The organism is Aeromonas intestinalis, assembly GCF_054052485.1.
The window spans coordinates 1-57,520 of sequence record NZ_JBSTYK010000011.1; the positions used below are offsets into that span (position 1 = coordinate 1).

Annotated in this window: 51 protein-coding genes (1 of these 51 cut by a window edge); 30 read left to right on the top strand and 21 right to left on the bottom strand. The window is 57.9% G+C overall.

Annotation, left to right across the window (positions count from 1 at the left end):
- Positions 1-139: 139 nt before the first annotated feature.
- Positions 140-598, bottom strand: coding sequence for a TlpA family protein disulfide reductase (locus tag ACW5W7_RS14670; RefSeq protein WP_349921731.1), 459 nt, complete (start codon positions 596-598; stop codon positions 140-142).
- A gap of 87 nt (positions 599-685) precedes the next feature.
- On the opposite strand from ACW5W7_RS14670, the gene arsC reads away from it, so the two are divergent.
- The 3 genes from arsC (at position 686) to ACW5W7_RS14685 (ending at position 2,698) form a co-directional block, all read left to right on the top strand.
- Positions 686-1,036 carry an arsenate reductase (glutaredoxin) gene (gene arsC / locus ACW5W7_RS14675; RefSeq protein WP_456502181.1) on the top strand — a complete coding sequence of 117 codons (351 nt, stop codon included), beginning with the start codon at positions 686-688 and terminating at the stop codon, positions 1,034-1,036.
- Positions 1,033-1,413, top strand: a complete 381-nt coding sequence (locus tag ACW5W7_RS14680) for a DUF2069 domain-containing protein (protein WP_456502182.1) — start codon at positions 1,033-1,035, stop codon at positions 1,411-1,413. The genes arsC and ACW5W7_RS14680 overlap by 4 nt, the downstream gene beginning before the upstream one ends.
- A gap of 223 nt (positions 1,414-1,636) precedes the next feature.
- The gene (locus ACW5W7_RS14685; protein WP_456502183.1) at positions 1,637-2,698 is read left to right on the top strand and encodes a linear amide C-N hydrolase; all 1,062 of its coding nucleotides are present in this window, start codon (positions 1,637-1,639) and stop codon (positions 2,696-2,698) included.
- A 39-nt stretch (positions 2,699-2,737) separates the two neighbouring features.
- Here ACW5W7_RS14685 and ACW5W7_RS14690 read toward each other — a convergent pair whose 3' ends face one another.
- Positions 2,738-3,343 (bottom strand): acyl carrier protein phosphodiesterase, encoded by a 606-nt coding sequence (locus ACW5W7_RS14690; RefSeq protein ID WP_456502184.1) that lies wholly within the window; start codon positions 3,341-3,343, stop codon positions 2,738-2,740.
- A 164-nt stretch (positions 3,344-3,507) separates the two neighbouring features.
- Between ACW5W7_RS14690 and iadA the strand changes: the two genes are divergently transcribed.
- Positions 3,508-4,638 carry a beta-aspartyl-peptidase gene (iadA, locus tag ACW5W7_RS14695; protein ID WP_456502185.1) on the top strand — a complete coding sequence of 377 codons (1,131 nt, stop codon included), beginning with the start codon at positions 3,508-3,510 and terminating at the stop codon, positions 4,636-4,638.
- Between the two features lie 85 nt (positions 4,639-4,723).
- Here iadA and ACW5W7_RS14700 read toward each other — a convergent pair whose 3' ends face one another.
- The gene (locus tag ACW5W7_RS14700; RefSeq protein WP_456502186.1) at positions 4,724-5,626 is read right to left on the bottom strand and encodes a lysine exporter LysO family protein; all 903 of its coding nucleotides are present in this window, start codon (positions 5,624-5,626) and stop codon (positions 4,724-4,726) included.
- Positions 5,627-6,160: 534 nt separating this feature from the next.
- Here ACW5W7_RS14700 and ACW5W7_RS14705 point away from each other — a divergent pair.
- From ACW5W7_RS14705 to ACW5W7_RS14720, 4 genes are all read left to right on the top strand, one after another.
- Positions 6,161-6,931 (top strand): ABC transporter ATP-binding protein, encoded by a 771-nt coding sequence (locus ACW5W7_RS14705; protein WP_349921738.1) that lies wholly within the window; start codon positions 6,161-6,163, stop codon positions 6,929-6,931.
- 64 nt (positions 6,932-6,995) lie between these two features.
- Complete coding sequence (locus ACW5W7_RS14710) at positions 6,996-7,769, top strand: ABC transporter substrate-binding protein (protein ID WP_100859508.1); 774 nt, start codon at positions 6,996-6,998, stop codon at positions 7,767-7,769.
- 222 nt (positions 7,770-7,991) lie between these two features.
- Positions 7,992-8,732 carry an ABC transporter permease gene (locus ACW5W7_RS14715; protein ID WP_456502187.1) on the top strand — a complete coding sequence of 247 codons (741 nt, stop codon included), beginning with the start codon at positions 7,992-7,994 and terminating at the stop codon, positions 8,730-8,732.
- Between the two features lie 3 nt (positions 8,733-8,735).
- Positions 8,736-9,428 carry an ABC transporter permease gene (locus ACW5W7_RS14720; protein WP_349921740.1) on the top strand — a complete coding sequence of 231 codons (693 nt, stop codon included), beginning with the start codon at positions 8,736-8,738 and terminating at the stop codon, positions 9,426-9,428.
- Positions 9,429-9,500: 72 nt separating this feature from the next.
- Here ACW5W7_RS14720 and ACW5W7_RS14725 read toward each other — a convergent pair whose 3' ends face one another.
- From ACW5W7_RS14725 to ACW5W7_RS14760, 8 genes are all read right to left on the bottom strand, one after another.
- The gene (locus ACW5W7_RS14725; protein WP_349921741.1) at positions 9,501-10,142 is read right to left on the bottom strand and encodes an energy-coupling factor ABC transporter permease; all 642 of its coding nucleotides are present in this window, start codon (positions 10,140-10,142) and stop codon (positions 9,501-9,503) included.
- 77 nt (positions 10,143-10,219) lie between these two features.
- On the bottom strand, positions 10,220-10,999 hold the full coding sequence (gene pflA / locus ACW5W7_RS14730; protein WP_349921742.1) for a pyruvate formate lyase 1-activating protein: 780 nt from the start codon (positions 10,997-10,999) through the stop codon (positions 10,220-10,222).
- A gap of 76 nt (positions 11,000-11,075) precedes the next feature.
- The gene (locus ACW5W7_RS14735) at positions 11,076-14,012 is read right to left on the bottom strand and encodes a putative bifunctional diguanylate cyclase/phosphodiesterase (RefSeq protein ID WP_456502188.1); all 2,937 of its coding nucleotides are present in this window, start codon (positions 14,010-14,012) and stop codon (positions 11,076-11,078) included.
- Between the two features lie 152 nt (positions 14,013-14,164).
- Positions 14,165-14,584, bottom strand: coding sequence for an ion channel (locus ACW5W7_RS14740; RefSeq protein WP_456502189.1), 420 nt, complete (start codon positions 14,582-14,584; stop codon positions 14,165-14,167).
- 1 nt (position 14,585) lies between these two features.
- Positions 14,586-15,614, bottom strand: a complete 1,029-nt coding sequence (locus ACW5W7_RS14745) for a hypothetical protein (RefSeq protein WP_456502190.1) — start codon at positions 15,612-15,614, stop codon at positions 14,586-14,588.
- Between the two features lie 7 nt (positions 15,615-15,621).
- On the bottom strand, positions 15,622-16,713 hold the full coding sequence (locus ACW5W7_RS14750) for an HlyD family secretion protein (protein WP_456502191.1): 1,092 nt from the start codon (positions 16,711-16,713) through the stop codon (positions 15,622-15,624).
- Positions 16,706-18,172 carry an efflux transporter outer membrane subunit gene (locus ACW5W7_RS14755; protein ID WP_456502192.1) on the bottom strand — a complete coding sequence of 489 codons (1,467 nt, stop codon included), beginning with the start codon at positions 18,170-18,172 and terminating at the stop codon, positions 16,706-16,708. The genes ACW5W7_RS14750 and ACW5W7_RS14755 overlap by 8 nt, the downstream gene beginning before the upstream one ends.
- 60 nt (positions 18,173-18,232) lie before the next feature.
- Positions 18,233-19,270 (bottom strand): AI-2E family transporter, encoded by a 1,038-nt coding sequence (locus ACW5W7_RS14760; protein WP_349921748.1) that lies wholly within the window; start codon positions 19,268-19,270, stop codon positions 18,233-18,235.
- A gap of 569 nt (positions 19,271-19,839) precedes the next feature.
- Here ACW5W7_RS14760 and ACW5W7_RS14765 point away from each other — a divergent pair.
- Both ACW5W7_RS14765 and pbpC read left to right on the top strand, forming a co-directional pair.
- Entirely contained in the window at positions 19,840-24,690 is a 4,851-nt protein-coding gene (locus tag ACW5W7_RS14765) for an alpha-2-macroglobulin family protein (RefSeq protein WP_456502193.1), read from the top strand.
- Between the two features lie 7 nt (positions 24,691-24,697).
- Positions 24,698-27,064, top strand: coding sequence for a penicillin-binding protein 1C (pbpC, locus tag ACW5W7_RS14770; RefSeq protein WP_456502194.1), 2,367 nt, complete (start codon positions 24,698-24,700; stop codon positions 27,062-27,064).
- A 101-nt stretch (positions 27,065-27,165) separates the two neighbouring features.
- On the opposite strand, the gene ACW5W7_RS14775 is transcribed toward pbpC, so the two are convergent.
- Entirely contained in the window at positions 27,166-28,125 is a 960-nt protein-coding gene (locus ACW5W7_RS14775; protein ID WP_456502195.1) for a hypothetical protein, read from the bottom strand.
- A 193-nt stretch (positions 28,126-28,318) separates the two neighbouring features.
- Here ACW5W7_RS14775 and thiI point away from each other — a divergent pair, with 193 nt between their 5' ends.
- Positions 28,319-29,767, top strand: a complete 1,449-nt coding sequence (gene thiI / locus ACW5W7_RS14780) for a tRNA uracil 4-sulfurtransferase ThiI (protein WP_456502196.1) — start codon at positions 28,319-28,321, stop codon at positions 29,765-29,767.
- Positions 29,768-29,834: 67 nt separating this feature from the next.
- Here thiI and ACW5W7_RS14785 read toward each other — a convergent pair whose 3' ends face one another.
- Both ACW5W7_RS14785 and ACW5W7_RS14790 read right to left on the bottom strand, forming a co-directional pair.
- Positions 29,835-30,242, bottom strand: a complete 408-nt coding sequence (locus ACW5W7_RS14785; protein WP_349921759.1) for a hypothetical protein — start codon at positions 30,240-30,242, stop codon at positions 29,835-29,837.
- A gap of 99 nt (positions 30,243-30,341) precedes the next feature.
- Positions 30,342-30,974: a trimeric intracellular cation channel family protein gene (locus ACW5W7_RS14790; RefSeq protein WP_349921761.1), complete on the bottom strand. Its 633-nt coding sequence runs from the start codon at positions 30,972-30,974 to the stop codon at positions 30,342-30,344.
- Between the two features lie 391 nt (positions 30,975-31,365).
- On the opposite strand from ACW5W7_RS14790, the gene flaA reads away from it, so the two are divergent.
- The 7 genes from flaA to ACW5W7_RS14825 all read left to right on the top strand — a co-directional run bounded on the left by flaA (position 31,366) and on the right by ACW5W7_RS14825 (position 38,547).
- The gene (gene flaA, locus ACW5W7_RS14795) at positions 31,366-32,283 is read left to right on the top strand and encodes a flagellin A (protein WP_456502197.1); all 918 of its coding nucleotides are present in this window, start codon (positions 31,366-31,368) and stop codon (positions 32,281-32,283) included.
- A 620-nt stretch (positions 32,284-32,903) separates the two neighbouring features.
- Positions 32,904-33,815 (top strand): flagellin B, encoded by a 912-nt coding sequence (flaB, locus tag ACW5W7_RS14800; protein ID WP_456502198.1) that lies wholly within the window; start codon positions 32,904-32,906, stop codon positions 33,813-33,815.
- Positions 33,816-33,856: 41 nt separating this feature from the next.
- The gene (locus tag ACW5W7_RS14805; RefSeq protein ID WP_456502199.1) at positions 33,857-34,279 is read left to right on the top strand and encodes a flagellar protein FlaG; all 423 of its coding nucleotides are present in this window, start codon (positions 33,857-33,859) and stop codon (positions 34,277-34,279) included.
- A 35-nt stretch (positions 34,280-34,314) separates the two neighbouring features.
- Positions 34,315-35,706, top strand: a complete 1,392-nt coding sequence (gene fliD / locus ACW5W7_RS14810; RefSeq protein ID WP_456502200.1) for a flagellar filament capping protein FliD — start codon at positions 34,315-34,317, stop codon at positions 35,704-35,706.
- Between the two features lie 37 nt (positions 35,707-35,743).
- On the top strand, positions 35,744-36,166 hold the full coding sequence (gene fliS / locus ACW5W7_RS14815) for a flagellar export chaperone FliS (protein ID WP_349921766.1): 423 nt from the start codon (positions 35,744-35,746) through the stop codon (positions 36,164-36,166).
- Between the two features lie 50 nt (positions 36,167-36,216).
- The gene (locus ACW5W7_RS14820) at positions 36,217-36,459 is read left to right on the top strand and encodes a hypothetical protein (RefSeq protein ID WP_349921767.1); all 243 of its coding nucleotides are present in this window, start codon (positions 36,217-36,219) and stop codon (positions 36,457-36,459) included.
- A 6-nt stretch (positions 36,460-36,465) separates the two neighbouring features.
- A complete protein-coding gene (locus ACW5W7_RS14825; protein WP_456502201.1) occupies positions 36,466-38,547 on the top strand; it encodes a motility associated factor glycosyltransferase family protein in 2,082 nt (693 codons plus the stop codon).
- Between the two features lie 20 nt (positions 38,548-38,567).
- Here the strand turns inward: ACW5W7_RS14825 and ACW5W7_RS14830 are convergent, their stop codons facing one another.
- The 5 genes from ACW5W7_RS14830 to pseF are packed head-to-tail and all read right to left on the bottom strand — an operon-like array spanning position 38,568 to position 43,101.
- Positions 38,568-38,828: a hypothetical protein gene (locus tag ACW5W7_RS14830; RefSeq protein ID WP_456502202.1), complete on the bottom strand. Its 261-nt coding sequence runs from the start codon at positions 38,826-38,828 to the stop codon at positions 38,568-38,570.
- Positions 38,825-40,114 carry a motility associated factor glycosyltransferase family protein gene (locus ACW5W7_RS14835; protein ID WP_456502203.1) on the bottom strand — a complete coding sequence of 430 codons (1,290 nt, stop codon included), beginning with the start codon at positions 40,112-40,114 and terminating at the stop codon, positions 38,825-38,827. Before ACW5W7_RS14835 ends, ACW5W7_RS14830 begins: the two co-directional genes overlap by 4 nt.
- Entirely contained in the window at positions 40,107-41,153 is a 1,047-nt protein-coding gene (gene pseI, locus ACW5W7_RS14840; protein ID WP_456502204.1) for a pseudaminic acid synthase, read from the bottom strand. The genes ACW5W7_RS14835 and pseI overlap by 8 nt, the downstream gene beginning before the upstream one ends.
- 6 nt (positions 41,154-41,159) lie before the next feature.
- Positions 41,160-42,416, bottom strand: a complete 1,257-nt coding sequence (gene pseG, locus ACW5W7_RS14845) for a UDP-2,4-diacetamido-2,4,6-trideoxy-beta-L-altropyranose hydrolase (RefSeq protein WP_456502205.1) — start codon at positions 42,414-42,416, stop codon at positions 41,160-41,162.
- Entirely contained in the window at positions 42,406-43,101 is a 696-nt protein-coding gene (pseF, locus tag ACW5W7_RS14850) for a pseudaminic acid cytidylyltransferase (RefSeq protein WP_456502206.1), read from the bottom strand. The genes pseG and pseF overlap by 11 nt, the downstream gene beginning before the upstream one ends.
- Positions 43,102-43,258: 157 nt before the next feature.
- On the opposite strand from pseF, the gene ACW5W7_RS14855 reads away from it, so the two are divergent.
- The 12 genes from ACW5W7_RS14855 (at position 43,259) to ACW5W7_RS14910 (ending at position 55,844) form a co-directional block, all read left to right on the top strand.
- Entirely contained in the window at positions 43,259-43,795 is a 537-nt protein-coding gene (locus ACW5W7_RS14855; RefSeq protein WP_456502207.1) for a GNAT family N-acetyltransferase, read from the top strand.
- The gene (locus ACW5W7_RS14860) at positions 43,792-44,025 is read left to right on the top strand and encodes an acyl carrier protein (RefSeq protein ID WP_456502208.1); all 234 of its coding nucleotides are present in this window, start codon (positions 43,792-43,794) and stop codon (positions 44,023-44,025) included. Before ACW5W7_RS14855 ends, ACW5W7_RS14860 begins: the two co-directional genes overlap by 4 nt.
- Positions 44,025-44,774, top strand: coding sequence for an SDR family NAD(P)-dependent oxidoreductase (locus ACW5W7_RS14865; protein ID WP_456502209.1), 750 nt, complete (start codon positions 44,025-44,027; stop codon positions 44,772-44,774). Before ACW5W7_RS14860 ends, ACW5W7_RS14865 begins: the two co-directional genes overlap by 1 nt.
- Positions 44,771-46,129, top strand: a complete 1,359-nt coding sequence (locus ACW5W7_RS14870; RefSeq protein WP_456502210.1) for an AMP-binding protein — start codon at positions 44,771-44,773, stop codon at positions 46,127-46,129. The genes ACW5W7_RS14865 and ACW5W7_RS14870 overlap by 4 nt, the downstream gene beginning before the upstream one ends.
- A complete protein-coding gene (locus tag ACW5W7_RS14875) occupies positions 46,126-47,181 on the top strand; it encodes a LuxE/PaaK family acyltransferase (protein ID WP_456502211.1) in 1,056 nt (351 codons plus the stop codon). Before ACW5W7_RS14870 ends, ACW5W7_RS14875 begins: the two co-directional genes overlap by 4 nt.
- Positions 47,178-48,365, top strand: coding sequence for an acyl-CoA reductase (locus ACW5W7_RS14880; protein ID WP_456502212.1), 1,188 nt, complete (start codon positions 47,178-47,180; stop codon positions 48,363-48,365). The genes ACW5W7_RS14875 and ACW5W7_RS14880 overlap by 4 nt, the downstream gene beginning before the upstream one ends.
- Positions 48,366-48,521: 156 nt before the next feature.
- Positions 48,522-49,505, top strand: a complete 984-nt coding sequence (locus ACW5W7_RS14885) for a glycosyltransferase family 2 protein (protein WP_456502213.1) — start codon at positions 48,522-48,524, stop codon at positions 49,503-49,505.
- A complete protein-coding gene (gene glf, locus ACW5W7_RS14890) occupies positions 49,502-50,662 on the top strand; it encodes a UDP-galactopyranose mutase (protein ID WP_456502214.1) in 1,161 nt (386 codons plus the stop codon). Before ACW5W7_RS14885 ends, glf begins: the two co-directional genes overlap by 4 nt.
- A complete protein-coding gene (locus ACW5W7_RS14895; protein ID WP_456502215.1) occupies positions 50,652-51,716 on the top strand; it encodes a Stealth CR1 domain-containing protein in 1,065 nt (354 codons plus the stop codon). The genes glf and ACW5W7_RS14895 overlap by 11 nt, the downstream gene beginning before the upstream one ends.
- A gap of 88 nt (positions 51,717-51,804) precedes the next feature.
- On the top strand, positions 51,805-53,253 hold the full coding sequence (locus ACW5W7_RS14900; RefSeq protein ID WP_456502216.1) for a glycosyltransferase: 1,449 nt from the start codon (positions 51,805-51,807) through the stop codon (positions 53,251-53,253).
- A 33-nt stretch (positions 53,254-53,286) separates the two neighbouring features.
- Positions 53,287-54,954, top strand: a complete 1,668-nt coding sequence (locus ACW5W7_RS14905; RefSeq protein ID WP_456502217.1) for a glycosyltransferase — start codon at positions 53,287-53,289, stop codon at positions 54,952-54,954.
- 89 nt (positions 54,955-55,043) lie between these two features.
- A complete protein-coding gene (locus ACW5W7_RS14910; protein ID WP_456502218.1) occupies positions 55,044-55,844 on the top strand; it encodes a class I SAM-dependent methyltransferase in 801 nt (266 codons plus the stop codon).
- 26 nt (positions 55,845-55,870) lie between these two features.
- On the opposite strand, the gene pseC is transcribed toward ACW5W7_RS14910, so the two are convergent.
- Both pseC and pseB read right to left on the bottom strand, forming a co-directional pair.
- Positions 55,871-57,037: a UDP-4-amino-4,6-dideoxy-N-acetyl-beta-L-altrosamine transaminase gene (gene pseC / locus ACW5W7_RS14915; protein ID WP_456502219.1), complete on the bottom strand. Its 1,167-nt coding sequence runs from the start codon at positions 57,035-57,037 to the stop codon at positions 55,871-55,873.
- Positions 57,034-57,520, bottom strand: the end of a protein-coding gene (gene pseB, locus ACW5W7_RS14920; protein ID WP_434667182.1) for a UDP-N-acetylglucosamine 4,6-dehydratase (inverting). It continues 518 nt past the right edge of the window; 487 of the gene's 1,005 nt are visible here — the last part of the coding sequence; its start codon lies beyond the right edge, outside the window; its stop codon occupies positions 57,034-57,036. The genes pseC and pseB overlap by 4 nt, the downstream gene beginning before the upstream one ends.

Sequence of the window (57,520 nt, forward strand, 5' to 3'; positions counted from 1 at the left end):
GTTTTATGGGGTCCCCGGGGGGGGGTTTTTGACCGGGGGGGCCCCCCAGCCGGGCCCCCCCGTCTCGTTTTATTGGACACTCATGCTGCCATTGATGCCTGTTGAAGAGGGCTTGCTAGGTCAATGTGATGATTGGTAGCTACTGATGCTGCCGGGGTGTGACTGTCCGGGCTTTTATCTCGGCCAATTTCTGCTCGTCCAGCTCCCCGACCAGGGTCTCCAGCAGCTCGCCTTCGGCACTGAGCAGGTAGCTGGTGGGCAGCATGGCGGGGCGGGGGAAGGGGAGGCGTGACTCATCTGCCGGGATCAGCAGGGGCACGGTTATCCCGTGCTGGCGGGCGAGCGCGGTCAGCTCGGCGGGGGTGGCGGCATCATAGTTGATGGCGATCACCCCTATCTCCCCTTGCTGCTGCAGGGCCGCCAGCAGCGGCATCTCCCGCAGGCAGGGGGGGCACCAGGGGGCGAAGTAATTGACCAGCAGCGGCTTGCCGGTGAAGTCGTCGAGGGTCACTGCTTGCCCCCCGGCGTCGGTGAAGCGCGGCGCCGGCGAGCAGGCCGTCAGCAGAGCGGCCACAATCAGCCAACAAATTCGTTTCATTTCTGGCACCCTTGCCCTTACCCTCATCCGACGTTTCCCCTACAATAGCGCGGTTTCTTGTCCCATCAGTCATATCAGGGAGTTACCATGAGCGAGACCCAAATCTACCACAATCCGCGCTGCTCAAAGAGCCGTGAAACCCTGGCGCTGCTGGAGCAGCACGGGATCGCCCCTGATGTGGTGCTCTATCTGGAACAGGCGCCGAGCGAGGCGCAGATCCGCACCCTGCTGAGCCAGCTCGGCTTCAGCGATCCGCGCCAGCTGATGCGCACCAAGGAGGATCTCTACAAGGAGCTGGGGCTGGCCGAACAAGAAGGCGATGCCCTGATCGCCGCCATGCACCGGCATCCCAAGCTCATCGAGCGCCCCATCGTCATCAGGAACGGGCAGGCCCGCATCGGCCGCCCCCCCGAGCTGGTGCTGGAGATCCTCAAGTGAGCACCCGCTTCGCCCGTCTGCTGACCCTGACCAGCTTCTTCGGTCTGCTGGGATGGGTCCTGCTGTGGCATCTGTGGCTCTCTCCCCATCCGGATCTCAACCCCTGGTTGCTGCCGGTGATCTGGACGGTGCCCCTGCTGTTCCCCCTAAAGGGCATAGTGCAGGGCAACCCCTACACCCACGCCTGGGGCAACTTCGTGCTGATGCCCTATTTCCTGCACGCCCTGACGCTCATCACCACGGACGAGGGGGAGCGCTGGCTGGCGGTGGTGGAGCTGGTGTTCACCACCCTGGCCTTCATCGGCACCATCTACTACGCCCGCCTGCGTGGCCGCGAGCTGGGTCTCAGTATCCGCAAGAAGAAAGAGTCGAGCTGACAGAGCCTGACCATCAAACCGGACCACGCGTCCGGTTTTTTTGGCGCCATCCGTCAGCTATTGACCCTGACAGCCTCTCCTCCCCCACCTCCAAAGAGGTATGGTGATAAAATAAAGCCTCGGCCGGAGCTTGACTGCCCTCTGTATTGATCAGGCTCCTGAACGTCATCCACGGGATGACCTGATGAGTCGGGTGCCCCTGGCCCCGATCTGCGAGACCTCTATGACAATCCAACTTGCTCCTCTCTTTCGACACTCCCTGTTGACCCTGGCGCTGGCCTGCTCGGTCGGTGGCGCGGCGCAGGCCTGCACCCGCGCCCTCTATCAGGGGGAGGATGGCCTCATCGTCACGGGGCGCACCATGGACTGGCGCACCGCCATGCCCACCAACCTCTGGTCGCTGCCACGGGGCATCAGCCGGGACGGCGCCGCTGGCCCCAATTCGCTGAAATGGCAGGCTCGTTATGGCTCCGTGGTGGCGGCGGGGTTTGATGCGGGCACGGCGGATGGCATGAACGAGCGGGGGCTGGTGGCGAACCTGCTCTATCTGACCGAATCGGAGTATGTGACCCCGAGCGCCGCAGACAAGCGCAAGACCCTCTCCATCTCCCTCTGGGCCCAGTATGTGCTGGACAACTTCGCCACCGTGGACGAGGCGGTGACGGCGCTCGCGAAGGATGAATTCTACGTGATGACCGGCATGACGCCGGATGGGCGACCGGCCCAGTTGCACCTCTCCCTCTCGGATGCGAGCGGCGACTCGGCCATCTTCCAGTATGTGGGCGGCAAGTTGCAGATCCATCACGACCGCAGCTATCAGGTGATGACCAACTCCCCCACCTTCGACAAGCAGCTGGCCCTCAACGACTACTGGGAAGAGATCGGGGGGCTGACCATGTTGCCTGGCACCAACCGTTCGGCGGATCGCTTCGCGCGCGCCTCCTTCTACATCAAGACCCTGCCCAAGACCAACAAGATGGAGCAGGGGGTGGCCGGGGTGATGAGCGTGATGCGCAACGTCTCCGTCCCCATGGGGATCAGCACGCCGGATCAGCCCAACATTTCTACCACATTGTGGCGCAGCGTGGCGGATCAACAGCATCGCCGCTACTTCTTCGAGCTGACCAACCTGCCCAACACCTTCTGGGTGAGCATGGACAAGCTGGATCTCAAGGAAGGGGCCGCGGTGAAGAAGCTGGGGCTGACCGAGGGACAGCTCTATGCGGGAGAGACCGCGGAGAAGTTTGTGGCCAGCAAGCCGTTTGTCTTCCAGCCAGCGATCTGAATCGCACGCAGATAAAAAAACGCCCATTGGGGCGTTTTTTTATGGGTGCTTGCCCCGCCGATAGGCCGCCAGTTGCTGCTCGCTGGCGGCCATCAACTCGGGGTAGAAGCGCAGAAAGCCCTGCTCACTGGCCCGCCACTGCGCCGCATCCAGGGTGAGGATCGCCTCCCCGAGGGGCAGGGGCCGGCGCAACCGGCGTCCGATACCATCGAGGGCCTGGGCCAGTCCTTCCTTGTGGTGGTACGACGCTATCCAGTCCTGCTCCGCCATCCGTCTGAGAGGCAGGGGCAAGCCCTGGGGCAGGCGCGCATCATCGGCCAGCAGGCGACCATAGCTCTCCCGCAGAAAATCGGGTTGAGGGAGGCTTGCGTAGCGGGACCAGTGTCGGCAGAGCCAGTGGTCATAGAGCATGTCCACCAGAATGCCGCCGAAGCGGCGCCAGGGGGCCTCGAAGCGGGCGACCGCGGCCCTGTGCTCGGGGTGGGCATCGGTGAAGGCATCTATCTTGCGGTGCAGCCAGATCCCCTCGTCCAGATCGGGCCCGAGCTGGCTCGGGAGCGAGCCCTTGACGAAGTCCCCCAGCAGGTTGCCGGTGAGGGAGCTCTGGGTGTGGGCGGCCAGGTGCAGGTGAGCCAGATAGTTCATGGGAGCGATATCGACCAGCGAAGATTGCAGGTGAGCCTAGCGGATCTGTGCGGCTTTGCCTATGGGCAACACGACGTGAGCCCTTCCCCTGGCGTGCCAAAGGTGGGTTAATGACGCTTCCCGCCTCGCCGGCTTCCAGACAATGTTTCGCAAGGAGTGATCCCATGTTGACCCTGATCGAAGGTGCCGAGATCTACAGTCCCCATTATCTTGGCCAGCAGGATCTGCTGGTGGCCGATGGCCGCATCGCCTGGGTAGGCAAAGGGTTGGATGTGCCCGCCAACTGGCCGCTGGTACGGGTGGATGGCCGTGGCCACTACCTGGTGCCGGGCTTGGTGGATCCCTTGGCCCACATCACCGGCGGTGGCGGTGAGGGGGGCTTTGGTTTTCGCACCCCCGAGCTGGCGGCGGGAGAAGCCCTGCAGGCGGGTGTCACCACCCTGGTGGCGGCGCTGGGTACCGACAGCCTGACCCGGAGCCCATCCCAGGTGCTCGGCAAGGTGCGCGAATTCAACGCCGCCGGGGTGAGCGCCTTCATGTACACCGGCTCCTACCATCTGCCGGTCAAGACGCTCACCGGTTCGGTGGAATCCGACATCATGCTGATCCCCGAGGTGCTGGGGGTGGGGGAGGTCGCCATCAGCGATCACCGCTCCAGCGCGCCCACCCATGACGAGCTGGCCCGGCTGGTGAGCGAGGCGCGGGTGGCGGGGCTGCTGTCGGGCAAGAGCGGAGTCAGCTTCTTTCATCTGGGGGATGGCAAGGGGGCGCTCGCCCCCCTGCGGGCCCTGCGCGATAACACCGACATCCCGTTGCGCCAGCTCTATCCGACCCACTGCAACCGCAACCCCTGGCTGTTTGCCGACGCCATCGACTGGGGCAAGGCGGGAGGCTGGGTCGATCTCACCACCTCGAGCTTCCCCGACCTGCTGGAGGATGGGGAGCGGCTGGCGGCGGATGCATTGGTGGAGCTGCTGGCCGCCGGTGTGCCTGCCGATCGCATCAGTTTCAGCTCGGATGCCAACGCCAGCCTGCCGCGCTTCGATGGCGAAGGGCGGCTCATCGAGCTGCGCTGCGGCCAGATTGGCAGCCTGTGGCAGGCGTGCGTCAAGGCGCGGGTGCTGGGCGTGGCGTGGGAGATGGCCCTCGGGGTCGTGACGGTGAATCCGGCGAGGGCGCTCGGTCTTGCAGGCAAGGGAGTGATCGCTCCCGGCAAGGATGCGGATCTGCTGCTGGTAGACCCACAAACCATGGCCATCAGACGGGTGATGAGCGCCGGTCAGTGGCGAGTGTGACTTGCCCGGTATGCACCACTCTCTTGAAGAAGTAAAAAGCCCGGCAGCGATGCCGGGCTTTTTCGCAGGAGAGAGGAGGGCGAGGTCAGATAGCCAGGAAACCCAGGATCAGGATGGGGCCGAGCAGACTCAGAATAAAGCCCGAAACGATGGCTACCGGCACCACCTGGATACCCCCTGATTTCTGGATCACCGGCAGGGTGAAGTCCAGTGCCGTGGCGCCCCCATAGCCGATGGCGGCGGAGGGGTGGCGGCGCATCAGCACCGGAATGATGAGGATGGCGATGAGTTCGCGACCGAGATCGTTGATGAAGGCGGCGGAGCCGAGCACCGGCCCGAGCTTGTCCGCCACCAGGATGCCGGAGAGGGAATACCAGCCGAAGCTGGAGGCGAGCGCCAGGGCGTGACTCCAGGGCATGGCCAGCAGTTGGGCTGCCAGCAGGCTGCCGACCCAGCTGCTCAAGATCACGGTGGCGGCTATCTTCATGCCCCAGGGATTGAGGAGGATCTGGCGCAGCCGCATGCCGGAGTTGCGCATCTGGATGCCGATGAGCAGCAGCAACAACATCAGCGCCCACTCGCTGAGCTTGTCGATGGGCAGGGCGCGCAAGTCTACCAGCAGGCCGAGCCCGACCCCTGCCAGCACCACGAAGCAGAGCTGCAGTGATTCCCACAGCAGGTGCCACTTGCTCGGCATCTTGCCGTCGCTGGCCTCGTGGGTGGGCGGGCTGCGTCTGTCCAGCCACCAGAGCGCCAGCAGGTTGCAGGCGGTGATGGCCCCGAGCATGATGGCCGCCACCTTGAAGATCACTCCCAGGTTGGTGCCGAGGTTCTCCACATAGGCGAGCCCCAGCCCCATCAGGAACAGGATAAGGTAGACCATCTTGCCGAGGGACTGGTTGACCAGCCTGATGAGCCGAGCGGAAGATAGGGGGACAAGATAGCCGATCACCAGCGGCAGCAGGATCAGCAACACATTCAGCAACATTGGGGCCTCGGTCACAAAACTTGGAAAAACGACACACTATCACTTCTTATTGCACAAGGGTCACAAATCCAGTGGTTTGAGCGGCTCATGCGAGGCTTTTTTACCATATTGTTGTGATTTCTGGGTAGTCTCGAATGGAAAAGTAGTCACATTCTGGCAACGTCATCGCCAGTAAAATCAATTTCATCCTTCGAAAAGTGCCAGATGGCAGAGCGCAAGGGTGGTGAATAAAGTTGTTCTGGTCGTGATTTCGACCTGATCGCGAAATTTTCTTGCCACTCGTGCATTGGGGGTATAAAAATGCGGTATTCGGCGCATGACAAAACTCGGATTTTATGCAGACAAACTGCTGAAAAAACCGTTAATGACCAATAAAAATACAGATAAAACACCAAATACCTCGGTTCTGTATTGTTTTTTGACTACCTGAGTGATATTTTCGCTGGAGGTTGCCATCGGTTAACGATTTGTTAAATGGACGATGGTTTGAGTCACGCCCAACGGGGCGTCTAGGGACAGACAAGGTTGTAATGGATGAGCGACGTCGCCGCACTGGAAGTTCGTGATCTGCACAAGTATTTTGGCACCCACGAAGTGCTCAAGGGCATCGATATGACCGCCCACAAGGGGGATGTCATCTCCCTGATCGGCTCCTCGGGTTCGGGGAAGTCGACCTTTCTGCGCTGCATCAATTTATTGGAAACTCCCTCGGCCGGTACCGTATCCCTGCACGGTGAACTCATTCGCATGAAGAGCAATCGTGCTGGCGAACGCCTGCCGGAGGACATGCGCCAGGTGGAGCGGATCCGCAGCCGGCTGGCCATGGTGTTTCAGAGCTTCAATCTCTGGTCCCACATGACCATCATGCAAAACATCATCGAAGTCCCCATCCAGGTGCTCAAGGTGCCCCGTGCCGAGGCCATCGCCAAGGCGGAGCATCTGCTCAACCGGGTGGGACTCTGGGAGCGCCGTGACTATTACCCCGGCCACCTCTCCGGCGGCCAGCAGCAGCGTGCGGCCATTGCCCGTGCGCTGGCGGTGGACCCCGATGTGATGCTGTTCGACGAGCCCACCTCGGCACTCGATCCTGAACTGGTGGGGGAGGTACTCGGCCTGATGCGCGAGCTGGCCGAAGAGGGGCGCACCATGCTGGTGGTGACCCACGAGATGTCATTTGCCCGGGATGTATCGAACAAGGTGATGTTCCTGCATCAGGGGCGGGTGGAGGAGGAGGGCAATCCCAAGGAGATTTTTGCCCACCCCAAGTCGGAGCGATTCAAACAATTCATCTCCTCCATCTATTGATGGCGGGCGTTATTTTCAACAAGCTGCACTTTCAACGATCGACGTGTTTATCAAGGAGAGATACATGAACAAGCTGATGCTGGCGACTGCCATTGTGACCGCCCTGTCTTCCGGCAGCCTGATGGCCAAGGAGTGGAAAGAGGTGCGGATCGGGGTTGAGGGTGCCTACCCCCCCTTCTCCTGGACCGAGCCGAGCGGCGAGGTGAAAGGCTTTGACATCGACATCGCCAACGCCCTGTGCGAAGAGATGAAGGTCAAGTGTACCCTGATCAAACAGGACTGGGATGGCATCATCCCGGCGCTGCTGTCGCGCAAGTACGACGCCATCATTGCCACCATGGACATCACCGAAGAGCGCAAGAAGAAGGTGGACTTCACCCAGAAGTACCAGCACATTCCGGCCCGCTTCGCGGCCAAGAAGGGCACCGAGGTGAAACTGGAGAAAGCCTTCATGGATGGCAAGACCATCGCCGTGCAGCGCGCCACCTCCATGGATACCTACATCACCGACAACTTCCCCAATGCCACCATCAAGCGCTACGGCACCGCCGACGAGGCCTATCTCGACTTGAAATCCGGCCGGGTTGACTACGTGATGGCCGATTCTGCCGCCATCAGCGACGGTCTGCTGAAGAAAGAAGGGGGTGATGCCTTCGAGTTCGTCGGCCCGAAACTGACCGATCCCAAGTGGTTTGGCGAGGGTGCCGGCATCGCGGTGCGCAAGGCTGACAAGGATCTGAAAGAGAAATTCAACGCCGCCATCCTGGCACTGCGTGCGAATGGCAAGTACAAGGCCATCAACGACAAGTACTTCGACTTCGACGTCTACGGCGAATAACGACCATTCGGGTGGTGGTCCCGTCGATGGGGCTGCCGCCAGTCGTCATCAGGCCCGTTGGCTCCCGCCGGGAGTGGCGGGCCTACTTGATTGCAATGAAGCTGTATCTGGTTGATTTGACAATGCGGCCTCGTCGAACACGATGCGACGGGTGGCATGACATGGATCTGACAAGGATATGAAGCTGCTGATTGAGCCCACTCAATGGCGATGGAGCCGCATATGTTTGACTTGAAAGGATACGAATCCTCCCTGCTGGAGGGGGCCTGGGTCACCTTGGAAGTGGCGCTCGCCTCCCTGCTGCTGGCCCTGCTGCTCGGCATGCTGGGGGCGCTGGCAAAACTCTCTCCCTACCGCTGGGCGCGCGGAATAGCCGCCGGCTACACCACCCTCATTCGCGGCATACCTGATCTGGTGCTGATGATGCTGCTGTTCTTCGGCGGCCAGGTGCTCATCAACAACTTCTGCACCTGGGTCAACGAGAGCTACAACAACTATCTGCTGGCGAGCAATCCGGACCAGGAATGGGTCTCCTTGCTGCCGGATTACATCGACATCAGCCCCTTTGCGGCCGGGGTCGCCACCATCGGCTTCATCTTCGGCGCCTACATGACCGAAACCTTCCGCGGTGCCATCCTGGCGGTGGACAAGGGAGAGCTCGAGGCCGCTCGCGCCTTCGGCATGCGGGCTCGCCAGGTGTTTGTGCGGATCCTCTTCCCCCAGATGATGCGCCACGCCCTGCCGGGCTTTGGCAACAACTGGCTGGTGCTGCTTAAGACCACGGCGCTGGTCTCCATCATCGGGCTCGATGACATGGTGCGCAAGGCGTCGCTGGCGGCGGGTTCGACCCAGTTGCCCTTCACCTTCTACATGGCCGTGGCGCTGATCTTCCTGGTCTTCACCGCCGTCTCCACCTCGGCGCTCAAGTGGGCCGAACGTCACTACGCCATCAAAACGAGGTAAGCCATGGACTTCTCAATCATCCTCAAGGAGTGGCCCACCTACTGGCAGGGGCTCTACACCACGGTATTGCTGGTGGCGGGCTCCCTTGCACTCGGGTTGGCGCTGGCCATTCCCCTCGGCATCTTGCGCAACAGCCGCAACTGGCTGATCAAGGGGCCGATCTGGGCCTATATCTACTTCTTCCGTGGCACCCCGCTGCTGGTGCAACTGTTCATCATCTACTACGGCGCCGCCCAGTGGGAGTGGCTCAGAAACAGCATCGCCTGGGATCTGTTCGCCCAGGCCTGGTTCTGCGCCCTGCTGGCGTTCACCCTGAACACCGGTGCCTATACCGCCGAGATCGTGCGTGGGGCCGTGATGAACATGCCCAAGGGACAGATTGAAGCGGCCAATGCCTTTGGCATGACCCGCTGGCAGACCCTCACCCGCATCATCCTGCCAAACTCCTTCCGCCGTGCGCTGCCCGCCTACAGCAACGAGGTGATCTTCATGCTGCAGGGCTCGGCGGTGGCGGGCATCGTCACCATCGTCGATCTCACCGGCGCGGCGCGGATCATCAACTCCCGCTATTACAGCCCGTTCGAGGCCTTCCTGACCGCAGGCCTGCTCTATATGCTGCTGACCTTCGTCATCGTCTGGCTGTTCAAGAAGTGGGAAGCTCGCTGGCACGCCCACCTGCGCCCCCGCAGCGTGTGACCAAACAGGCGCGCCAGAATCAACAAAGCCCGCAACTGCGGGCTTTGTTGTTCATGTTTCCAGAATAATGGCTCAGCGCCCCAGATATTCCCGATCGAAGAAGGTATTGACCCAATGGGGGCGGTAGACGGCGAGCAGGGTCATGGCCATGCCGTTGAGCAGGGCCTCGGGGAAGAGCAGCAGTGGCCAGATGGAGAGATAGTCGCTGCTGATGGTTTGCCAGCCGTATCGGCCATCCAGTCCCATCCAGAGGGCGCTGGCGATCACCTTGACCGAGATGGCGAGCGCACCGCCGAGGAAGGCGGCCACGAACAGGTAGACAAACAGGTGGCGGGGCAGCCAGGCCCAGCTCGCCAGAAAGAGCAGCCAGCTGGTGGCGACCGGCAGGGCGATGCCAAGCAGCGCCTGCCAGCCAAAGTCCGCCAGGTCCGTGACGCCGAAGCAGCCGAGGATCAGCAGGGTGAGGCTGGGTGCCAGCAGGGCGAGGCGCCAGCCCAGCAGCAGGGTCAGGGCGGTCAGGCCCAGAAAATGGATCTCGAGTCCCTCGTGCAATCCCGCCCGCAGCACCCAGAGGGGGATCAGGGCGATGGCGCTGCCGAGGCAAAGGTGCTGATAGAGAGGGTTGGCATGGAGGGTGCGCAGCAGCGGGCCATTCAGGCTGAAGGCGAGCAGTACCAGCCAGAGTAGCAGGGCGGCGACTTGTCCGTCAGTCATGGCAGCGTCCTTGGCCTGTGACGAGGGAGGGGGCGGATGAAGAAAAGGGCTGACCCGAGAGGGCCAGCCCTTTGTCATCAATATTTGACGTTGGGGTGGTACTTGCCAAGGATGGCCTGGACCCTGTCCATGGTCTCCTTGCTGGGGGGCTTGATCCCGGTGAGATCATAGTGATCGCCCAGCACGTCCCATTTGTGTTTGCCAAGCTCGTGGTAGGGCAACAGCTCCACCTTCTCCACGCACTCCCCCAGCTCGGCGATGAACTGGCCGAGCCCCTCGGCACTCTCGTCATCGTCGGACCAGGTGGGCACCACCACGTAGCGGATCCACATGGTCTGACCCCTGGCTGCCAGGTAGCGGGCAAATTCCAGGGTGTACTTGTTGCTGACGTGGGTGAGGGGAATGTGTTTCTCGTCGTTGATCTGCTTGATGTCGAGCAGTACCAGATCGGTGTTGTCCAGCACCCGGTCGAGCAGTTCATCGTAGTGGCGCACGAAACCGTTGGTGTCGAGGCAGGTGTGGATCCCTTGTGCCTTGCAGGCGCTGAACAGCTCGGCGATGAACTCCTGTTGCAGCATGGCTTCCCCACCGGAGGCGGTGACGCCACCGCCGGAGGCATTCATGAAGTGGCGATAGCTGGTGAGATCCTTCATCAGTTCGGGCACCGTCACCTCGCGACCGCCCTGGGTGTCCCAGGTGTCCCGGTTGTGACAATACTTGCAGCGCATCAGGCAGCCTTGCATGAACACGATGAAGCGGATGCCGGGGCCATCGACGGTGCCGCAGGTCTCAACGGAATGGATACGGCCAATAACGTCGGTGCTGCTGATGGCCGGGATCCGGTTTGTGACTGACATAGACGACTCCAATAGTTCGTGCTGGGGGCGAGCAGGTCGTTATTTTATTACAAAAGGCCCTATAAATCCTACCTGTTTAGCCCAGGGGGCTCGCACCGAGCAGACTCTCCAGCGCCTTGACCGGCAGGGGACGGCTGGTCAGGAAGCCTTGATAATGCTGGCACCCCAGCCCCTTGAGGACGCCAAGCTGCTCTTCATCCTCCACCCCCTCGGCGGTCACGGTGAAGCGAAACACCTTGGCCAAATCCAGGATGGCCTTGACGATGGCCCTGTCCTGTTCGCTGTGCACCAGCGTCTGGATGAAGCTCCTGTCCAGTTTGACCTCATCGGCGGGCAAATCGCGCAAATAGGCGAGGGAGGAGTAGCCGGTGCCAAAATCATCGATGGAGATGAGGATGCCGAGGGCTTTCAGTTGGCGGATCCTAGCAATACTCTCCAGCCGGTTTTCCAGCACCACGGACTCGGTTACCTCCAGCAGCAGGCGGGAAGGGGGCACCCCGGTGTCGCGCAATATGTACTCCACTTGCTGCACGAAGCCGGTGGTGTGGAATTGACGAGCGCTGACGTTGACCGACAGGTGAGGAATGGCGAGGCCGTTGTTGAGCCAGAAACTGTATTGGGCGCAGGCGGTCTTCATCACCCAGTAGCCGATCTCCTGAATGAGCGTGGTCTCCTCGGCGACCGGAATGAAGTCGCCGGGCGGCACCATGGTGCCGTCGCTCTTCTGCCAGCGCACCAGGGCCTCCACCCCGGAGAGGCTGCCATTGTCGACCCGGTATTGAGGTTGGTAGTGCAGCACCAGTTCGTTGTTGCGAAGGGCGTCCCGCAGCTGGTTGTTCAGGGCCAGCTTGCTTTTCTCCTTCTCCGCCATGGCTTCGCTGAAGAAGACATAGTTGCCCTGGCCGGCCCGCTTGGCCATGTGGGCGGCGGTATCGGCCTGCTGCATCAGGACGAGGTGATCCTTGTCCTCGTCGCTGAAGAGGCTGATCCCCACCGAGGCGCTGCAGTGCAGCTTGTGATCCCCCACGTCGAAGGGGTTGCGGAACATCCCCATCAGCTCGCGGGCGAAGTGCTCCGCCAGGATCTTGGCGGTCACATACCCCTGGCCGAGGGCGGTGAACAGCAGGGCAAACTCATCCCCCGAGGTGCGGGCCAGCACCAGATTCTCCTGAGGCAGGGACTTGAGTCTGATCACCACGGCCTGGAGCAGCAGATCGCCACAGGCGTGGCCGAGGGAGTCATTGACCGACTTGAAGTTGTCCAGATCCAGCAGCAGCAGGGCGCCCCATTGCCCGGTTGGGTTTTGCAGGGTGCGCTGCATGATGTCGTTCAGGCTGCGCCGGTTGTAGAGATCGCAGAGATCGTCGTAGTAGGCCAGGCGCTCGATATGGTGGGCCGCCTCTTTCTCGCTGCTGATGTCGTGGAAGCTGCAGACGAAATGGCTGATCTCCTCCTCTTCCTTGACCCCGGTCACCATGAGTCGAACCGGGAAGAGGTGCCCGCACTTGTGCAGGCACTGCTCCTCCCCAAGCCAGTAACCCTCGCTGTTGACGGCGGCGGTAACGTCCGCTTTCAGGCTGTCCCCATAGTAGGTCGGACGCAGCTTGGTGATGTGCAGGCCTATCATCTCATCCCCCTCGAACCCGGTGACGCGGGTGAAGGAGTCGTTGACCTTGAGAATGATGCCGTCCTGATCCATCACCAGCAGGCCGTCATGGGTGTTGAAGGCGACCTCCGCCAGGCGCAGGGCCACATCGGTGGCGAGGCGCTGCAACTCGATGGCGGCCCGTGCCCGCTGGCCGCTCAGGATATCGAGCACGGGGATGGGATCTGCGATGGGGTCATCGAGCAGCAGGGTGAGCTGGCCGAAGGGGTCTCCCGGCTGACTGGAGAGGGGGATGCCGATGTAACCCCTGGCCTTGAGGGCGTTGAGCTGCTCGGCCTGCGGGTAGCGCTGGGGCAGATCGTCGATGTAGAGGGCCTGGCCGTGACGGAAGATCTCGAGTCCGGGGCCGGCTTCCAGCCGCAGGGGTTTGACGGTGGAGAAGGTTTCTCCTTCCAGGGTGCAGCGAGGGATGATCCAGAGCTCCTGACCGCGGGGTTGGAACTCGGCGAGCCAGCCGATGCGGGCACCGCTGATGCCCATGGCCCAGTGGAGCAAGGCCCGGCAATAGTCGTGTCCCGTCTTGAGGGCGAGATCCGCGGGCGGGGTCAGGGTGGGGGCCTCGGTCATCACCGGCTCGGGTTGCCAGTGGCCGAGCAACTGGGCGCAGTGTCGCACCAGTTGCAGCGCCTCTTCGCCGGGCAGGGTCGACTCCAGGTATTCGAGACTGAGGACGCCGATGAGCTTCTCCTGCTCCAGCAGGGCGCCGTCCAGGCGGGAGCTGACATTGGCCTCCCCCAGATAGTAGTGCTGCCCCAGCATGGGCTGGTGGGCGGCCTCGGAGAAACTCAAGGCGCCGCGGGTACGCAGGGCACGGATGTAGCGGCTGTCTCCCCGGATGGGGGCAAGAGAATCCACCCCCAGGGTGAAGACGGGGGTCAGCTGCTCGCTGCCGAGGGGGCCGTTGGCCTGATAATGCCAGAGGATGAGCCGGTCGGCGCCGAGGCACTCCTTGAGGCTCTCCAGCATGGGCGCATATTGCCGTTGGCTGGCCATCTGGCTCAGACGTGGCAGCTGCAGGGCGAGGCTGGCCACGCTGTCCTGGCGCTGGGTCTGCAGGCAGATTAACCAGAAGGCATCTTGCTCATGGGAGAGTGAAATATTCCACTGCAGGTCGGCGAAGCGAACTAACAGTCTGCCGCCCTGGCCGCTGGCCAGTTTTTGCTCGATGGGCAGGCGCAAGGCCTCGGGCAACTGGGCGGGCCAGGCGTCTCTGGGCTCATCGAGCCAGTGAAGGGGCGTCTGCATCACATCGGTCAGGGCCACCAGCCGCTGGCTGCGGGTATCCAGGCGAAAGAACAGCGGCGCCGGGCTGGCGGTCGGGAGGTGACTGAGCGCGGTAGACGACATGAACGGGCACTGTCCTGTTGGGAAACGGTCGGATGGCAAGAATACTGCAAAACCGCGTCAAACAACATTTTGTTGGCGTGATGCAGGACGCACTCTGCCGCCCTGGCGGGGCTGAAAATCAGGGAGAGGTGATGTGGCCCCGCCGCTTCGCGTTATCTCGGAAATTGCTTGCGAACATGATGCTGCAGCACCGCCAGCATGCAGGCGCCGGACAGGCCAATCATCAGGGCGCCGTTGACCGCCTCCAGTGGCCCCAGCAGTCGCCACTGCGGGCTCATGACGATATCCCCGTAACCCAGGGTGGCGAAGTTGACCCCGGAGTGATAGACGGCGTCGTGCAGGGTGGAGAACTCTCCCAGCCAGAGGAAGAGCGCACCCCAGATGGCGATCTGGGCCAGGTTGCCCAGCATCACCAGGGTGATGATGCCAAACAGCGCCAACACCCCGGCGACGATGCCTTCCCGCTCGCCAAAGCGCTTGAAATAGAAGCGGATGCACCAGACCGACACCAGGGATTGCAGCAGCATGTTGGCCAGGATCACCGGGATCCCGACCAGAAAGATGGTCAACATATCACTCTCCAAGGGGTTGCTCAGCCAGGGGGCGGCCGACCGGCCACCGCTGTTCGAACAGCCAGATACAGCACCAGCCGTAGCCAGCCACCAACAGATAGAGGCCGCAGCGCATCGCCGCCGCGAGCCAGACATCCTTGCCCGCCGCGCTGTCTTCGATGGCCGGGCCGAACAAAATGATCGCCGTGATCCAGGCATTGCTCCAGAACGAGGGCGGGAAGCGGGTCGGTACCAGCCCAAACAGTCGCCGTGCCAGCCAGAGGGTCATCAGGGCCAGCATCAGCATCAACATCAGCAGTGACGGCCAGATGCCGAGCCCCATCCAGAGCGCAAAGGCCAGCAGGGCCCCCATCAGGGTCGAGCCCAACAGCTCCTTGCCCGCCGCTTTGGCGCTGAGGGCGCTGCTCTGCTGGCCCAGGGCCACCGTCTTCATCACGGCGGGAATGTAGAAGGCGGGATTGCCGAGGGCCAGCAGCCAGACCGGCAACACTATGATGACGGCTCGCAGCGCCAGCCGCTCTGGATGCTCCGGGGGAGCGGGCCTAGGCCTTGGGGCGGACTGTGTCGCCGGTCCGGGTGGAAACAGACGATGAGCCAGGGCGTTGACCAGGGTCCCCACCAGGATCCCCACCGCCATCATCTGGGCGATGGCGATGGCAAGTCGCTGCTCGATGAGGCCGGCCACCGGGATCACCGTGATGGCCATGATGAGCAGCATGGAGGCCACCCCCTTGCCCGCCATCCCCTGCAGCATCAGCAGATAGAGCAGCAGGGTGACGAGCAGCACGGCCGCCGGGGCGTAGTGGGTCAGCAGGGGCACCAGCAGCACGCCTCCCATCATCACGACCATCAGCAAGAGGCCACCCGCCAATCCCTTCTGCAAGCCCAGGGGGTCTCCCGGGCGGCACAACACCACCCAGGCCATGATGAGTCCAAGGTGGGGCATGGGCAGGGCGAGTCCGTAGCAGATCCCCGCCGCCAGCGCGATGCCGGTACCGATGCGAAGGATTGCCCTGTCGGCGTTATGCATAGACCACCTAGTAGAGGAAGGAGCAGAGGCTCATCAACCGGATGTAGAGCCCCCCCAGCAGGTTCATCAGGCCATTATCGGCGGCATAGATCATGACATCGGCCTGGCCACCGACCCGCAGCCCGTCGGCCGGTGGCAGACCCCCCTCCTTGAAGGCCACCTTGACCGGGAAGCGCTGGGCCTGGCGTAGCCAGTCCCGGTTGTTGTCCACGCTCGGCAGGGTGCCGGCGGGCTGGCTCTTGCCATCGCTCACCCCGTAGCCGATGCTGCGCACTTCCCCTTCAAACAGGCGACCGGGCAGACTGTCCAGCAAGATGGCGACCCTGTCGCCGGGCTGGACGTTGCCGAGGTTGTTCTCCGTCAGATCCGCCGAGATCCAGACGTCGTGGATGGCGATCAGGGTCATGGCCGGAGCACCGGCACCGATAAACTGGCCGGCGTCCGTGCGAAGATCCGTGATGAGGCCGCGCCCTGGCGCCACTACCCGGGTGTTGGCGCGATCCAGCTCGGCCTTGTGGACCGCCGAGCGAGCGCTGAGCAACTGGGAATTGTCATCGCCGCTGGCGCCGGCGGCTTCGATGGCGCGGCGCACGTCGGCTTCGGCCGCCGCCACCTGGCTCTTGGCGGTTTCCCGGCTGGCCTGGGCGACTTCGAGACGGCGTACCGAGATGGCCCCCGGATCCTCCCTATAGAGCCGCTCCTGGCGGGCGGCATCCTTGGCGGCATTGTCATAGGCGGCGCGCATGGCCATCAGGGCCGCCTCGGCCGCCTTGACCCCCTCGTTGCCCGCCTTGACGCCGCTCAACACCGTCTGGTAGTCGGAGCGTGCCTTGGCCAGGGCGATCTCATAGGGTTCGGGGTCTATCTCGAACAGGGGATCCCCCGCCGCTACGTCCTGGTTGTCGTGCACATGGACCCGCTGGATCTGGCCGGCCACTTCGGCGGCGATCGGAACCACGAAGGCCTGCACCCGGGCCTGGGAGCTGTAGGGGGTCAGCCGGTCGGCCAGCAGATACCAGCCGAGCAGCAGGGCGATGAGCCCGAGCAGCCCCAGGGTGGCGTTGCGGCTGGCCTTGCCGGGGGGAGTGTTGTCAGTCATGGGCACTTACCTTCTGGGAAGAGGGGGCTGGCGGCTGGACCTGGTCGAGCAAGGGGGCCCAGTCGGCACGCTTGCGCAACTGGGCTTCGACGGCGGGCGTCACCAGGGGGCGGGATCGCCCCTGCTCCCAGCCGCCACCCAGAGCCTTGTAGAGGGTGATGAGGTCGCGCATGCGGGCGCCCCGGCTGTTGACCAGCCGCTCCTGCTGGCTGAACAGGGCGCGCTGGGAGTCGAGCACCCGCTGAAAGTCGGCCATGCCTTCCCGGTACTGGGTGTTGGCGATGTCCAGAGAGCGCCGCGCCGCGGCCCCCGTCTGGGTCAGCAGGGCAATTTCGTCCTGGCCGTTGGCGTAGGCGATGGCGGCGTCATCCACCTCCCTGGCCGCCTTGAACAGGGTGTCGCGATAGCGCTCATGAAGCTGCTGTAAGCGGGCATCCTGCACCAGTACCTGATTGCCGAGGCGCCCCTGATCCAGCAGGTTCCAGCTGAGCGACGGACCCACAGCCCAGGAGTAGGTGCCGCTGCTGCCACCGGTGGCGCTGACCCCCAGGGTGCCGAGCAGGGTGATGGAGGGGTAGAGCTCGCTCTCGGCCACTCCGATGAGGGCCGACTGGGCGGCCAGTTGCCGCTCGGCGACCCGCACATCGGGGCGGCGGCGCAGCAAATCGGCGGGCAGTTCGGCGACCAGGGCGAGCTGACCCCGGGGGATCTGCCCCGTCCCTGCGCCCATCTCGGGCAGGGGGCCCGGCGTGCGGGCCAGCAGGGTCGAGAGGGCGTTCTGGCTCTGGCGCAAACTGGTCTGCAACTGCGGTATGCCGGAGAGGGTGCCCAGATACTGGGTTCTGGCCTGCTGCACGTCCAGCTCGGCGCTGTTGCCGCTCTTGAACAGCCGCTCGGTGATCTCCAGACTGCGGCGCTGGAGGCGGGCGTTGTCATGGGCTATCTGAAGCCTGGCCTCGACGGTTCTGATGCTCACGTAGAGCTGGGCGACCTGGGCAATCATCAGCACCTGCACATCGTCGTATTGCGCCAGGGTCGCGAAGTAGTTGGCATCCGCCGATTCGATCCCGCGCCGGAACTTGCCCCAGAAATCGAGCTCCCAGCCGAGGTTGAACCCCGCGCCATAGTTGCTGCCTGCGCTGCTGTGGCCATCCCGGCTCTGGCCGGTCTGCAGGAACTCTCCGGTACCGACCGTGGCCTGCGGGCCGAGCAGGCTCTCGGCGATGCCGAGCTGGGCCTGGGCCTCGAGGATCCGCAGACCCGCGATGCGCACATCCGGGTTGTTGCGAAGGGCCTCCTCGATCAGAGCGCTGAGCACGGGATCGTGCAACTGCGCCCACCATTGCCGGTAGTCAGTCGCGGTGGCGGCACGTTGCCCCTGACTGGCGTTTTGCCAGCCTGCCAGCTCGGTGACTTGGGGCGTTTTATAGGGGGGCCCACGCCGGGTGCTGCAACACATAACCGGCCATGCGCCCCCTCAAATGGGGGGGCGCATGGCGTGATGAATGACGACCATGGGTTATTGCTTCACGCCGGGCTGACCTTCGTTGACCCAGGCCATGAAGATGCGATAGCCGATGGAGAGCATGGTGGCACCGATGAACATGCCGAGGATGCCGTTGGTGGCCATGCCACCGAGGGCGCCGAGCAGCACCACGGGCATGGGGGCGTCCACCCCGCGGCCGAGCAGCAACGGCTTGAGCACGTTGTCCGCCATGCCGGCGATGACCAGCAGCACGGTATAGACGATGTTGACGACGGTGCCGTGATCCCCGGCCATCCACATGTAGGCAATCACCGGCCCCGTGACCAGGATGACGGGCACCTGGGCGATGCCGAGGATCAGCGCCAGCACGAAGAAGATGCCCACGGCCGGGATCCCCGCGAGGGACATGATGATGCCCGCCAGCAGCGCCTGGATGAAGGCCACGCCGATGACCCCCTGTGCCACCGCCCTGATGGTGCTGGTGCACAGCTTGATGAGGGCGATCCCCTTGTTTTCATCGGTGAAGCGAATGGCGATGCGGGTGGCGCTGACGGCGCCCGGTGCCCCCCAGGCCATGATGATGCCGGCGACGATGAAGGAGGCGACGAAGCCCAGCAGACCGCCCCCCATGCTGGCCAGCATGCCGACGACCTGCTTGGCAATGTCGCCGAGCTGGGGCTGGTAGCTCTTGATGAGGCTCGGCAAGTCCACCGAGGCCTTCAGCCAGAAGGCGTGCAGCTTCTCGCCCACCAGCGGAATGGCGGCGATGCTGTCGGAGGGTGCCGGTATGGTCAGGGTGTTGTTCTCCACCTTGTGAACCAGGGAGCTGACACTGTCACCCAGGGAGCTGACCATGGCGATGGTGGGAACGACGATGAGCACGATGCCCAGCAGCACCAGCAGGGTGGAAGCGCGACCCTGTTTGCCACCGAGGCGGGCGGCGAAGCGCTGATGGAGCGGATAGAGGGTCACCGCCAGGATAAGACCCCACAGCATCATGTTCATGAAGGGGGAGAAGACGGTGAAGCAGAAGGAGGCCAGACCCAGGATAAGCCCGAACTTGATAAACATATCCAAGAATCGGGTCACCAGTCTTTTTTCGACTATGACGAGATCGTTATTTTCCATTCTGGTATGACTCCGGCAGGTAGTGAGCACATAACGATGTTGGCCCGACAAAAAAGCCGGGCCAACGGGGATACTGTGATGCAGTAATAAATGAACCTGAGTTCAATAATTGGGTTCGTCTTGGCATTGCTGCATACCCGTGCTTCATTTATGGCACAGGCAGTGGGCTTGTAAAGACGGTTCCTAACTATTTGAAATTTATTTGATTGATGGTTCTGATTTGATGGCGGCAAAGCATAAATAGTCCACGCAAGGCACACAAGTGAACTATTGTTTGCAGTTTAGCCTGGGTTCAGAAAACGGATAAATTCCGACAACGATATAATGAGGTTCCTACCGAGAGTGTCGATTGAATTATATCTCTGAGACATTCATGGATGGTCTGTTCTGCTTTAATATGCCACTTATGTAGTATCTCGTTCTGGATAAGGGATTTTGTATTAATGAGACGGGATCCCTTATCCTGTACTCCTTGCACCGCCGTCGCGGTGATTCAATCCGGGATGACATCCATGTACCTCTTCGCGCCCCTCTCCAAGCCCCGCATTCTTCCATTGCTTGCCCTGTCGTTGGCCGTGTTGCTGGGGGGCTGCGGCCCTGAACCGGCGGAACCCAAGGCGGGATCCACTCCTGTGGCGAGCACGGAAGAGCCCGGTGCACCTGAACACATCAGCCAGGCCAGCGCGCGGCAATACCGGAATGCCCCGGCCCTGGCCCTGGTCTTCTCCGGCCCGCTCCCGCCAAGGCGCAGCTGGCAGAGCTGGCTTGGGGTGACGGAAGGGGGCAAGCAGGTGCAGGGGGAGTGGATCCTGGCCGAGGATGGTCGCACCCTCTATTTCCCGAGCGTTGAGCCAAACAAGAGTTACGAGGTGAGCCTCAAAGAGGGGCTGGGACCCAGGGCCCAACACTGGACTCTCAAGACCCGGCCGCTGGAGGCCGGGGCCTCCTTCACCGCCAGCGGCATGGTGCTGCCCCTGCGTCAGGAGCTGCGCCTGCCCATCAGCGCGGTCAACGTGGACGAGGTCAATATCGACTTCTTCAGGATTGATGTGGACTATCTGCCGCGCTTCCTCGCCGAGTACAAGCCGGGGGCCGGCATGGGCAACTGGGATCTGGAGCAGGTCAGTGCGCGGGCCAAGCGGGTGTTCAGCGGTCGCTACGCCCTGGCGCTCGATCCCAACCGCCGAGAGACCCGCCTCATCAACGTGAAGGAGCCGCAGCTGGCGCAGGCCGGCGTCTATTTCGCGGTCATGTCCCCCCTTGGCGACTACAACTGGCGCAAGGAGACCACCTATTTCGCAGTGAGCGACATGGGTCTGAGCGCCCGTCGCTATCCGGATCAGCTGGCGGTGTTCGTCAGCTCCCTGGCCAGCGCCTCTCCCCTCAAGGACGTGCAACTCTCCCTGCTCGATGAGAAGGGCAACCGGCTGCAGGTGCAGAGCACGGACGCCCAGGGGTACCGCCGCTTCGAGCAGGTGCAGGGGGCCAGGCTGCTGCTGGCCGAGCAGGGCCAGCACCTGGCGGTGCTGCGCCTCGACGGCGCGGCGCTGGATCTCTCCGCCTTCGATCTCGGCACCCAGCCCTGGCAGGCACAGCAACTCTATCTCTTCAGCGGCCGGGATCTCTATCGCCCCGGCGAGCGGCTCGACAGCGAGATCCTGCTCAAGGGGCAGGATGGTCAGCTGCTGCCCGGCATGGCGGTGGAGCTGGAAGTGAAGCAACCGGACGGGCAACTGCTGGAGCAGAAGCGGTTGTTGCCGAACAACCTGGGGGCGGTGGGTTACAGTCTGAGATTGCCACAGGATGCCCCCCTGGGTCGCTGGACCATCCAGCTGAAAACCGCCGCCGGCAGTCGCTTCGAGTGGCCCTTCCTGGTGGAGGAGTTCCTGCCGGAGCGGCTGAAACTCCAGCTTGGCACCGGGCCTGACGGGGAGCTGCTCGGCGATGTCGAAGCGCTCTCGCTGCCTCTCAAGGGGGATTATCTCTACGGCGCCCCCGCCAGCGGCACCAAGGCCAAGGCCGAGGTAACCATCAGCCGCGCCCTCATGCCCTTCAGCCAGTGGCAGGAGTTCACCCTGGGTGATGTGCTGCTGACCGAGCAGGCCAAGGAGCTGGAGCCGGTCACCCTGACCCTGGATGAACAAGGGCAGGGGCACTTTGCCCTCGGGGATCAGTTGGAAGAGGTGAAGGCCCTGGGACCCCTCGAGGTGAGTTATCGGGTGTCGCTGTCCGAGCCAGGTGGCCGGGCGGTGAATCGCAGCCACACCCAATACGGTTGGCCGGCGGGGAGCCAGTGGCCAGCCCTCAAGGCGGACTTCATGGCGGAGCGGGTGGAGGGGGGCAGACCCTTGCCGTTCCAGATCCTCAATCTGGATGAGCAGGGTCAGCCGGTGGCGGGGGCGGTGAAGGTACGCCTAATCAACGAATACCGCGACTACTACTGGCATTACGCGGGCGGCGAGGGCTGGAAGTATGAATACAATCCCCAGCCCTACCTCGAGCAGGAGCTGACCCTGCAACTGGATGGCAAGGGCCCGACGCCCCTGAGCCTGCCGCTGGCGGCCGGCTGGTATCGCCTCGAGGTGCAGAACAGCCAGGGTCATGAGTCCAGCCTGCGCCTCGAGATCGGCAGCTACGCCTGGGGCGGTGGCGGTGAGCAGGCGCGCCCCGACAAGATTGCCATCAGTCTCGACAAGCGGGCCTATCAGGCCGGTGACAAGGCCAGGGTGACCCTGGTCGCCCCTCGCGCCGGCAAGGGTCTGCTGATGGTGGAAGACGGGGATGGTCTGCGCTGGTGGCAGCGCATCGAGTTGCAAGCCGAAGGCGGTGAAGCGAAAACGGGGCGCGGGGAGTTCGAGATCCCCATCAGCCCGGAGTGGCTGCGTCATGACTTGCATATCTCGGCCCAGATAGCGGCCCCGGACAGCGAAGAGCTGCCGGTGAGCCAGGCGCGGGTGCAGAGCCTGCGCTCGGTCGGTCTGGTGCCCCTCACCCTGGACAGGGAGGCGCGCCACCTGCCGCTGATCCTGAGTGCGCCGGACAAGGCGGTGCCCCTGACTCGCCTCGAGGTGACGGCCAGCTCCACCCCCAACAGCCGGGGCCGGGTGGTGCTGGCGGCGGTGGACAGGGGGGTGCTCAACATCAGCGACTATAAACCCCTCGACCCGTTCGAGATCTTCTTTGGTCGCAAGCGCTTCGCCCAGGACCTGTTCGATAACTATGGTCAGGTGATCCCCCCTCAGGACGGCAAGCTGGCGCGCCTGAACTACGGCGGTGATGCGCCGGCGCTCAAGAAGGGCGGGGCCCTGGAGAGCCGGGTCGAGGTGGCGGCGCTCTGGAGTGGGGAGGTGAGCTTCAATGAGAGCGGCAAGGCGGTCATACCGCTGGAGCTGCCGAACTTCAACGGCGAGCTGGCGCTGATGGCCCTGGCCTGGAACGAGCAGCAGGTTGGCCAGGCCGAGCGCGCCGTCAAGGTGGTCTCCCCCCTGGTGGCCGAGATAGGCTGGCCACGCTTCGGCGCTCGCGGGGACGAGACCCGCGCCCTGGTGCAACTGCGCAACATGAGCGGCCAGGATCAATCCCTCTCCCTGAACTGGACCCTGAGCGGCGGCCTGCAGGCAGGCGCTGAACTGCCCAAAACCCTGGACCTTAAAAACGGCGAGGAGCGCTGGCTCACCCTGCCGCTCACCGTCACGGGGGCTAGCGGAGTGGCACGCCTGGCGCTGGCTGCCAGCGGTGAGGACTTCACTATGAGCCGCGACTGGTCGCTGCCTCTTCGCTCCCCCTGGCCGGCCCAGACCCGCCAGCGCTATCAGATGCTGGCGCCCGGCCAGCAGATGAGCTTCGCCCCGGAGGAGCTGGCGGGGTTGGCCCCCGCCAATCTGCAGGGGTTGCTGAGCCTCTCCGGCACCCCCCCCTGGGATCCGGCGGCCCAGTGGCAGGCCCTGGCCGACTACCCCTACGCCTGCCTGGAGCAGACCCTGTCGCGCGCCTGGCCCTATGAGCTGACCACGGCCGCCGAGCGGGAGGCCTGGTCCAAAAACTTGCCCAAGCCCGCCAAGGCGCAGAGCGAGGCAGAGGTGCAGCGGACCCTGATGCAGCGGCTGCAACGGCTGCAACTGCCGAGCGGCGGCTTCGGGCTCTGGGACGGGCGCTCCGACGAGGAGCAGTGGCTCACCGCCTACGCCGCCGACTACCTGCTGACCCGCAAGGAAGCCGGGGAAGCGGTGCCCGAGGCCATGCTGAGCCTGGCCCTCATGCGACTGCAGAACTACCTCACCGACAGCCAGTACGGCGAGCGCTGGAGCAGTGCCCCCGAGCACAGCCGGCTGGCCTATCAGGCCTACAGCGCCTATGTGTTGGCGCGGGTGGGCAAGGCGCCGCTCTCCACCCTGCGGCTCATCTGGGAGCAGCAGGCGGATCACGCCCGCTCCGGCCTGCCCCTGCTGCATCTCTCCCTGGCCCTGTCCGCCATGGGGGATCAGCAAGGGGGGACCGAGGCCCTGACCCGGGCACTGGCCACCGAGCGGGGGGATGATTACCTCGCGGACTATGGCTCCCCCCTGCGGGACGGGGCGCTCGAGCTCGCCCTGCTGCGCCAACACCAGCTGGCACCGGATAGCTGGGCCGGACTGAGTGCCAAGCTGGCCGATACCCTGGCCCACCGCCAGTGGCTCAGCACCCAGGAGCGGCTCGCCCTGCTGCGTCTGGCCCAGGTCGACCCCGCCGTCGACTGGCAGGCCAGGGTGGCGAGCGCGAGTGGCGAGAAGCCCCTCGCCGGCCAGACGAGTCAGCAGCTCGGTACCCCCGAGGTGCTGGCGGTGACCGGCATCGGTAACGACGGCAAGGGTTCTCTCTATGTGCAGCGTACCCTCATCGGCTACCCGGAGCAGGCGCCCAGCCGCATCAGTCAGGGGATGAGCGTCACCCGCAGCTGGTTCAACGGGGATGGCAAGCAGCTCGATCCCGCCAGGGTGCGGGTGGGGGATCTGGTGGTGGTGAGGCTCAATGTGAACAGCGAACAGGCGGTGCCCGACACCCTGCTGGTGGATATGTTGCCGGCGGGCTTCGAGCTGGAAAACCCGGCTCTTGGCAACAGCATCAAGCTCGAGGAGCTGAAGATCGAAGGCAAACCCGCCTGGCAGAGCGACTGGAACGACTACCTCAAGCATCAGGAGTTCAAGGATGACCGCTATACGGCCGCTCTGGATCTGAGCGAGGGGGGCAATCAGCAGCTGGTCTACCTGATGCGGGCGGTGACTCCGGGTCGCTATCAGGTGCCGCCGACCCAGGTGGAGGACATGTATCGTCCCGAGCTGAGGGCGGTGGGGCAGGACATCCACGAGGTGACCATCTCTGAGTAAGACGCCCATGCAAGGGGAGGTGAGTCCGGCCGGTTGGTGGCACCAAGGGCGCCAGTGGCTGCATCAGCACTGGCAGGCCCTGCTTCTGGGGCTGCGTCGTCTGCCGTTCTGGCTGCGCCTTGGGGTCGCCGGGGTGGGGGCCCTGCTTCTGCTATTGCTGGTGCTGGACAGGGCCTTCCCGCCACCGCCGCTGGATCCCGCCTATGCACGGGTGGTGCTGGACAGCCAGGGCAGGCCCCTGCGGGCCTTCGCCGACACCAGCGGAGTCTGGCGCTACCCGGTCACCCTGGCGCAGGTCTCCCCCCGCTACATAGAGGCGCTGCTCGGTTACGAGGATCGCCATTTCTGGTGGCACCCCGGGGTCAACCCCGTCGCCATGGTGCGAGGGGTCTGGCAGTGGCTGCGCTATGGGCGGGCCATCTCCGGCGGTTCCACCCTCACCATGCAGGTGGCGCGGCTCATCGAGCCCTACCATCGCAGCGTGCCGGGCAAGCTGCGCCAGATGGCGCGGGCGTTGCAACTGGAGTGGCACTACGACAAGCGCACCCTGCTCACCGTCTACCTCAACCGGGCCCCCTTTGGCGGCAACCTGGAAGGGGTGCAGGCCGCGAGTTTCGCCTATCTCGGCAAGAGTGCGGCCAAGCTCACCCACGCGGAGGCGGCCCTGCTGGCGGTGCTGCCCCAGGCCCCCAGCCGTTATCGACCGGACCGGCACCCGGAGCGGGCCCGCGCCGCCCGGGACAAGGTGATGCAGCGCCTGGTGGTGCAGGGCACCTGGGCGACATCCGTTTGGGAGCAGGGGCGCATCGAGCCCGTGCTGGCCCGTGGTCACTTCACCCCCATGGAAGCGCCGCTCTTTGCCCGTCTCGCCGCCAACAGCCAGCCGGGGGCCCTGGTGCACACCACCATAGACGGCAACCTGCAGCGCTGGCTGGAGGACAGGGTAGAGAGCTATATCCGCCGCTTCCCCGAGCAGACCTCGGCGGCCCTCTTGCTGGTGGACAACGCCACCATGGCGGTGCGTGCCTACGTGGGCAGCGCCGAGTATGGCAACCTGAGGCGCCACGGCTACCTCGACATGGTGCAGGCCATTCGCTCCCCCGGCTCTACCCTCAAACCCTTCATCTATGGTCTGGCGCTGGATGCGGGTCTGGTGCATTCGGCCTCCCTGCTGGCCGACGCCCCCCGTCTGGGCTCGGACTACAGACCCGCCAACTTCACCGGCGCCTTCCAGGGGCCGGTGACCCTGACCCAGGCGTTGCAGCAGTCTCTCAACGTGCCGGCGGTGCAGGTGCTGGAGGCGCTGGGGCCGGGCAGCTTCGTCAACCGGCTGGATAACGCCGGGGTGCGGCTGGCACTCTCGGATAGACCCAACCCGGCCATCGCGCTCGGGGCGGCGGGTATCCGGCTGGAGCAGCTGGTGGCGCTCTACAGCGCCCTCAGCCGCCAGGGACAGGTGGCGATGCCGGTCTGGCTCGCGGGGCAGCAGGCGGTGTCGCGTCCCTTGCTGAGTCCGGGGGCGGCCTGGATCATCTGGCATATCCTGAGCGCCCAGGGGCGGGAGGATCAGCCCTTCACGAGCGAGGCGACCGGCCGAGTCAACCGCCTGGCGTGGAAGACGGGCACCAGCTACGGCTATCGTGACAGCTGGGCGCTCGGGGTCTCCGGACGCTGGACCATTGGCGTCTGGCTCGGGCGCCCCGATGGCACCCCCTTGCCGGGCTTCTACGGTCAGAGCGCGGCCATCCCCCTGCTGCTCTCGGTCTACTCCCGCCTTGGCGATACCAGCCCCTTGCCGGTTCAGCCCAACACCGTGAGCGAGGCCGACATCTGCTGGCCGCTCGGGCGACGAGCGAGCGCAACCCTGCCAGAGGCCTGCTTGCAACAGCAGAATGCCTGGCTGCTGGATGAGCGGGATCCCCCCACCCTGCCGGATCCCATGGACTGGTCCTCACCCCTGCGCAAGGTGGCCCTGACCGAGGAGGGCAAGCCGACCTTGGCCCGCTGCCGTGATGCCGATGGCTTCGCCTGGCGGGCGCTCTGGCCCCTCTCCCTCGAGCCCTGGCGCGAGCCTTCGGAGCGGCGCCGGGCGCTGCTGGCCAGCGGCTGTGAGGGGGAAAACCGGGGGGCGGATCAGCAGGCCCCCATCCGCATCGTCGCTCTGGGAGAGGGGAATCTCATCCGCAGCCAGCGTTATCGGCTGCAACCCAGGGTGCTCGGTGGCATCGGCAAGGCGCACTGGTTTTTGAACGGCGAGCGCCTGCGCTGGGACGGGGATCAGGTATTGAGCGCGGCGGGACGCTATCAGCTGGTGGTGGTGGATGAGGCGGGCAACAGCGATCGCATCGAGTTCCGACTGGAAAACCCCTCCTGAGCAGGAGGAGCATCTCTTTTAACTCGCAGCGGCGCGACAAAATATTGACGCCTGTTTATGACATGGGCTGATGAATGGCGAAGAGATCAGCCCCGATCGAATCAGGGCTTGACCTGTCCCAGCCGGGTGAAGAAGTGCTGACTCTTGCGCTGGTGGAAGTGGCTCTTCTTGATGGAGTGAAAGACGAGAGCGCTATCCGGGTGGCTCTCCTTCAGACGGTGGATCATCGCCATGGCCGGCAAGCCGGTGCTGACGAGGGTGGTGAGCGGCAGGCTCCGGGTATCTGGCCCCAGCAGCAGATTGAGGCCTTGCTGGGCCTGCTCGAAGCGGGTCAGCACTGCGGAGTCGGCATAGCCGCTGGCGAGCATGGCGAGCAGGGCGTCGAGGGCCTGATGGAACTCGGCCAGCTGCTGACGAAAGCCGCTGCGCCCGCGCAGGGCGACAAGCTCGGCAAAGGGTATGTCGGCGAGGTGAGTGGGCACTCGCAACGGGATCTCGAGGTGGAAGCAATCCTGGCCGCCGCGATGGTGGTAGCGGGATTCGAGCAGGTGCAGCAGCCGATCCAGATAGTCGTGATCCGTGATGAGGGCGCCCTCATTGGCGAGTGCCCACTCACGGGCGAGGCGCATGGAGAGCAGGTTGGCGAAGCGCCGCGCCATCCGTATTCCCCCCTCATCCTGACTGGCAAAGCCGTGGGTGAGACAGAAGCCGTGCAGCCGCTCAAGCCCCGCCTGGGCCGGGCAGAAACAGTCGTGATTCGCGCTTGCGCGCCAGCGCGTGATCAACTCCTTGTTGCCGAACACCTTGTGGCGCACGAATTCCGGGGCGATGAGGCCGGCGATCTGGTTTTCGATCTGGGGGGTGATGGCGGCGAAGAAGTCGGCGCTGGGCCGCTCGGCGAGCAGATCCGTCTGCTGACGCAGGGTCTCCAGCAGGGCGGTGAGACCGCTTTTTTCACTGACGGTGAAGACGAAGGCGAGCCGCTCCAGATAGAGCAGGGCAAACTTGAGCCAGAGTTCATCCCGCACTTCCATGCCGGGGTAGTAGATGTAGGTCTTCATCACGCCTATCTGTTGTATGTTGTTGGGGTTGCCAGACCGCAGGCAGAGGAATATACGCAACATGGCCGGTCGGCGGCAAACATTGTGTGGGGAAATGGGCGGGATATGCGGGGGAGTGCTCAGCCTGTAGGCGCTGGCCGCAAACTTCTGATATAATCCGCGCCCTTAAATCGAGGCCACCCGAGTCATTATCATGAAGTTCATTATCAAGCTGTTCCCGGAAATCACCATCAAGAGCAAGTCGGTTCGCCAGCGTTTCATCAAGATCCTGCAGGGCAACATCCGCAACGTCCTGCGACGCTTCGACGACGACGCCCGGGTGCGGATGGACTGGGACAAGCTGATCGTGAGCTCCCGCAACGACCAGTTCCGCGAGCAGACCATAGCGGCGCTGGCCTGCATTCCCGGCATCCAGGCCTTCCTCGAGGTGCAGGCGAGCAAGTTCACCGACCTGCACGACATCTTCGAGCAGGTGAAAGGCGTCTGGGGCGAGCAGCTCAAGGAGAAGACCTTCTGTGTGCGTGCCAAGCGTCATGGCAAACACGAGTTTTCCTCCCTCGAAGTGGAGCGCTATGTCGGGGGCGGCCTCAACCAGCACTGCGAGAGCGCAGGTGTGCGCCTGAAGAACCCGGATGTGAAGATCAATCTGGAGATCGATGGCGAGGAGCTGTTCATCGTCAGCGCCATCCACCAGGGCCTGAGCGGCATGCCCATCGCCACCCAGGAAGATGTGCTGAGCCTCATCTCCGGCGGCTTTGACTCCGGGGTTGCCTCCTTCCAGTTCATCAAGCGCGGTTGCCGCGTCCACTACTGCTTCTTCAACCTTGGCGGCGCCGCCCACGAGATCGGGGTCAAGCAGGTGGCCTATCACCTGTGGAACCGTTTCGGTTCTTCCCACCGGGTGCGCTTCACCGCGGTGGACTTCGAGCCCGTGGTGGCCGAAATCCTCGAGAAGGTAGACAACGGTCAGATGGGGGTGGTGCTCAAGCGGATGATGATGCGTGCCGCCGCCAAGGTGGCCGACGAGTTCCAGATCCCGGCGCTGGTGACCGGCGAGTGCGTGGGCCAGGTCTCCAGCCAGACCCTGACCAACCTCAACGTCATCGATCGGGTGACCGACAAGGTGATCCTGCGTCCGCTCATCACCTGGGACAAGCCGGACATCATCAGTGAAGCGCGCCGCATCGGCACCCTGGAATTCGCCGAGACCATGCCGGAGTACTGCGGCGTCATCTCCAAGAAGCCGACGGTGAAGGCGGATCTGGCCCGCATCGAGGCCGAAGAGGGCAACTTCGACTTCGCCATCCTGGACAAGGTGGTGGCCGAGGCCCGCTACCTCGACATCCGCCGCATCGGCGAGGAGACCGCGGCCCAGGTACAGGAAGTGGAGATGACCCAGGAGCTGGCCGCCGGCGAGGTCATCCTGGACATCCGCTCCAATGACGAGCACGACGACAAACCGCTGGTGGTGGAAGGACGCGAGGTGCTGCACATCCCCTTCTTCAAGCTGGCGACCGCCTTCGGGGATCTGCCCAAAGAGCAGACCTATCTGCTCTATTGTGACCGCGGCGTGATGAGCAAGCTGCAGGCGCTCTATCTCAAGGAGCAGGGCTTTGACAATGTGAAGGTCTATCGCCCCTGAGTGAGCACGCGCTTACCATAAAAAATCCGGCCATGTGCCGGATTTTTTTATGGTCGTCTGCCGAGCCCTAGGGGGTGATGGTCGACTCGGGGCAGGGGACAGGGGTGAAGGTCTCCTGACCGAGACAACGCCAGCCCATCTGGGCCTGACGCATCTGCCAGAGATTGTCACGGCGAAACAGGGTCAGGATGTAGATCATGTCGCTCTTGTGGCCATCGAGGGCGACCGAGAGGACCAGATCCTTGTCCAGCTGCTGGGCATGGATGCGACTTGGCATGTTCTCGTGGCCCACAAAGCGCCGCGCCACTTCACGGTAGTCATTGACCCAGCTCTGCTGACTGCTGCTGGCCTGGCGGATCTGCTGGTTGAACTGCTGCACCGGGGTCGATGCCAGGCGCCCGAACAGGGCCTGTGCGCCAGCATTGGCCGCCACCATCATCAGTATCAGGGTGGTCATGAACCCAAGTTTTTGCATGAGATAGTCCGGATTGAAACGACCCCTTTATGACAACAGAAAAGCGGGCTTGGTTCAATCTTGCACCGGCGGGGGTGAGATCTCCCGCGCCGGTGCGTGTCAGTTGCGTTGCAACGAGAAGGTGGGCAGTGACAGGTGCCAGTAAATGGCCGCCACCCGCAGGCCGAAGACGGCCGTCATGCAGATGAGCATGGCGGTCACCCTGTCCATGTCGATTTCCAGGGCCAGGGTATAGAGGATGCCGCCGAGGATGCAGGCGGTGGCATAGATCTCTTTTTGCAGGACCATGGGCACTTCCCGGGCCAGTACGTCCCGGATCATGCCGCCGGCCACCCCTGTCATGGTGCCCATGAGCACGGCGATCAATCCTGATGTGCCGAAGTTAAGCGCCTTCTGGGCCCCGATCACGGTGAACAGGGCCAATCCGAAGGCGTCCGCCACCGGCAGCACATACCAGGGCATGCGCCTTGGCAGCTTGACCATCCACATACCGATCAGGGCCGTGGCGATGACCACCCAGATATAGAGGGGGTCGCGTACCCAGAATACCGGGGTGGCGCCCAGGATCATGTCGCGGATGGTGCCGCCGCCGATGGCGGTGACCGCCGCCAATACCATGACACCGAAACCATCCATCCGCAGGCGACCTGCGACCAGGACCCCGGAAAACGCGAATACTGCAGTACCAAACATGTCGCTGATATAAACAATCTGCTCAACTAGCGTCTGCATGGGGAACAACTCAGGTCTGATAAATGATGGGGCGGCGATTTTAGGGGCAAGGTGGGCAGACGAGCAATACTGGCGTGCAAAAGTGGGAGCCAGACCAAGTTTCCGGCGGCTTGAGGCCTTGCCGGGCAGGTGCGATGGCAGCCTCCGACCCCGGGGTTGGTGGCGGGAGACATCGTCTTTGAGCGTTGCATGAGGAAAAAATGCCAACATTTTTCTCAAGACTCGGAAAGAGGGGCCGATATATAGGTCAGGCGGCGATAACAGCTCCAAAGGCTGTAAAAAAACACTAAAGCATCATCAAAACGCGCCGTTAACCTAAACATATCAGGCACAGACAACAATAAAGCCTGAGTGAATTAAAGATAAAATTTAATAGCTTAGGAGAAAAGTTATGAGCCTGTATATCAATACCAACGTGTCATCGCTCAACGCTCAGCGTAACATGATGAACAGCACCAAATCTCTGGATACCTCCTACACCCGTCTGGCCTCCGGCCTGCGCATCAATACTGCCAAGGACGATGCGGCGGGTCTGCAGATATCCAACCGCCTGACCTCCCAGATCAACGGTCTGGATCAGGGTAACCGCAACGCCAACGACGGTATCTCCGTTGCGCAGACCGCCGAAGGTGCCATGGACGAAGTTACTTCCATGCTGCAACGGATGCGTACTTTGGCCCAGCAGTCAGCAAACGGCTCCAACAACTCTGACGACCGTACTGCGCTCCAACAGGAGTACAGCCAACTGATGACAGAGATTGATCGCGTCGCCAAAGACACTACTTTCGGTGGGCAGAATCTGCTGAACGGCGGTTATGTGGGCTCCTTCCAGGTGGGTGCCGATGCAGGTCAAACCATTACCTTCAGAATGACCACCGCCTTCACCATGGATGGTATTGCGTCGGCAACCAAAGGCAGCGCCACCGTCACTATTGCGACCGGAACGGGTAAAGAACCGTATGCAGTGGGAAAAACACCAGGGACAGCCGTCACGGCCGCAGATGTGAAGACCATCTCGCAAGCAAGCAGTGCCCAACTGGCGATGGCCAACCTGGACTTCATGATCCAGGCGGTGGATAGCAAGCGTGCCGAGCTGGGTGCCGTGCAAAACCGCTTTGATTCCACCATTCGCAACCAGTCCAACATTTCGGAAAACGTGACCGCCGCGCGCTCCCGGATCCGTGATGCAGACTTTGCGGTCGAAACCGCCAACATGACCAAGCAGAATATTCTGCAACAGGCGGCTTCCAGCATACTGTCACAAGCCAACCAGCGTCCGCAGTCAGCACTCTCTCTGCTGCAAGGCTAAATCACAGGATTTTAGAAAAAAGAAAAGGGCGGTTGTTCAGGCCGCCCTGGTAAGAAAGATGGAACAATGGGGTGTTCGGATTTACGCCTTGTTCTATCGAAAGAGAGATTTTCTTACTTGGTATACCCCTCGAGTGTTGCGCAGATCGTTCACTCTGTCATCCTCGAGGTTATTCTCCTGAGCGTAAGCTCTTCTTTGGCCGACTTGATGTCGGCCTTTTTTATGGGCGCCGGAAAACCGGCGACATATAGATTAAAGCATTTCTTATGCCAATCTTGCATTTCGTACTGCCCTCCTGTGTCAGGAACGTTGTTCTCCTATGATGCCTACTTGGTTGCTTGATGATGCATTGCGAGTGCTGGCGGTTGATGCTTGCCTCTTTGTTGACGAATGCGGCAATAAATTTCCTAAAGCTTCCGATGAGGCTGCCGTTACAGAGTGTGAAGCAAATTGAGGGGTGTTCGGAAAACCAACATTTGCGCAACTGCGGGTCCTGTGTCCGTTCAAACAGAGGACCCGCCAGATGGCACAGTCCGTTCAAACTGTCCATCTGAACGGTGGGATCCTGACTGTATCGACAGCAGAGCCCGCAGTTTCTTGTTCATCAGGAGAGATCTTTTATGGCTATGTATATCAATACCAACACATCATCATTGAACGCCCAGCGTAACTTGATGAACACCAATAAATCGTTGGATACTTCTTACACCCGTCTGGCGTCCGGTCTGCGCATCAATACGGCAAAAGACGATGCGGCGGGTCTGCAGATCTCCAACCGCTTGACCTCCCAGGTCAACGGTCTGGACCAGGGCAACCGCAACGCCAACGACGGTATCTCCGTCGCCCAGACCGCTGAAGGTGCCATGGATGAAGTCACTTCCATGCTGCAACGTATGCGTACCCTGGCCCAGCAATCTGCCAACGGCTCCAACAACTCCGATGACCGTACCGCACTGCAGCAGGAATACGACCAACTGACCACGGAGATCGATCGTATCTCCAGCGATACCACTTTCGGTGGCCAGAAGTTGCTCGATGGTAGCTACAAAGGGTCCTTCCAGGTGGGTGCCGATGCCGGTCAGACCATCACCTTCAAGATGACCTCCGCTTTCACCATCAGCGGTATCGCCTCTGCCACCAAGGGCAGCGCTACTATCGCCGCGGGTTCGACAGGCAGTAAGGAACCGTACAAGGTGACTGACGGAACTGGCCCAGTCGATGTTGCGAATATGAATTCCATTACCACGGCCAGTGCTGCGCAATCTGCCATGGCCAACCTGGACTTCATGATCCAGGCCGTGGATAGCAAGCGTGCCGAGCTGGGTGCGGTCCAGAACCGTTTTGACTCGACTATCCGCAACCAGTCCAACGTCTCAGAAAACCTGAGCGCAGCCCGTTCACGTATTCGCGATGCGGACTTTGCGACTGAAACGGCCAACATGACCAAGCAAAATATCCTGCAACAGGCGGCTTCCAGCATCCTGGCTCAGGCCAACCAGCGTCCACAATCAGCCCTGTCTCTGCTCGGCTAAGGCCGCCAGCCTGACAGGCTAATTGAAATGGGAGAGAAAAGATGACAACAGAACTGGGTAACTTGTCATCTGCCAGTGGCTCTTCCGTACAGCTAAGTGACAAGAGCGGCCAAGTGGCCGCTCAATTGCTTTCTGGCGGAGTGGAAGATGCCGGCATTGCGCATCAAGGCAAGCAGGGGTCAAAGGAGTTGACACCGTCGATGAAGCAGAGCCAGGCAGATATTGAGAAACAGGTACAGAACTTGCAAGAGTTCAGCCAGTTACAAGGATGGACGGTCAACTTCAGCGTGGAGAAAGAGCTTGATCAGGTGGTGATCAAGGTCATGGATGCTGAGACGAAGTCAATGATCCGTCAGATCCCCAGTGAAGAGTTGATTGCTATCAACAAGCGGATCCAAGCTTTACGCCAAGGAGAGGCCGGAGCCAATCCCAGGAGAGGTTTGCTGTTTGATAGCGAGATATGAAATGAACCGACCATCGTGAATGAGGAGGCAAGACAATGGCAACGATAACGTCGGCAGGGGCCGGATCTGGTATCAATCTGGAGAGCGTCATTTCCGCCAGTTTGGATGCGAGGAAGGCGCAAATCCAGCAACCGATCATTACCAAGAAAACCAGCACCCAGATCACTCTGTCTGGTGTGGGTCAGCTTAAATCGGCCATTGCTGCCTATGTCACCACACTCAAAGACATGGCCAAGACGGATGCGTTCAACAAGCGTGCCGTCAACATCACCCAGGACAAGGACAACCCGATCCTCAAGGTGGAGAGCAAGGCTGGTTCCTCCAATGGTCAGTACAATATCACCGTCAATAAACTGGCAACGACCAGCAAGTTTGAAGGGACCTTTGACAGCTCCACTGACCCCTTGATCACCGAAGATGGCACTATGACCTTCAAGGCCGGGGACAAGACCTTCTCCGTGGATGTCAAAGCCGGTGACTCGTTGCAGAGCGTGCGCAAGAAGATCAACAACCATGGTGATAACTTCGGTCTGACCGCCAACATCATCAACACTTCGGATGGCAAAGCCAAGCTGGTGATGGATTCTGGTGTGAGCGGTACCGGCAAGGATCTTCAGATCAGTGGCAACACGACAGGCCTGAGCAACTTCGCCTCCTCTTTGACCCAAACCCAGGACGCGGGCAGCGCCGAGATCAATGTCGATGGCAGCACGCTGACCAGTGATACCAACACCTTCGATGGCACCATCATGGGCTTGAAGGTCACAGTGCTGCGTGAGTCAGATAAAGAGACGGACGGTTCCAAAAAATCCAACAAGGTAGATGTATCGACCGATAAAGATGGCATCAAAGCCATGGTCAAGAGCTTTATCGATGGCTATAACAGCTTGGTGAGCAAGACAGAAGCCTTGGGCAAGCGTAATACCATGGTGGCTGGTCAGAGCAAAGACGATGGGGGCGCTCTCGCTGGCGACTCGGTCACTCGCAGTGTGACCAACCTGATGAGCAATACCATCATCTCTCCTTCTGATAATTCGAGCACCTTCTCCACTATTTTCCAGCTTGGTGTGAAGATGGACAACAAGGGGGTTCTCTCCCTAGATAGTGAGAAGTTCGATGAGGCGTTGGATAAAAACTTTGAGCAGGTCGTTGCCATCTTTGGTGGTGAAAATGGTGTGGCGGGAAAAATGGCTACAGCTCTGGAGGGCTATTCCAAGACCGGCGGTTTACTGGCCCAGCGAGAAGACTCGCTTAATGCAGATCTACGTACGCTAGCCCAAAAAGAAGCGGATGCCTCTGCTCAACTGGTGAAGTATGAAGCCAACCTGCGTGCTCGCTATGGTGGGCTGGACACCCTGCTTGCCAAGATGAATCAGTCGGCCTCTTATCTGAGCCTCATTAATACGTCCGGCTCTTCATCTTCCTGATTTATCTTCATCACGATCCCGAATGAGGGGAGTTGTCATGTATCGCAAGAATATCAAAGCCTATACCACTCAGAGTCTGCAAGCCGAGATGGCGGTCGCGGATCCTCATCGTGTCATCCAGTTGATGATGCAAGGTTGTGTCGAGCGTATCGCCCAGTCGAAAGGGGCGATAGAGCGCAAGGATTTTGAAGGGAAATCGGTCGCCATCTCCAAATGCATGGCACTTATCAATGGCCTGCAAGATGCCTTGGATCTCTCCTATGGCAAGGTGCCGGAAGATCTGTTTGCACTCTATGACTATATGAAACAGCGTCTGCAGGATGCCAGCCGCAGCATGGATACGACGCCACTGGACGAAGTCGGTCAGCTGATGTTGACCATCAAGAGTGGTTGGGATGCAATCCCAGCGGAAGAACGTGCGCAGGCACTTGCCCGTCAACAATCAGAGAAGGTCGAGTGATGCCTACCGAGCTGGCAGAACTGCATGCCTTGGGGGAGAGGATCCGGACCATGCTGACAGTCAGCCCCCCCAGCGATGTCGAGGCCTTGATGGATACTTATCTCTCAGGGCTGGATGAACATTTCAGCGATGCGAAACCTCATGCTTTGCAGCATGAAGGACGGCAAGTGCTGCTGCAGTTTAAAGACTTGCTGGCTCTGGTCGAAAGAGAAAGAAGCCAAATAGAAACCGAGCTGTTGAGTCTGTCAAAGGCAGGACGAGCGACCGAGTTGTACAAGAAACACGCAGGATAACGACTGATGGATATCACACAGAAGATTGGCGAAGTAGAAGCAGAGCTTTCTCGGTTGAGCCAGCAGCATGAACAAGAAGCGGCGATGGTCCAGATGTTGCCACTGCGCTTTCAAAACAACATGGAAGCCTTCAAGAAATACATGCCAGATATTCATGATTTTTTCGTGGATTATCAGCCGGTGCGTCCATTTCGCTTCTTCTGCAATGAAAATGGCATTCCCAATCTTCTGTGGATGGATACTGAAATAGCACTCTATGGTGAAGACCCCTTCGCCGATGCACAACACCAAATCACTGAAGTGCTCGAACAGAGTACGTTGCAGTGTATTGACTTCGCCCCGCAATGGTATTTTGACGATCAAATTCATATCAAGTACAACAATGAAATTTCAAAGCTAAAGCAGAAATCCAGCCAGGGCAGTCCACTACTCAAAAATGCCTTGAGCACGGATATTCCTTTGTCATTGATGTATGGTGTAGGACTCGGTTATCAACTGGGTTATCTTTACGAGCGATGCAAGATAAGGAATCTGTTTGCTTTTGAGCCAGACCTTGACCTGTTCTATGCCTCGCTGTTCTGTTTTGATTGGCATGCATTGCTGACATATATGGAGCAAGAGTCTCTGACTCTGCATCTATTCATCGGTGTTGACGAGAAGTTATTAGCTGCAGACATGATGGAGGCCTTGCATCGCAAGGGCGCTTTTTGGTCAGCCGCATACTTCTCTTTCCGTCACTACCATTCCCCCAAGTTGGATGCCCTTATTCAGCAAGTCGAAAATGAATTTTATTTGCTCAGAACCGGTTGGGGATTTTTCGATGACAATGTGTATGCATTAGCCCACAGCCATACACACCTGCAAGACGGTACCCCATTCTTGAAGCGGGACCGAGACACCAGGCTGGCTGCGACATTGCCGGTCTTTGTGGTAGGCAATGGTCCTTCACTGGATCAAAGTATCGATTTTATTCGGCAACATCAGCATCAGGCCATCATTATTGCCTGTGGTACGGCGGTGAGTGCCCTCTATAAGGCTGATATCAAGCCTGATATTTATGTTGCCGTCGAACGCACCAAAAGTTCGGCCGATTTTCTGCGAATCTTGAATGCAGATGACTTCATCAAAGATTGTGTCTTTCTGAGTGTCGATGTCATTCATCCTGAGTGCAAGGAATTCTTCCGTAAAACAGGGATGGCATTCAAGCCCAATGAACCCATGTATAAAATATTGTCCACGCGTTTTGGGTCAGAGTTTGAGTACGAAGCTATTCAGTACTCCAATCCTTTCGTAGGAAATACGGGGGTGAATTATGCCGCGCTGTTAGGATTTAAGGAAGTATATCTATTTGGTATCGATAATGGATATAAATCGGCGGACAAACACCATTCCAAACTAAGCCTTTATTACAATGAAAAACAAGAGGCAAAGTACCAACAAAACCTGAAAGACACCTTCCCTGCTCGGGCCAATTTTGGCGGAGAAGTTCGTATAAACCATCTGTTCGGACTGGCAATCCATAATATGGAGCAGGTGCTAGCGACTCATCCTGATGTACATTGCATCAATAGTAGTGATGGGGCTTATATCAAGGGGGCTTCTCCCCGCCGTGTCGAGGCATTGATACCGAACTGGTTTGATATTGACAAGCGGGCCGTCGTTGATGAGATCCTGACTAATTGTTTCCAGTCATTTGATGTTACCAGCATTGATTTCCAGGCTGCCATCAACGTACCGCTGTTTCATGAGATCATCGAGAAATTACGCCATGACTGGCAGAATGTGGATCGTGAACACAATACCATTCAACTGATGATGCAACGACACCACGATTATCTGCTTTATCTCCTGATGAGCAATGAGGGGCATCTGTATCGGGTTCTGATTGGATCACTGAACTACTTCTACGCCAACATCATCAGCTTGATGCTTGCCGAGATGAATAGTGATGCGACTGCACTTGCCGAAAAACTGGATGTCGCCATTGGCATACTGGAGCAGTTTTTTGACGATGCGAAGAGCATCTACGCCGATGCACTAGAGCGGCATGATACCGCTTATTTTGTGGGGCTGAACGTATTCAAATAGAGTGCTTTAAGAGGGCCTGATCATTGATCACGGCCCTCTTGGGTTGCCGAGTCCAACAGCATCACCAGCTCACCTTCCAGCCAGTCGGCCAGCCCCAGCCAGTCGCTACGCTCCTGGCAAGCCAACATTGCCGCGACCATGCCGGCAATATTCGCATGCTGAGACACGGGAATTGTGGTCAGCACTTTCTCAATCAACACAGGCAAATGTTGCGCACTTTCCAGATGATGGCCCAGTCGGAAGCGCTGGGCCAGGTTGATGCACTCTTGTCGCAGACTCATGATACAAACTCCGGATGATAATGACTCCCCAGGATCGCCGCGCCATCACGGCTGGTATTCCAGAAGCGAGTCTGCGGATGCTTGGCGATGTAGCGTTCCAGCTCAATCTGATAAGTGGTGAAATTGGGATTGGTTGCCACTCGATGACCGTGGCCATCCAGTGTCCAGCTGAACGTCTGGTGAGCGGTTGGTCCGAGTGCGCCATCCTGCCAGCCGGTGTGGGTCTGCCCTCCCGGAAAAGCGAAGTCGCAACCCAGCAGGATTATGTCGCTGCAGCCCATGTTGACGGCGAGATCGACTGCAGGGTGCAGGACGCTCCCACCTTGATGCAGCACCCCTTTGGGCAGTGACTCGCGCAGGCTCTGGTACATGGGGCTGATGGAATAGGCGGTGAGCCTTGGCCCGGGCCAGCTGTTCAATGTGACGTTAGGCACCATGGGGCTATAAACAAGGGGCACTGTGATGAGACCGTCACTGGCCAGATGGTTCTGGGTCAAGCTGTCGTCGATGCAGACAACCAGATGAGGAGTGATGTGATGCTGCCTTAACGGGGCCAATGCGGTATCAACACAGAGCAATTGCCAGTCTGGATGGCGGTCGAGCAATGCCGCCAAGCGGGGGAGGTGTTGCTGCAGTGTCGGACCACTGGCTATGACCAGCGCCGTCCCGTGAGGGGCTGAATCAAACAGACTGGTAACGTCACCGTCCGAACGTATCAATGGCAGGTTTTCAGTGAGTCTGGACTGGACCCGCAGTGAGTCAGGTGAAAATCTCAACTTGGTATACTCGGCCGAGATTTCACTGATCAATCGGCCACGGATACGGCTGGCTGCTGTCTCCGCCAGTTCCAGCTCACTGGGGATGGCGAAGAAGGGCAATGAGATTTCAGTTTCATCACTGGCCAGACTGAGCTGGATCCTGGGATCCTGCAGCCACTCCATTTCCAGCAATGCCAGCAGCAGTGTAAACAAGGCGTGGTTCAGGATGTGGATATGCAGTCGTTCCAGATCCGGGCGGGCCAGCAAAAGAGGAGGCAAATCCCCAAGGGCAGTACCATAGAGATGTAGTTCACGCGCATCTGGCAGGCTGTTGGCCTGCAACTGCGCTTCCGCGATACGGTCATGGCGGCTGCTGAGCTGAATATGATTGACCTGGAGCGTGCTCCCCGCGCCTTCGCACAGTTCGACCTGCAGCTCCCCCAACTGGGCATTGGATAGCGTGATGGCCAGAGTGGGCCAGCGTTCTTCTATCATCGCCAGCTGATGGCGAAGCAACTCTTCATTCATCCTGTGCTATCCACTCCCAGTTTAGCGGTTGGTTGGCGTCCATACTCCGGGTGACCCGCTTGCCGAGCAGGCGATCGTAATCGGCAGGGGGGAGGCCAAGGGCCGGTCGGACCGATTTGATATGAGCCTCGGTCAGGCGCTCTCCAGCGGCTATCTCCTTGATCAGATAGAGAGAGCGGCGAAATGCGCGGTTGTCCTGCTCGCTGGGGGTAAGCTGATAGTCGGCGACGCCGAGTGCGGCATGGGCAGTATTGACCGAGGTCACAAGCTCGGTTAACTCTGCGGGTTCCATGGAGAAGGCGCAATCCGGCCCGCCATCGGCGCGTGCCAGGGTGAAGTGCTTCTCGATGACGGTGGCTCCAAGGGCAGTGGCAGCAATGGCAGTGGCTGCACCCAGGGTGTGATCGGAGAGACCCACTTCGACTCCGAAGCGCTGGCGCATCATGGGGATTGCACGCAGGTTGTACTCGGCCGCCGGCGCCGGGTAGCCGCTGACGCAGTGCAGCAGGGCCAGCTGGCCATTGCCGTTTTTTAGCGCCATTTCGACCGCAGCGGCGATCTCGGCTTCATTTGCCATGCCGGTGGACATGATGAGGGGTTTGCCGGTCTGCGAGGCATGACGGATGAGGGGCAGGTCAACCAATTCGAAAGAGGCGATCTTGTAGGCCGGGCACTCTAGCGATTCGAGCAGATCGACAGCGCTGAAATCGAATGGGCTGCTGAAAACCGTGAGCCCCAGCTCACGTCCCTTGGCAAACAGAGCCTGATGCCACTCCCAAGGGGTATGAGCCCACTCGTAGAGGTCATACAGACTGTGGCCATCCCACAAGCCGCCATGGATCTGGAATTCGGGGCGATCGCTTTTGAGAGTGATGGTATCGGGACGATAGGTTTGCAGTTTGACTGCACTGGCTCCCGCCTCCTTGGCCGCGGTCATGATGGCCAGGGCGCGAGTCAGGTCTCCGTTGTGATTGGCCGACAATTCGGCGATCACATAGGGGCGCTGAGTCGGGCCGATGGATTGATGGGCAATCTGCATCTGTGATTAGGTTCCTGCGCCAAGTAGCCAACCAGATGGCGCCGACAACCAGGGGGAGGGCGGCGTCAATTGCGGCGGGTTGGCAAGATAGAGTGGAAAATGAGAGAAAATGATTAGCAAGCGATGTGCCAGCTCTTGCCAATCTTCGGATCTAAGTGGGCGATGTGCCTTCCAATGCAGTTGTTGGCCGGCGAGTTCCAGATTGAGTAGTGGCGTCCCGTTATGCAGAAGTTGCCACGCCTGCCCCTCTGGCAGCAGTTGATAGTTGGTCTGAGGCAGCAACCAGGCAATGAGACGATCGAGCCCCAATCCATCCACTTGTTGCTGACCACGTTGGCGATAGGCCTCAGCTCGCCGTTCGAGTGAAAGCAAGGCCTGCTCGAGGCGTGCCGGGTCGGCCAACTCACTTAGCGTCATGCGTTCGGCCAGCTGGAAGCGGGCGATCACTTCATCGTTGAACTGCTGGTTGTCGACGATGGGGACCGCCAGAGTTGGCAGCCCGAGGCAAGCTCGCTCCCAAGTCATGCCGCCTGCCGCACCGATGGCAAAATCGTGCCGCGCCATCAGCAGTGCCATCTGATCGCTTTGGCGCAACAAATCGATGTGAAGATCGGGTAGCTCGGCCACTTTTTGCTGCAACTGGTCCCAGAGAGGATTGGCCGAGCCGGCCACCAGAGTCCACGACATGTTTTTTGCCCAAGGCAATTGGGCCAGGGTATTGAGGGTGATGAGACAAGCGCCGGCCGGATCGGCGCCGCCAAAGCAGATGAGACCACGCCGCCATTGGGCGATGTTTCGGCGAGCAAGCTGGCGATAGGCAGGGCGCAGCAGCGCATAATCCGTACCGAGCAGCAGTCGGCAATTGTCAGGGATCAGGGTCTGATAGTCGGCCTTGGTGCGCAAGGGCCCCTGATCCAGCAGCAATTGACCGTGGTGTGGCCTATCTGCCAGATCGTCGAGCACGAGCAATTGACCACAGTGCTGGGCCAAAGAGGCTTCAAGGGACTGTGCGATGGCGTAATGATCGATGACAAGCCAGGCTGGTCGTAAATGCGGCAGGGGGCCCACATCATCCAGTGCTGCAAGAGGGTGATAGCGGTGTTGCTTGAGTAGGGATTGCAGGTGAGATGGCAATTCATGGCAAAGAAAGTGACACTCGGCCCCCGCCACTTGCAATCGATCGGCGATGGCCAGGCAGCGCATCAGATGGCCCAACCCTATCTCGGGGCCTGCGTCGAGCCGAAACGCGACCTCAAGCGTCATGTTGTTGCAACGCCCGATAGAGTAGCTCGGCCAGGTGCCAATCCTCAGGCGTATCGATATCGACCACCCTGTGCCTTGGCAAGATATGGCCTACGCCGTTGCCACCTACCGGACTGATGTTCCCCAGCCAGGCTGCACGACTTCCCCAATAGAACTGCCCCGCATCTTGATAGGCAGGCTCCAGATCCTGGGAACGCAGGGCCATCTGCTCGGGCCAGAAGGGGGTGACGCATCCTCGTTTATCCATGCGTACCGCTCGTTGAATGGGGAAGCCAAACTCCGCGACCGTGTAAACGAAGGGGGCCTGACTCGCGAGCAGATACTGATGTGCACTCTTTAGGTCGTCGGCCTGGATGAGGGGGACAGTGGCATAGATGCAGCAATAGTGTTCGGCGGTCATGCCCAGGTGGTCGAGTTGCCGGATGGCATCGATCACCACGGGGGTGGTGCCGGTATGGTCATCAGCGAGGTTGGCGGCACGTAAAAAAGGTACCTCGGCACCGAGTTCACGGGCCACGCCGGCTACTTCCTCATCATCGGTGGAGACCACGATATGGCTGAAGCACCCAGCTGTACGGGCCGCATTGATGGCGTAAGCGAGCATGGGTTGACCACAGAATGCGCGGATGTTCTTGTGTGGAATACGCTTGCTGCCGCCTCGGGCCGGAATGATGGCGATGGCCATGATACAAACTCTCTCAAGATGTGGTGATTGTCGAGATTATTGCGGACAACTCATTGATTAGTTTTGATATTATATCGACTTTCTAACGAATATTACTGATTTTTGCTACGGAGTTGCCCCATTGTGGTCGATAACCTAGGCAAGTCGTGAACAATAAGTGGTACCAAGCATGAGCTACGGTGTCGAATTGCGTCTGCTGGAACCCTGGGACTTGCCCATCCTGAGACGCTGGCGTAATCGGGATGAAGTGCGCTTGCAAATGGTTGACCAGGCGCTTGTCTCTCCTCACCAGCAGCGGCAGTGGTTCGTTGCCAGCCAAGAACGGCCGGATCAGCGTCATTGGGTGCTCTGGTGCAAGGGGATGCGGGCGGGCTATGTCAACCTGAAAGGGGTGCACAGAGGTAGTTTGCAGTCTCAGACCATGGCAGATGCAGGCCTCTATCTGGGCACATCTCCTGTACGTCACCCCATGCTGGGCATTGCCGCTGCCTTGTCACAACTGGATCAGGCATTCGATGGCTTGAATATTGGCCTTATCCGAACCCTGGTGCGGGAAGGCAATGATGCTGCCTTACGTTTGAATGAGCAATTGGGCTATCGTCAATTAGGCTATGACAATGGGTTTGTCTCGCTTGAGCTAAATCCTGTGGATTATTATGCTGCCCGCGAACGGCTGCGGAGATTTTTCAGATGACAATATCTTTGGAACAGGTTTTTGCCGATGCCCTGGGGATCGAGCTCAATATCGTCAGTGATACATTGGCCTACAACAGCATCCCTCAGTGGGATTCTGTCGCGCATATGGGCTTGATTGCTCACCTGGAGGATCACTACGGCGTCCTGCTCGATACCGATGACATCATCGACATGAGCTCGGTCGCAAAAGCTCGCGAGATTCTGGCCAAATACGAGGCCGCTCTCTAATGACGGCGCTGTTGCGGGGCAAGCGGGTGCTGATCACCGGCGCCGGGCGCGGCATCGGTCTGGCCATCGCTCGCCAGTTCGCCGCACAGGGGGCCGAGCTGTGGTTGGGGGGACGTGATGAATCCGCTCTGTGCCGGGTCGCGGCAGAGCTAACCACCGAGTTTGGTGTTCCCTGTCAGCCCTTGTGTTTCGATGTGGCCGAGCCGCAGGCGGTCAAGCAAGCTTTCCAGCAACTGTTTTCCCAGACTCGCCAGCTGGATGTGCTGGTCAACAACGCCGGAGTGCTTGAGGATGCCCTGCTTGGCATGGTCAGCCAGGCGCAGCTGGACAAGACGTTCAGTCACAACGCCTTCAGTGTGCTCTATTGCAGTCAGTATGCTGCTCGCCTGATGCAACGCAGTAGCGGTGGCAGCATCATCAATATGGCCTCCCTGATGGGATGCGTAGGGGCGGCCGGACTCAGCAGCTATGCCGGCAGCAAGGCGGCGGTGATTGGCATTACCCAGTCTCTGGCCAAGGAGCTGGCCGCAAGCCAGATCCGGGTCAATGCCATCGCCCCAGGTTTTATCGATACTGACATGGCGCGTTCGTTGCCATCCGCCAAGTTTGACGAACGGGTGGCCAGTATCGCCATGGGGCGTATCGGCACTCCGGACGAGGTGGCCAAGGTGGCCCTGTTCCTGGCCTCGGATATGTCCTGCTATGTCACGGGCCAGGTGATCGGAGTCGACGGGGGAATGCTGATTTGAGTTCACCCGATTTGCTAACCCATCTGGTCGCTGGCAATGGCGCTCCCGCCTGGCGGGATCCCGATGAAGGCTGGCTCAGCTATGGCGAGCTGGCACAGCGGGTAGCACGGCTTGCAGAGACCTACCCGGAGGGGCGCCAGCTCATCTACCTGCCGTTTGTTACCTCAACCCGTCATTTGTTGCATTATCTGCTGGCTCTGCGTGAGGGGCATGTGGTGATGCTGGCTGATCCGGCCCAAGATGAGGAGACGCGGCGTGAGCTGTGCGAGCGGTTCGGCGCGAGCCTGGTGGTCACTACGGAAGGCGGCCTTTTACCTCTTGGCAAACCCCCTGCACTGTACGCCGATCTTGCCTTGTTGCTGCCCACCTCTGGCAGCACGGGATCCAGTAAATGGGTTCGACTCTCCCGAGCCAGCCTCAATGCCAACGCTGCCGCCATCGCCGAGTATCTGGCATTGGACTCTGAGGAGCGTGCGATCACCAGTTTGCCGCTCTACTACTCCTTCGGCATGTCGGTGCTCAACAGCCATCTGCTGGTGGGAGCCTCGCTGGTACAGAGTGCGGTCAGCCCGCTCGAGCGCCAGTTTTGGGAAGAGGTCAATACTCATCGGGTCACCAGCGTGGCCGGAGTCCCATTTACCTTCCAGATGCTGAACCGCTTGCGCTTTGATTGGAACCGTTATCCCAGCCTCATGACCCTGACTCAGGCCGGTGGGCGCCTCGAGCCAGCCCTGGCAAGCCAGTTCGCTCTTCAGGCCGCGACGCTGGGGCGTCGTTTTTTCGTCATGTATGGCCAGACCGAGGCTGCACCACGCATCGCCTGGCTGGGGCACGATGAAGTGCTGGTTGTCCCCGATGCCATTGGCCGTGCCGTGCCGGGAGGGCATCTCACCTTGCGCCCCGAGGCGGGACTGCCCGAAGGGGAGGGGGAGCTGGTTTATGACGGTCCCAACGTCATGCTCGGTTATGCCGAAGGTCGGGCTGAGCTGTCGCACGGACGCGAGGTGGAGTCTCTCTTTACCGGCGATCTGGCTCGTTGCGACGAGGCGGGACGGTTCTATTTGACCGGACGTCTCAATCGCTTCCTGAAGCTCTTTGGCAAGCGGGTGAGCCTGTCGGACGTGGAGTGTTGGCTGCAGGCGCAGGGCTATCTCTGCGCTGCGACCGGTCGGGATGATCGCCTGCTGGTGGCCATCGAAGGGGAGCCGATGGCCTGTGACGAACTGCAACGGGAGATTGCCGGCTGGTTAAAGGTCCCCCCTTCCAGCGTGTTGATCCGTGTGCAGCCACTGCCGCGTCGCAGCAACATGAAAGTCGACTACCCGGCCCTGTTGGCGTTGCTGGAGGCATCATGAACGCATTACTGGATGCTTCAATATTTGGCCTGGCGCAACGAGAGAAGTCGGCTCTGCTGCTGACGCGTCTCAATGAGCTGACTGCTCGCCATCAGCAGGCTTGCCCTGCATACGCCAACGTCTTGTCGGCGTTTGGTTGGGGGCAAGCCATCTCTTACGCCGAGCTGCCCTATCTTGCCGCCCGCCTGTTCAAACTGGCAAGGTGGAAAAGCGTGCCGGAGGATGAGGTGTTCAAGGTGCTTACCTCGTCGGGCACCACGGGGACTGCGTCACAGATAGTGCTGGACAGAGAGACCGCCGCCCTGCAAAGCAAGGTGCTGGTGAAAATCCTGCAGGAGTTTGTCGGTAAACAGCGGCTGCCCATGCTGCTGGTGGAACAACCCGCGCTCATCCAGAATCGCAGCGGGTTCTCGGCACGTGGCGCCGGTGCACTTGGACTCTCTTTCCTTGGGCGTGACCACACTTATGCCCTTGATGAACAGATGCGTCCCAATTGGCCTGTGATCGAAGCCTTCTGCGAGAAATATGCCGGTCAGCCCGTACTGCTGTTTGGCTTCACCTTTATGGTATGGCAGTGCTTGTTGGAGCCGCTACGCGAGCGTGGACTGCAGTTGCCACTGGAGCAGGGCATCTTCTTCCACAGCGGTGGCTGGAAGAAATTGCAGCACCTGGCGGTGGACAATCCCGCTTTCAAGGCCCGTTGCCGCGAACAGCTGGGACTGAGCCGGGTTCACAACTTTTATGGGATGGTGGAGCAGGTAGGCTCTATCTTCGTCGAGTGTGAGCAGGGGCACCTCCATGCCCCCGTGTTTGCCGATTTGCTGGTGCGTGACCCGTTGACCCATCAACCACTGGCAATAGGCCAACCAGGCTTGCTGCAGGTGCTTTCGGCCATACCGGGCAGTTATCCCGGTCACAGCCTGCTGACCGAGGATCTCGGCGTGCTGCTGGGGGAAGATGATTGCCCCTGTGGCCGCCATGGCCGTTATTTTCAGGTATTGGGGCGCCAGGCTGGCGCCGAGGTGAGGGGATGCAGCGACACCTTCCAATGAGCCCGCCCGGGACGATAACCGGGCTCTGGCAGGCGGGGCCGGCCGTCAGCTTCGTGGCACCGATGGGGAGCTGGCAGACGTTTTGCCCGCAGCCACTCTCCTGTTTTGCTCCCGTCATCTGCGATTTCGTGGCGGCGCTGTCAGCCCGATTGCAGCAGGAGGGGCGTCGCCATCCCGACCTGGCCGCGTTCGGTTTCTGGTTGCGACCTCGCCAGCTGGCCAGAGAGATCCTGCGACTGCAGGGAAGGGGAGCGATGGGGGTCACGTTTCATCTGGTGCCCTCCAACGTGCCGACGGTGGCTTTTTACTCCTGGTTGATGGCCCTGTTGATGGGCAACCCCTGTGTGGTGCGGCTGTCGTCGCGCCGGGATCCGCAGCAGGAGGCCATGCTGGCGATCCTCAATGAACTCTTCAGCCTCCGTGAATGGCAAGAGGTCGCCGCCCGTACCCGCTTCATTCGCTATGGTCACGACGAGGGCATCACCGCCTGGCTATCGGCGCGCTGCCGGCTACGCATCATCTGGGGCGGGGATGATACCATCCGCCAGGTGCGAGCCATTCCCCTGGCGCCAGAGGCACAGGAAGTGGTATTTCCAGATCGTCGTTCGATGGCTGTACTCGACAGCCGCTGGCTTGCCGGGCTGGATTCGCAGGGCTGGCAACGGACCCTGGCCGCCCTGCAACAGGACTGCATCCGTTTCAACCAGCAGGCCTGTGCTTCCCCAACCACTCTCTGCTGGTTGGGCGAACCAACCGAAGACCTGCGTTACCGCCTGCTGAAAACCCTTTTTGCCCCCTTCGCTCAGGATCCCGCTCTGGTAATGGAACGGCTCATCCACAGTCAACAAAATGCCGCCGAGCAAGGTTCGATAAGGGTGAGCTGCTTGTCTGGCGTCACCTTATTGACTCCGGCGAACTCGTTGCGGCTCGCATACGTCGGAGGAGGTACAGTCGCCGAATTCATGGCCGATACCCTGAGTGAGTTGCTGGCGCAGCCCTGGGACATGCAGACCTGTGTCTGGGTCGGCGATGACAGGGCCGGGTTTGAAGCGGCGCTGCTGGTTGCTCCCTTCTGCCGGATTGACCGAGTGGTGGCACCGGGCCAGGCGCTGGCGTTCGAGTGGCACTGGGATGGGATCGATATGTTGCAAGTATGCAGTCGTGGTCTCAGCCGACACGAATAATCGGATACGGTTCACATAAATCCCATAGCGTCAATGGATTAGCTTGGTTAGGCATATCTTTTGCATTAAATCTGACGGAGAGGGGAAGGGTTGACAGGGGCCGTGCAGTAGCCTTGCCCATTTTCTCTCATCAGCTTCTTTTCTATTCATTTTTCCTTGGATTTACCTATGAAAGTCAGCGTATTGGTGCCCGTCTACAACTTGGCGCGCTTCATCGAACCCTGCCTGCTCAGCCTGCTTGAACAGCAAACTGATTTCGAGTTCGAGGTGATCGCCATCGATGATGGCTCGAGTGATGACTCCTGGTCCATCATGCAGCGGCTGGCACGTCAGTGGCCGGGGCTGCGGGCCCTGCAAAATGAACAGAACATGGGGCTGGCCAGAACCCAGAAGCGGCTGCTTGCCGAAGCGCAAGGGGCTTACCTTGCCTATGTGGATGGAGACGACCTGGCCTTGCCGGGCAAGCTGCAGCGTCAGGCCGATTATCTGGACGCGCACCCCGGCTGCACGCTTTGCTATCACGAGGCGGAGATGTTTGACGATGAGACCTATGGGCTTATCAAGCTCTTCACCCGCGATTACTACAACGCCCATTACCTCGAGCCCGTGATGACGCGGGAGGCGCTGATCCGCTTCGGGGTCTTCGTCAATGCCAGCTCCATCATGTTTCACCGCTATGACGGCATGGCTGATGCCATTGATGAAGGGTGCAAGATCATTCTCGATTATCCTTGGCACATCCTGAATCTCTCCCTCAACCCAGGAACTCTGGATTTCATTCCCGAGCCGCTGGGGCGTTACCGTTTTCATACTCAGAGCTTTGGTGGGCAGACCCGCAAGTCGGCAGAACGCCGTGAGCAGTCACTGCACGATCTGCTGCGCGCCTGTGACAATGCCGCTATGTTCGATGCTGATCCCGTGATCATTGCCCAGGGACGTGCCCATCACTACTATTCCGCCGCGCTCTATTTTCTGCGCCAGGATGACGTCGTACGCTTCACGCAGCTTATCGAGCAGTCTGCTGCGGAGGTCGCGAAATTGGCGCCGGGTTGGTTCTTTGATGAGCGGCATCAATTGGCATGGACTCAGCGGGCCCACCCATCCCAAGTCATGCAACAACTGTTTGGAGAGGCGGCGTGAACTATCAAGCAATCGTCATTGGCGCCGGGCTCTCCGGTGCTGTCATGGCTGAGCGAATGGCCAGCCAGCTTGGCTGGAAGGTACTGGTGCTGGAGCAGCGCGATCACATCGGCGGTAATTGCTTCGATGAGCAGGACGAGCACGGCGTGCTGATCCATCGCTATGGCCCACATCTATTTCATACCGATAACAAGGTGGTGTGGGATTACTTGTCGCAGTTTACCCAATGGTTGCCATACGAACATCGCGTGTTGTCACGTATCGACGGACAATTGGTGCCTATCCCGTTCAACCTGACCAGCATCGAGCGATGTTTCCCTGCCGATAAAGCCAGCGCCATGATCGAGGCCCTTCGCACCCGGTTCGGTGACGGTGCCAGAGTACCGATCCTGGAGCTGCGGAAAGAGCAGCATCCCCTGTTGGGTGAGCTGGCCGATTTCATCTATCAGAAAGCCTTCGTCAATTACACCAGCAAACAGTGGGGTGTGGCGCCAGACGAGATTTCTCCCGAGGTGACGGCGCGGGTGCCCGTGGTGGTCAGTCGGGATGATCGCTATTTCACCGATCCCTGGCAGGCGATGCCAGCCGATGGCTATACCGCCATGTTTGAGCGCATGCTTGCTAACCCGCTGATTGAGGTGAGATTGTCTACTCCCATGGTGCAGCATGTCAGACTGGACTGGCGGTTGAAGCAGGTGCTCTTGGATGAGGAGCTCTTTGATGGCCCCTTGATCTATACCGGTATGCTGGACCAGCTGATGCCTGAAGAGGGGGAAGATCTGCCATATCGTTCGCTACGTTTCGAGCATCGCCATCTGGCGCAGGAACAATTTCAACCGGCCACTACCGTCAATTATCCGAATGAAGAAGCCTTCACGCGGATCACCGAGTTCAAGCATTTCAGTGGGCAGGTGCATCCCGGTACCAGCATCGTATACGAATATCCCTGTGACTATCAGCCAAAACAGGGACTTGAGCCTTATTACCCGCTCTTTACAGACACGGCCAAGCAGCATTATCAAGCTTATCGTGATGAGTTAACCCAGTTCCCACAGTTGATTGCCCTGGGTCGCCTCGCTGAATACCGTTATTTCGATATGGATGATGCAGTCATTAATGCTTTGAATAACTACCGAGTAATGCAAAATGAGTACTGAAAACTTTAATGTTGATTTTGTTTTGCCATGGGTAGATGGTAGCGATCCAGCTTGGTTAGCTGAATTCAGGAAATATAAAGCTGATAACGTACAACTTAATAATGCCTCTAGATATCAGGATTGGGATAATTTGCAGTATATTTTTAGAGCATTTGAGAAGTTTACTCCATGGGTAAATAAAATATTTTTGATAACATGGGGGCATTTACCTTCTTGGTTGAATATAGACCACCCCAAGTTGGTCGTTATCAATCATAGCGACTATATCGATAAATCAAACCTGCCCTTATTTAACGTTAACCCACTTGAAATAAATTTACACAATATACAAGGGTTAAGTGAACACTTTGTATATTTCAATGATGATCTGTTTATATTGCGTCCATTAAAGAAAAATGAGTTTTTTAAAGATAGGCTTCCGGTTGATTTTGCTATTATGGATGCAACTCACGACGGCCTTATTTCTCATATTGTTTTGAATGATATCGACTTAATAAATAAAAACTTCAATCGGCATGTCAAACCTGAATATGAGAAAAAGAGACTGATATTAAATAACTTTAACAAATGGTTTAACATAGCATACGGGTGGCATGCTATTAACAATATTATTTTTCTTAAATGGAAAGGACATACAGGCTTCATCATGAATCATTTTCCTACTCCATATCTAAAATCTACATTTTTGGATGTTTGGGATAAAGAAGATGAGAGAATGAAAATAACTACTGCATCTAAATTTAGAAGCAATGAGGATGTTAACCAATATCTATTTCGGTACTGGCAATTAGTTACTGGGCAGTTTTATCCTGCAAGATATAATAAGTGGAAAAAAGAGCGGGTCCATATAGAAATAAGAACAATTAAAGATGCAGAGCGAATTGCTAAAGATATAGATAGTGGTAAATTTTCGATATATTGCATCAATGATGCAATATATCGAGGGCGATATACCAAAGAGGATATGAGTGTAGAGGATTTCCTAAATTCAAAGAAAATAATCAATTTGGCTTTTGAACGACTCCTTCCAGAAAAATCATTGTATGAAAAATAATCTTTCATAGAGTCCTATGTTAGTTTAAATGTAAGTTCACATGATAATAATTTAGGGTTAACCACTTTAAATACTGCCAGGATATCTTATGAATAAGAAGAAGGTTGTTGTATTTGGTACCGGTGGTTTATATAAATATCTTAAGGAAATAATATTTATACAGTATGACGTCTTATCTATTTATGATAATGATTATACTAAAAAGGGAACTGTAGTGGATGGCTATACGGTTAGCCATATTGATGATGGTCTTCCTGAAGACTATGATTATATCTTAGTTGCTAGTATGTATTTCTCCGAGATTAAGTCTCAGTTGATAGGCTTAAATGTTACTGATAATCAGATAAAGTATATTGAGTCAGATCCTCTAATCGGTCAGGTACTATGGCAGTCAAGAAAATTAATTGCTCTGGATAAACGTGCTGCATTTCGTGAGAAGATACAAGGGCCTTTGCTGATCGTGATCAACTCACTGCGTTCGGGAGGTGCAGAAAGAGCCTTGGTTAATCTTCTTCGAGTATTACGAGATGAAGGTGTTATAGCCAATGTCATCTCTATTTATGGGGGCGGGCAATACAGTCGTATGATTTGTGCGCCACATAACCATATTGAATTGTTCTCTTCAGATGAGGATATAGAAGCTAGGGTCCTACTGCGAACTATCTCACCAGGTGAAATATATGAGTCAATGCTTGGTCTACCATTTAATACAGTCATTGCCTTTCTTGAAGGGCCTGCAACATTATTTTGCGCTCATATTCCGGCTGAAAATCGGATAGCGTGGTGCCATACGGACCTTGGCGGTTATCACTGGACAAAAAGCTTTTATTATAGTGATGAAGATGAAGGAAAGTGTTACAGTAAGTTTGATGAACTAGTTTTTGTTTCGCCATCTGGATTACAAGGTTTTTGCAAATTATTTCCTAATGTTTCTGTCAAAAAATCTATTATATCGAATATTTTTGATATCGAGCAGATAAATAACCTAGCTACAGAAAATGTGGAACTTCCTGGTTCGTTTAATTTTGTGTCGGTTGGGCGTTTAACTGATATTAAAGGTTTTGACCGGTTAATCGATGCCTTCTCAAAATTGTGCGGTATTTTAGATGGCAATGTTCATTTGATTATCATTGGTGATGGTGATGCGCGCCATAGGTTATCGGCCCAGATAGATACACTGGGGTTGAGAGAACGAGTCACTTTGGTGGGGTTTACTGATAACCCATACAAATATATCAATGCTGCCGATGTATATATATCATCTTCTCATGTTGAGGGGCAACCACTGTCGATTGGTGAAGCGCTTATATTAGGTAAGCCAGTTATTGCTACTGATAATGATGGTTCAAATAATATTCTACAGAAAGGAGAATTTGGACTCCTTGTTGAAAATTCAACGGGTGGGCTCCTCATTGGCATGTTACGGGCGTTCAGGGATGATGAATTCATATCTGAATATACAGTTCGGTCTAGGATGAGCCGTAAGTTATTCTCACATGAAAAAATAATATGTCAGTTTTTAAAGTTAATTGAATGATGTAAATGCATGTTCTTGCTGGAGTGATAATCTATGTCTATTCGTAAATATGCAATAATATTCGGCCCAACGGTGGAGGGGGCTCTTGCATTATATCTACTGCAAGCGGAGTGGACTGTTATTGCTTTTTGCGATAATGATCTAAAAAAGACTGGTACATTTTATCAACAGATTCCAATAATTAGCCCGAGAGAGCTGGCTGAACATTATTCTCACGTACCCGTAATAGTTGCCAACTATAGGTATCAGGTTGTTATTTCTCTCCAGTTATTGGATATGAAACATGATGAAATACTAATATTTAAAGAAGTCAATGGGATTGGAACAGTGTATCCCGCATCTGCAGATCCTCGTGAACTTTTTTTATTAATGCTATCATCAAAAAAGAGTAACAATAATAATGATTTAAGTGGTTTTTGCTCAACTAGTCATGGGGCTATTTATGACCCTGAACTTCCCAGAGTATTTAATTTCACATTTTTTAAATATGCTGGAGAGTGTGGTGGTCCAGCTGGTGTGATTTATCGACTGCAAAAAAGCAATCAGTCATTAGGGCTTGTGAAGAATGACTTCTATGTCTTTGGTGACAAGATGATCAGCCCTGCTTGTGTTGATAAACCAAGAATATTCTATCCACCTAAATGTCTTGATATATATGGTGCGATTATTGATTTATGGGAGCATACGCTTAGCCATACATTTCCATACAATAATATGAATGCTCTTGATGAAAGATTGGCACATATGCAAGCCTATATGAACAAAGTATTAAATTTACATGAGCAAATCCATTTTACATCAAAGGATATATACATATTCCACGATATTGAAGCAGCGTTTATATTTTCTTCCTTATTTGATTTCACTCAAAAAGCACTTGTCTATCATGGTCAGGGAAGTATGTATTATGAATATTTGGCATATGGTGGAATGCCTAGTGATGGACTAAGAATTACTTGGGATTTGATACATAAGCACTGTCTCTCCGGTGTGAAGAAGAATGTTTATCCATCTCTAGGAGGATATGATTCATTATTGAAGACTGCTCCTGAATTAGAGAGCCTTATGGCTGATTACCATATAGTTCATAACGGATGTGAGGTATATGATTTTTCATATTCTGATAAGATAAAATCGCTTTTAGCTGGTTTTTTACGTCCAAACACAATTAAGTTTGTTACTGTTGCAATGGTTAATGATGCGAAGGCAATTGAGAATATTCCTATTTTTCTAGGAGATCTTAAGAAGCGCTTTGGAAAGGATATTCAGTGGGTTCTGGTAGGCTCAGGTCCTAGAAATGACTTGGTAGAGAGAAATATTATCGTAAATGATTTAAATGATAATGTACTATGGATAAAAGAAAGGCAGGTCCATCATGATATTCAATATATATTTGATGAATGCGATTTCTATATTATTCTACAAAAATATTCTATCTGTGACTTTGCAACAATTGAAGCCATGGGGAGAGGCTGTATCCCTGTATTATCAGATGTGCCTGGTAATAAAGCGTATGTTTCTTATGGAAATGGTTGTGTTGTTACCAACTTCAGTGACGCATCTTGTTTTATTGAGATGTCGCAGTCGGAAGATATGTTGTCTCTCATAGAGAAAAATATTAAAGTACAGCGAGAATATTTTTCAGAAAAAAGTTTTCTAAATGGATATCATGAATTGTCTAAGCAACTGACCTCTGGTTGATAGAACGATAAATCACGTAAAGTTTATTGATGGTTATTTTAATGTGTTTTAAATAACTCTACATGGATATATTCTTAAAGATAAATACTATGAAAAACTTTAATGTCATAACGTCAGAGAAAATGAACAATTGGTTTTCCTCTACGACAGAAGCTGATTACCAATTGAAAGATGTTATTACTAAACTAGATCGTAGCGAAAAGTTTTACCCATCAGCAAAAGAAATTAATCTAGATCTTTTCTGTGTGAATGACATATACGCATCTATACCATTATTTGAGCCGACGTATTACGGTGTTCCAAGCAATGCTCATATTTCAGAGCGAGACTTGAATTACTTATTTAGTCGTGTTGATGATGGACAAATACATCTCATTATTGAGGTCGGATCTTTTTGTGGTGCTTCAGCTTGCTTTATTGCGGAATATATAAAGAAAAATAATATTCCGGCTTTGATTATCTGTGTTGATACTTGGTGTGGGGATATCAACATGTGGTTGAAGGGAAGTTTCAACTCTATCATGGGGACATCTAGTGGACAGCCAAAGCTATTTGAGAATTTCATCTCTACCGTACGTAAATATAAAATGGATGACATTGTCATTCCTCTTCGAGTGTCATCGGTCGTTGCCGCTAGGATGATTGAAGTGCTGAAATACAAAGTTGATATGGTTTACTTAGACTCGGCTCATGAGGCTGGTGAGACATTTATGGAACTTAATCTTTACTATGGCTTGCTAAAAAAGGGTGGGGTTATTTTTGGTGATGACTATAATATATTTCCCGCGGTGAAAAATGATGTTGACTTGTTTTCCTGTTTTATAGGTCAGGCTATAGATTTTTGTGATAATAAGGATAAAAACAACCCAATTTGGTCTTTTAAAAAATGAAGATAAAGGGTAATACCTTAGTGTAACTAACACTGATTCTCTTCAGTTGAGTACTTAAATTGCATAAGAATTCGAATGCTGTTTATTATTTCTGATAAGTGTTCGTCTTCAATATTTGGAAACAAAGGTAGAGTAATAGCTCCGCTGTAAAATTTATCCGCATTCTCCAGTTGTATATTAGAATATATCCGATGCCAAGGTTGCTGGTAAATAGGTATGTAGTGAACGTTTACACCAATCTCTTCTTCACGCAGATAGTGAAAATATACATTGCGTTGCTGAGGAAGCACGTGATGAACATAAAGATGAAAGGCACTACGTAGCTGTTCATTAAAATAGATGGGTAGCAGTGAGGGCGCTAAGGCTTCAAAATAACGATGGGCAATTTCGCTCCGTTTGATGATCCATGTTTCCAGATTCTGCATTTGACTCAATCCCAGTGCAGCTTGGATATCCGTCATCCGGTAGTTGAAGCCCAGCATCTGCTGTTCGTAATACCAGGGGCCATCGGGTTCATTGATGAAGTCGGTTGGTTCCCGGGTTATGCCATGGCTGCGCAGCAGGCGCATGGTTTTGGCCAGGGCGGGGTCGTTGGTCATCGCCATGCCACCCTCACCGGTCGTGATGATCTTCACCGGGTGGAAGCTGAAGACGGTGATATCGCTGTAGCGGCCGTTGCCGGTTGGTTCGTCATAGTAGCGAGCGCCGAGGGCGTGGCAGGCATCTTCGATGATACGAAAGCCATACGCTTGTCCCAGGCGGTAGATCTCTTTCATGTCACAGGGGAGCCCCGCGAAATGCACCGGAATGACCACTTTGGGCAGGCGCCCTTCTTTCTTGGCTACTACCAGTTTTTGTTCCAGCTCCATGGCGCACATATTGCCGGTGTCGGACTCGATATCAATGAAATCTACCTGAGCCCCACAATAGAGAGCGCAATTGGCGGAAGCCACGAAGCTGATGGGAGAGGTCCAGACCCAGTCCCCAGGCCCCACACCCAGCGCTAGGCAAGCGATATGCAGAGCGGCAGTACCTGAGTTGACGGCCACGCCGAAGCGGGCGCCACAATAATCGGCGACCGCCTGCTCGAAGCGGGGAACCACCGGACCTTGGGTCAGAAAATCGGATCTCAATACCTCGACGACGGCTTCGATATCCGCCTCGCTGATAGACTGTCTCCCGTACGGAATCATGCCACCACCATCTTGTCGTTCAATGCTTTGAGTTGTTCAATGGTCAGAAAATCGCCGTTGTTGCGAGAGTTATACTCGAATCCTTGTTCAACCAAGTTTCCAGCTTCATTCGTCGCGGTGACGGAAAAGTCGTTGTTACGGTTATTGAAATTGATGGTAGGGCCGATGATGAAGAAGTCGTCAAACTCGAAGGTGTGATAGGAGTCATCTGCGGGACACATCACTTCATGCAGTTTCTCACCAGGCCGAATACCGATGATTTCCTGTTTTAGCTGGGGAGCCATGGCGGTAGCCAGGTCAGTGATCCGGACCGAAGGCAGTTTGGGGACGAAGATCTCCCCCCCCTTCATGCGGGAGAAGTTGTTGATCACGAAATCGACCCCCTGCTGCAGGGTGATCCAGAATCGGGTCATCTCGGCGTGGGTGATGGGGAGTGCCGTTGCTCCCTGATCAATTCTCTTCTGGAAGAAGGGTACGACCGAA

Excerpts from the sequence above, each read along its gene's own strand:
- ACW5W7_RS14670 (WP_349921731.1), bottom strand. The coding sequence starts at position 598 with ATGAAACGAATTTGTTGGCTGATTGTGGCCGCTCTGCTGACGGCCTGC.
- arsC (WP_456502181.1), top strand. The coding sequence starts at position 686 with ATGAGCGAGACCCAAATCTACCACAATCCGCGCTGCTCAAAGAGCCGT.
- ACW5W7_RS14685 (WP_456502183.1), top strand. The coding sequence starts at position 1,637 with ATGACAATCCAACTTGCTCCTCTCTTTCGACACTCCCTGTTGACCCTG.
- ACW5W7_RS14690 (WP_456502184.1), bottom strand. The coding sequence starts at position 3,343 with ATGAACTATCTGGCTCACCTGCACCTGGCCGCCCACACCCAGAGCTCC.
- iadA (WP_456502185.1), top strand. The coding sequence starts at position 3,508 with ATGTTGACCCTGATCGAAGGTGCCGAGATCTACAGTCCCCATTATCTT.
- ACW5W7_RS14700 (WP_456502186.1), bottom strand. The coding sequence starts at position 5,626 with ATGTTGCTGAATGTGTTGCTGATCCTGCTGCCGCTGGTGATCGGCTAT.
- ACW5W7_RS14705 (WP_349921738.1), top strand. The coding sequence starts at position 6,161 with ATGAGCGACGTCGCCGCACTGGAAGTTCGTGATCTGCACAAGTATTTT.
- ACW5W7_RS14710 (WP_100859508.1), top strand. The coding sequence starts at position 6,996 with ATGAACAAGCTGATGCTGGCGACTGCCATTGTGACCGCCCTGTCTTCC.
- ACW5W7_RS14715 (WP_456502187.1), top strand. The coding sequence starts at position 7,992 with ATGTTTGACTTGAAAGGATACGAATCCTCCCTGCTGGAGGGGGCCTGG.
- ACW5W7_RS14720 (WP_349921740.1), top strand. The coding sequence starts at position 8,736 with ATGGACTTCTCAATCATCCTCAAGGAGTGGCCCACCTACTGGCAGGGG.
- ACW5W7_RS14725 (WP_349921741.1), bottom strand. The coding sequence starts at position 10,142 with ATGACTGACGGACAAGTCGCCGCCCTGCTACTCTGGCTGGTACTGCTC.
- pflA (WP_349921742.1), bottom strand. The coding sequence starts at position 10,999 with ATGTCAGTCACAAACCGGATCCCGGCCATCAGCAGCACCGACGTTATT.
- ACW5W7_RS14735 (WP_456502188.1), bottom strand. The coding sequence starts at position 14,012 with ATGTCGTCTACCGCGCTCAGTCACCTCCCGACCGCCAGCCCGGCGCCG.
- ACW5W7_RS14740 (WP_456502189.1), bottom strand. The coding sequence starts at position 14,584 with ATGTTGACCATCTTTCTGGTCGGGATCCCGGTGATCCTGGCCAACATG.
- ACW5W7_RS14745 (WP_456502190.1), bottom strand. The coding sequence starts at position 15,614 with ATGCATAACGCCGACAGGGCAATCCTTCGCATCGGTACCGGCATCGCG.
- ACW5W7_RS14750 (WP_456502191.1), bottom strand. The coding sequence starts at position 16,713 with ATGACTGACAACACTCCCCCCGGCAAGGCCAGCCGCAACGCCACCCTG.
- ACW5W7_RS14755 (WP_456502192.1), bottom strand. The coding sequence starts at position 18,172 with ATGTGTTGCAGCACCCGGCGTGGGCCCCCCTATAAAACGCCCCAAGTC.
- ACW5W7_RS14760 (WP_349921748.1), bottom strand. The coding sequence starts at position 19,270 with ATGTTTATCAAGTTCGGGCTTATCCTGGGTCTGGCCTCCTTCTGCTTC.
- ACW5W7_RS14765 (WP_456502193.1), top strand. The coding sequence starts at position 19,840 with ATGTACCTCTTCGCGCCCCTCTCCAAGCCCCGCATTCTTCCATTGCTT.
- pbpC (WP_456502194.1), top strand. The coding sequence starts at position 24,698 with ATGCAAGGGGAGGTGAGTCCGGCCGGTTGGTGGCACCAAGGGCGCCAG.
- ACW5W7_RS14775 (WP_456502195.1), bottom strand. The coding sequence starts at position 28,125 with ATGAAGACCTACATCTACTACCCCGGCATGGAAGTGCGGGATGAACTC.
- thiI (WP_456502196.1), top strand. The coding sequence starts at position 28,319 with ATGAAGTTCATTATCAAGCTGTTCCCGGAAATCACCATCAAGAGCAAG.
- ACW5W7_RS14785 (WP_349921759.1), bottom strand. The coding sequence starts at position 30,242 with ATGCAAAAACTTGGGTTCATGACCACCCTGATACTGATGATGGTGGCG.
- ACW5W7_RS14790 (WP_349921761.1), bottom strand. The coding sequence starts at position 30,974 with ATGCAGACGCTAGTTGAGCAGATTGTTTATATCAGCGACATGTTTGGT.
- flaA (WP_456502197.1), top strand. The coding sequence starts at position 31,366 with ATGAGCCTGTATATCAATACCAACGTGTCATCGCTCAACGCTCAGCGT.
- flaB (WP_456502198.1), top strand. The coding sequence starts at position 32,904 with ATGGCTATGTATATCAATACCAACACATCATCATTGAACGCCCAGCGT.
- ACW5W7_RS14805 (WP_456502199.1), top strand. The coding sequence starts at position 33,857 with ATGACAACAGAACTGGGTAACTTGTCATCTGCCAGTGGCTCTTCCGTA.
- fliD (WP_456502200.1), top strand. The coding sequence starts at position 34,315 with ATGGCAACGATAACGTCGGCAGGGGCCGGATCTGGTATCAATCTGGAG.
- fliS (WP_349921766.1), top strand. The coding sequence starts at position 35,744 with ATGTATCGCAAGAATATCAAAGCCTATACCACTCAGAGTCTGCAAGCC.
- ACW5W7_RS14820 (WP_349921767.1), top strand. The coding sequence starts at position 36,217 with ATGCTGACAGTCAGCCCCCCCAGCGATGTCGAGGCCTTGATGGATACT.
- ACW5W7_RS14825 (WP_456502201.1), top strand. The coding sequence starts at position 36,466 with ATGGATATCACACAGAAGATTGGCGAAGTAGAAGCAGAGCTTTCTCGG.
- ACW5W7_RS14830 (WP_456502202.1), bottom strand. The coding sequence starts at position 38,828 with ATGAGTCTGCGACAAGAGTGCATCAACCTGGCCCAGCGCTTCCGACTG.
- ACW5W7_RS14835 (WP_456502203.1), bottom strand. The coding sequence starts at position 40,114 with ATGAATGAAGAGTTGCTTCGCCATCAGCTGGCGATGATAGAAGAACGC.
- pseI (WP_456502204.1), bottom strand. The coding sequence starts at position 41,153 with ATGCAGATTGCCCATCAATCCATCGGCCCGACTCAGCGCCCCTATGTG.
- pseG (WP_456502205.1), bottom strand. The coding sequence starts at position 42,416 with ATGACGCTTGAGGTCGCGTTTCGGCTCGACGCAGGCCCCGAGATAGGG.
- pseF (WP_456502206.1), bottom strand. The coding sequence starts at position 43,101 with ATGGCCATCGCCATCATTCCGGCCCGAGGCGGCAGCAAGCGTATTCCA.
- ACW5W7_RS14860 (WP_456502208.1), top strand. The coding sequence starts at position 43,792 with ATGACAATATCTTTGGAACAGGTTTTTGCCGATGCCCTGGGGATCGAG.
- ACW5W7_RS14865 (WP_456502209.1), top strand. The coding sequence starts at position 44,025 with ATGACGGCGCTGTTGCGGGGCAAGCGGGTGCTGATCACCGGCGCCGGG.
- ACW5W7_RS14875 (WP_456502211.1), top strand. The coding sequence starts at position 46,126 with ATGAACGCATTACTGGATGCTTCAATATTTGGCCTGGCGCAACGAGAG.
- ACW5W7_RS14880 (WP_456502212.1), top strand. The coding sequence starts at position 47,178 with ATGAGCCCGCCCGGGACGATAACCGGGCTCTGGCAGGCGGGGCCGGCC.
- ACW5W7_RS14895 (WP_456502215.1), top strand. The coding sequence starts at position 50,652 with ATGAGTACTGAAAACTTTAATGTTGATTTTGTTTTGCCATGGGTAGAT.
- ACW5W7_RS14900 (WP_456502216.1), top strand. The coding sequence starts at position 51,805 with ATGAATAAGAAGAAGGTTGTTGTATTTGGTACCGGTGGTTTATATAAA.
- ACW5W7_RS14905 (WP_456502217.1), top strand. The coding sequence starts at position 53,287 with ATGTCTATTCGTAAATATGCAATAATATTCGGCCCAACGGTGGAGGGG.
- ACW5W7_RS14910 (WP_456502218.1), top strand. The coding sequence starts at position 55,044 with ATGAAAAACTTTAATGTCATAACGTCAGAGAAAATGAACAATTGGTTT.
- pseC (WP_456502219.1), bottom strand. The coding sequence starts at position 57,037 with ATGATTCCGTACGGGAGACAGTCTATCAGCGAGGCGGATATCGAAGCC.